Origin of the sequence: Streptomyces sp. NPDC005775, from assembly GCF_042871565.1 — a bacterium.
Taxonomy (GTDB): domain Bacteria; phylum Actinomycetota; class Actinomycetes; order Streptomycetales; family Streptomycetaceae; genus Streptomyces.
In genome coordinates this window covers 62,094-119,764 of sequence record NZ_JBIAIU010000018.1, presented here as the reverse complement: position 1 = coordinate 119,764, position 57,671 = coordinate 62,094, and the positions used below count along the sequence as shown (strand labels likewise).

Below are 57,671 nucleotides of genomic sequence, written 5' to 3'. Positions count from 1 at the left end.
CGTGCAACTGGGCCGCGTCACCTGAGTAGAAGCGCACCACAGCGGCGGCGGCCAGGGCCTCCAACGCCGCCGCGTGATCGGTCTTGACCAGGGCGGCTGCGGGGCGCACCAGTTGTCCGAAGGCGGCGTCGTGCGAGCTGGTGAGCGTCATGAGCCGGCCTACCTGGAGGGTGACGAGGGCCGCGGCTCGTGGGTCGTCGGTGCCGGCGCGGGTGCGTGCGGCCAGCCGTTCGACGGAGTCGAGCCGGCCGGTCATGACCGCCGTACGGGTCGCGGCGGTCAGCAGCCGGGTGCTCTCGCCCCGGTCGGGGTGCAGGTCAGCGGCCCGTTCCAGCATGTGGGCGGCAGCCGCGTAACCGCTGCGGTGACGTGCCCGGTTCGCGCCGGCTTCGAGTCGGGCCGAGACCGCCGCGCTCAACCCGGAGGTAGCGGCGGCAAGGTGCCAGGCGTGCCGGTCGGGATCCTGGTCACCGAACAAGGCGGCCAGCCCGAGATGCGCCGCGCGCCGCTCCTCGGCGGGGGCGGCGTGGTAGATCGCGAGGCGGGAGAGCGGGTGGCCGCAGCGCAGTCGTCCCCCGCTCCGCCGGATGAGTCCGGCCTCCTCGGCGGGCGCCCATACCGGATCGCCGATGCCGGGAAGCCAGGACAGCACGGTGTGCGGCGGGTCCTCCTTGTCGACGGTGGCCAGGCGCACCACCGCTCGGCGCGTCTCGGCGGGCAGTGCGGCCAGACGGTCGGCGTAGACCCGCCCCAGCCGTTCGGTGACCGGAAGCGGGGTGTGGACCGTGCGGGGCGCCCAGTCGTGGGCGCCGGCGGCCCGGGCCAGTTCCACCAAGGCGAGAGGGTTGCCCTCTGCCTGGTCGAGGACGGACGCCCGGGTGAGTCCGGCGGGCACGCGCGGTTGGAGGTCCAGCAGCCGTCCCGCCGCGCCGCGGTCGAGGGGTTCCAGAGTGAGGGCCGGTTCCTGATCGGCGAGCCCGCGCAGCGTGGGATCCCTGGTGGCGACCAGCAACGTCACCGGTTCGTCGGCCAGGCGCCGTGCGGCGAAGGAGAGAGCGTCCAGTGAGGCGCGGTCGGCCCACTGGGCGTCGTCCACGACCACCAGCAGCGGGCGCTCGGCGGCGAGGTCCGACAGCAGGGTGAGAACCGCTGTCCCGATGAGCATCGGGCCCGGCGCCTCGTTTCGCTCCGCCACTCCGAAAGCGACGTGCAGGGCCCCGCACTGCCTGGGGGGCAGGGCGTCGATCCGCCCGCGCACCGAACGCAGCAGCTGGTGCAGTCCGGAGAATGCCAGGTGGGTCTCGGACTGGCTGCTGACGGCCCTGAGTACCCGGCCGCCTTCCGCGGTGAAGCGCGCCACGACCGCCTCCACCAGCGTGGTCTTGCCGGCCCCGGCCCCTCCCACCACGGTGAGCAGAGCGTCCACCGGCTTCGCCACGGACTCCGTCGCACGCGGCGCGGTCACCACCGCGACCAGCCTGTCCAGCTCGGCCCGCCTGACCACGCCGGTGCCCGTGCGGCGGCGGACGGTCGTCGCTGTGTACTCAGCCACCGGTTCTCCAGACGTGACGGGCTCTTCCACGGCTCGACGTCTCCGATCACCGCATCCCCCGCGCATCGACGCTACCAGGGCGTTCTCGGTACACCCCGGACAGCTTCCCCGGTGGGGTCAGGTGGCGGACGACGCCTGCGGCCGGCGCCCCGGACCCGACGAACAGGCCGCCGCACACGGAAATCGTCACCGCCGACGACCTCGGGGACGCGCCACACGGAGAAGTGCAGTCACGTGTCCGATACCCCCGGGGCACCCCCTGCTCGCAGGCTGGAGACATCCGAATCTTCGAAGGAGAACCATGTCCCCCCTTACTCCCCCGTCCTCCGAGACCGGGACTCCGACGGTGAGCACCATCGAACTCGGTGAGGTGCGGATCCACCGCGTCATGGAGTACTCCGACACCACTCCGATGACGACGGACGTCTTCTTCCCCGGCAGCAAGCCCGAGGAGTGGCGGCGGCACAGTGAGATGCTGGCGCCCCACCACTGGGAGCCGGCCACCGATCTCACCCGTGCCGCCACCCAGTCCTGGGTGCTGCGCAGCGAGGGCAGGATCATCCTGATCGACACCGGCGCGGGTAACGACAAGTACCGCCCGCTGCAACCGATCTGGTCCTATCTGAACACCGGCTACCTGGCGAACCTCGCCGCTGTCGGCGTGCGGCCCGAAGACGTCGACATCGTCGTCAACACGCACCTGCACGACGACCACGTCGGCTGGAACACCCGGCTCGAAGGCCGCGACTGGGTCCCCACCTTCCCCAACGCGACCTACCTCATGCCGCAGCGTGACGTCGAGTACTGGAGGCCCGAGAACCTCCACAACACGGTGTTCGGGCGGGGCAACCAGAACGTCTACGAAGACAGCATCGACCCGGTCGTCGAGGCCGGGCTGGTGGAGACCTGGGACGATTCGTACACCATCGACTCCCACCTCCGCCTCGAACTGGCCCCCGGCCACACCCCCGGCACCTCGATCATCCACCTGGAGTCCGGGGGTGACCGCGCGATCTTCGCCGGCGACCTCCTGCACGGCGCGATCCAGGTGCACGAGCCGCACATCAACAGCTGCTTCGAAGAGGACGAGGACGGTGCTCGCGCCAGCCGTGCACGCATGTTCGCGCACGCCGCGGACAACAACGCCCTCGTGCTTCCGGCGCATCTGCCCGGACACGGTGCGTTCGAGATGCGCCGCCGGGGTTCCGGCTTCGAACTGACCAACTGGGGGCCGTTCTCCCTCACCTGATCCGACCGCCCGTCCTTCGGGGAGGAGCCCCCTGCCCGCGCGGAACAACTCCTCTCCTCCCCGGCCGGCCGTACCGGCCCCGCCAACTCACCGCCGCCGACTCACGCCTCATGACGCACAGACCGACAAGGAAGACACGTTGGCCGACCGCGACCTCGTCGTTCGGACCGCGCAGGGCGCGGTCCGCGGCAACCAGAACGACCACCACGCCGTGTTCCTCGGTGTTCCCTACGCCGCGCCTCCCGTCGGCGCAGGCCGCTTCGCGGCCCCGCTGCCGCACGATCCGTGGGAGGGGGTACGGAACGCCACGGAAGGGGGACCGACCGCACCGCAGGCCCCGCGCCGCCTCGGCGCACTGGAGATGACGCCCTACTTCGGGCCCGGATGGGTGCGGGGGCCGGACTACCTCACCGTCAACGTCTGGACACCCCGGACCACGCGGCCCGGTGCGCCGGTCATGGTGTTCGTGCACGGTGGCGGCTTCGTCGCCGGCTCCAACCGGTCACCCCTCTACGACGGCAGCCGCTTCGCCCGTGACGGGGTCGTACTCGTCACGGTGAACTACCGACTCGGCATCCCCGGATTCCTCGACCTTCCCGGGGCCCCCCGCAATCGGGGCCTGCTCGACGTGCTCCAGGCCCTGCGCTGGGTGCGGGAGAACATCGCCGCCTTCGGAGGGGGCCCCCGGAACGTCACACTGTTCGGCCAGTCGGCGGGTGCCACCCTCACCGCCGCCGTCCTGGCCGATCCCGCGGCAGAGGGACTCATCACGCGCGCCATCGTCCAGAGCGGCAACGGGCGGGGGGCATTCACACCCGAGCAGGCAGCGCGGGTGACGGCCGCCGCGGCGGTGAGGCTGGGAGTCGCACCGCATGCCGACGCGTTCGCGCGGATCACCGACGAACGTCTCGTCGAGATCATGCCGGGCCTCACGGGCATCGACCTGCGCACAGCGGCCGCGGGCGATCCGCTTCTCGGGCTCAGCCCGTTCAGCCTGGTGCTCGACCGTCAGCCCGCCGACGCCGTCACCGACGGAAGGGGCGCGAGCGTGGACCTGCTGCTCGGCACGAACGCCGAGGAGGGCCATCTCTACCTGGCCCCGTTCGGCACGCTCGGCACGTCGACGACGGCCGACGTGGAGGCCACAGCCGCCCTGTTCCGATCCGACCCCGCGCGGTATGTCGCGTCCTTCCGCCGCAGCCGTCCGGGAGCAACCGGCGGCGAACTGCGCTCCGCCCTCATCGCCGAGGTCCTGTTCGTCGCCGGCAGCCGCGACCTCGTCGACGCGCATGCCGCACACCCGGGCTCTCGTACCTTCCGCTACGAATTCGTCTGGCGTTCGTCGGCTCTGGGCGGTGAACTGGGCGCTGCGCACACCGTCGAGATGCCCTTCGTCTTCGATGTGACCGACCAGCCCGGTCTGCTCGGTCCCGACGCCTTGCTCGGAACCGGGACGCCGCCGCCCGAACTCGCCGCCCGCACACACGCGGCATGGGTCGCCTTCGCCACGACCGGAGACCCGGGCTGGGCTCCGTACGAGCGCGGGAAAGAACAGATCATGCGCATCGGGGAGGAGAGGGGGGCCGCCCCGGGGCGGCGGCCCGGACCGGGTCCGTCCGCGGGCTGACGGTGCAGGGGGCAACGGAAGTACTGCGGTGGTTGCGGCAGTTGGGGTGATCGCGGCGCTTGGCCCACGTGGCCGCGGCCCCTCAAAGACCGGGTTGCGTCCGGTCCGCGGCGGCCGGTGCGGCAATCAGGACGGTGATGCCGCTGGAGTCGCAGAAGGTGGGAGCGCCGAGGCCGACGACGAGTTGCTGCCCCGGTCCGATGACCAGGGCGGGCAGCCTCGTAGATTCTGCCGGGGTCAGCCCCGGTGCGGCCGACCCTTTCACCCCAGTCGGCTCAGCGCCGCCGACACCAGAGTCCGGACACCGGGCAGAAGCACCGAGAGGTCGGGGGCGAACAGGGGGCTGTGGTTTCCCGGTACGTTGCCGATCTTCTCGGCCAGGTCCGCTCCGGGGGCCGCCTCCCACACCGCGGGCGGAGTCGACGTCACGTACCAGAAGTCATAGGGCACGTTCTTGGGCGCGAGGAGGGAGAAGTCCTCGCTGCCCATCGCGGGGCCGAAGTCGAACACCGTGGGCTGTCCGAACAGTTCGCGGTGAACCGCGGCGATCTCGCCGTCGAGGACGCTGTCGTTGACGGTGTTCGGGTAGCCGGGCCGGACCGTGACCTCCGGCGGGGCCTGGCAGCCGGCGGTCCGGCACTCGCCCTCCACGATGCGCCGGACAGCTCCGAGGACGCGGTCCCGCACACGCGCGTCCTGGGTGCGCAGGTTCAGGGAGAGCCGGGCCTCGGCGGGGATGATGTTGTGTTTCGTACCGGCGTGGAACTGTCCCACCGTCAGAACCACCGAGTGGGCCGCCGCTACCTCCCGGGACACCACGGTCTGCAGGCGCGTGACGATGTAAGCGGCCGTCACCACCGGGTCGGTCGTCGATTCGGGGCGGGAGCCGTGACCGCCGACGCCGTGGACGACGACGTCGAGGTCGTCGGAGGCCGACATGGTGAGGCCCGGGGTGTGCGGGTAGAACCCGGCGAGACCGGGCGTAACGTGCTGGCCGAGCACGACGTCGGGGCGAGGGAAGCGGGTGTGCACCCCGTCGGTGACCATGGCCGACGCCCCACCGCCGGACTCCTCGGCGGGCTGCCCGACGACGACGAGCGTGCCCGACCAGGTGCCGCGGGCCGCGGCCAGCGCACCGGCGGCTCCGACGAGCCATGTGACGTGCAGATCGTGACCGCAGGCATGCATCACGCCGTCGACGGTGGAGGCGTACTCCAGACCGGTGGCCTCCTGGACCGGCAGTGCGTCCATGTCGCCGCGCAACCACACGGTCGGACCGTCGCCGTTGGCGAGAACACCGACCACCCCGGTACGGCCGACGCCCTCCGTCACGTCGTAGCCGGCCGCCCGCAGCCGCGCGGCGAGCTTCGCGGCGGTGCGGTGCTCCTGGAAGGCGAGCTCGGGGTGGCGGTGGAGGTCCTGGTAGAAGCCCTCCAGGGCGGCGGGCTTCAAGCCGGCGGTGATCTCCTGCGTGAGGCGGGCGACGGCGGTCGTTTCGCTCATGCCGCTTCCTCCTTCTCTTCGAATGTCGGCACGCTCGCCAGCAGACGGCGCGTGTAGGGGTGCTGTGGGGCGTGGTAGACGTCCCGCACCGGGCCCTGCTCCACCAGTTCGCCCTGACACAGGACAGCGACTTCGTCGCTGACATGGCGGACGACGGCCAGGTCATGGGAAATGAAGATCATCGTCAGGGACAGGGATCGCCGTAGTGCCTCGAGGAGGTTGAGCACCTCGGCCTGTACGGAGGCATCCAGCGCCGAGGTGATCTCGTCGGCGACCAGGACTTCGGGTTCCACGGCAAGAGCGCGGGCGACTGCGATGCGCTGTCGCTGGCCGCCGGAGAACTCGTGCGGGTACCTGGCGGCCGCGGAGCCGTCCAACGCGACGGTCTCCAGCCACCGTTCGACCGTCGCCGTATGCTTCCTGGCATCGGCGCGCACGGGGTCGATGGCTTCGGCAATGGCCTCACCGACCGTCATGAGCGGGTTGAGCGAGGCGTACGGGTCCTGCGAAACGAGCTGCACACGACGGCGCACCGCGACGAGCTCCCGCCGCTCGAGACCGGTGAGATCCTCCCCATCGAGGAGTATTCGGCCCGCCCGAACCGGGTGGATCCCGACGATCGCCCTGGCGATCGTCGACTTCCCGGAGCCTGACTCGCCGACCAGGCCGAGGGTCTGTCCGGCCCTGACCCCGGTGGACACGCCGTGCAGCACGGTTCTCGCACGCCTGCCGTGGCCGAAGGCGACGGTCAGTTCCTCGACGGCCAGCTTGTACGGGGATGAGGTCATCCGGTTCGTACCTCCTGTCGTACGGCATGGCATGCCACGTCATCCATGAAGCGCGGTCGTTCTGTCGCGCAGACCGTGTCGAGGACCACGGGACACCTGTCGGCAAAGGCGCAGCCGGACGGCCGGGCGGCGGGCGCCGGTGGCCGGCCCGGAATCGTGGCGAGCGGTGCGCGTTCCTCCGTGCCGGCGTCCCGCAGCCGCGGGCTCGCGGCCAGCAGGGCCCGCGTGTACGGATGCCGAACGCGGCCCGCCCGCAGGTCGGCTGCGGACAACTCCTCGACGACACGCCCGGCGTACATCACCACGACCCGGTGGCACACCGTGCCTACGACACCGATGTCGTGGGAGATGAGGAGCACGCTCGTGCCACGCCGGTCGTTGATGTCCTTCAGGACGTCGAGGACTTCGGCCTGGACCGTCACGTCGAGGGCGGTGGTCGGTTCGTCGGCCACGATCAGCCGCGGACCCGGCAGCAGCGCGGCGGCGATCATCGCGCGCTGCCGCATGCCGCCGGACAGCTCGTGCGGATACTGCTTCATGACCCGGGCGGGATCCTTGATCCGTACCTGCTCCAGCGCCTCGACGGCCCGCCGGTCCGCCTCCGCCCTGCTCACGCCTTGGTGCACGCGGAGCGTCTCGGTGAGCTGACCGCGCAGCCGCAGCGCCGGGTTGAAGGAGGACGACGGGTCCTGGAAGACGATTCCGATCTCGGTCGCCAGACGCTCGGCGTCGGCTACGGGGGCGGCCAGGTCGAGGTCGGCCAAGGTCAGTCGCGCCGCACGGGCGGACAGTCCCTCCGGCAGAAGCCGGGCCACGCTCATCGCCGTCAACGACTTGCCGGAGCCTGACTCCCCCACCAGGCCGACGATTTCGCCGGGCATGACGTGGAAGGAGACGTCGTCGACGAGACGCGTGCCGTCCGGCAGGACGACGGCCAGGCCGTCCACCGTCACCAGGGCGTCGGCGGGAGCCCGGTGCGAGGGCGTGGCCACGGCGGTGGGGGGTACCGCCGCGGCCTTCGCCCTCCCGCCGCGGGGATCGAGCGCTGTGGCGAGGCCGTCGCCGACGAAGCCCACGAGGACGCCGGTCACGGTGATGGCCACGGCCGGGCCGATCGCCTCGGCGGGGTTGGTGTAGAGGGACTGCAGGCCGGAGTTGAGCAGCGCGCCCCAGTCGTAGTCCGGTGCCTGCACGCCGACTCCCAGGAAGGAGAGGCCGGACAGGGCGACGAGCACGTTCGCGAAGGCCACCGACAGCAGTACCAGCAGCGGCCCGGAGATGTTCGGCAGGAGGTGCCGGACGAGGACGCGGTACGGCGGTACGCCCATCAGGCGCGCCTGCGTCACGAAGTCGCGCTGCGCCACGGAGGCAGCCATGTTCGCCGTGAGTCGGGCGAAGGCGGGGGCGCCGCCCAGGCCGATCGCGAGGACGGAGGCGACGGGCCCGGTGCCGAGGACCGTGGCGATCACCAGCGCGAGGATGAGCGCCGGGTAGGAGATCAGCACGTCGATCAGGCGCAGGCCCAGCTCGCGGACGCGCCGTCCCGACACCCAGACGCCGGCGCCGAGCAGGATGCCTGCGACCGCGGCGATCGCGGTCGCGGCGAGGGTCATCTCCAGGGTGAGACGGGTGGCAACCAGCGTCCGCGCCAGCACGTCGCGGCCGAGCACGTCGGTGCCGAGCCAGTGTCCGGCGCTCACGTGCGCGCGGGCGGCACCGCTCAGCGCCGTCGCCTCCTCGTCCAGCAGGAGGGGCGCGGCGAGGCCGAGGACGACGATCAGTCCGAGGCCGGCGAGGGACACGGCCAAGGGTGCGTTCCACCGGATGCGGCGCATCAGCGGCCTCCCTTTCCAGCCAGGGTGCGGGGGTCGAGCAGCGCGAGGACGACGTCGACGAGCAGGTTGAGCAGGGCGGCGAGCAACCCCAGGACCAGGACGCACCCCTGGATGACGGGGTAGTCGCGGACGAGGAGCGCTTCCACGACGCGTTGCCCGATGCCGGGCCAGGCGAAGACGGACTCGACGACGACCGTGCCGCCGAGCAGCCCGGCGAGGATCAGCCCGCCGAGGGTGAGCGTGGCGGTCAGCAGGTTGGGCAGGGCGTGCCGGGCGTACAGGCGCAGGGGCGGCAGGCGGCGGCCCCGCGCGGTCCGCATGTAGTCCTGGGCGAGGACGCGGGTGGCCTCGCTGCGCACGATGCGGGCCATGACGCAGGTGGCCGGCAACACCAGGGCGGCGATGGGGAGCACCATCGACCCGAGGGTCTCGGCGCCCGCCGCCGGGAACCAGCCCAGCTCGATGGCGAAGCCGAGGACGAGGAGGGTGCCGATGATGTACTCGGGTGTGGCGCCGACCATCCCGGTGACGAAGGTGAACGAAGCATCGGTGCGGCGGCTGCCGCGTGCTGCGGCGGCCAGTCCGATCGGCACGGCGAGCACCAGCACCACGAGGACGGAGAGGAGCGCGATCTCGGCGGTGAACGGCAGACGGCCGCCGATGATCTCGGCCACGGGCTCCCGCGTCTGGAAGGAGGTGCCCATGTCGCCGCGGAGCAGACCACTTGTGTACGTGCCGAACCGTACGGGCAGCGGCTGGTCCAGGCCGAGGTCGTGGCGGGCCCGCTCCACGTCGGCGGGGCTCGCTTCGGCGCCGGCGACCACGCGTGCCGGGTCGCCGGGGATGAGCTGCACCATCAGGAACGTGCCGACGACGAGCGTGCCCGCGACGGCGGCGAGCCCGACGAGACGCCGGACGAGAAAGGTGCTCCACGGGCCGAGGCGCGCCGAGCGCCCGGCCCCCGCGGCCGTCGCGGCGGCCGATGCCGCCGCCATCAGCCCGTGACCCGGAGCGTGGAGACGGAGAGGGACCCGCCCGGCATCGCGAAGGAGACGCCCTCGCGGGCGACGTAGCGCACGTCGACCGTGGCCAGCGGGATCACGTCGTTGGCCTTCAACAGCGCCTCCTGGGCCTTCTGCCAGGCGGCGCACTTGGTGTTGCGGTCCGTGGTGGAGGTGGCGGCGACGTAGTTCTCGGCGTACGCCGCGTTCTTCACCGCGCCGTAGTTGAGGCCGCCCCTGGCTGGTTCGGGGCCCAGGAAGTAGGTGCCACCGCGCGCGAGGGTGCCGCTGATCAGCGGGAAGACGGTGGCGTCCCAGTCGCCCTGGTTGGCGGTGACGTCGGTGGCCCAGGCGGCGTTGTCGGCGTTGGTGAGCTTCACCTCGGCACCGGCGGCGCGCAGGGCCTCGGCGACGTAGGAGTTGCCTGCGCCGCCGGCGACCGCGTTGGATCCCTCCAGCTTGATGCTGACGCCCTTCAGGACCTGCTTCGCCGCAGCCGTGTCCGTCCTCGTCAGCAGGGCGCCGTCGGTGGAGACGCACGCCGCCTTCTCGTCCACGTACGAGGTGAGGGGCTGTCCGGTGCCGCCGAAGACGTTGTTGAACGCCTTGACGCTGACCGCCTGCGCGATCGCCTTGCGGACCTTCGGGGCGGCGCCCGGGCGCCCGGGACGCTGGTTGAAGGCGATGTAGTTGCGGATGAACGGCGCGGACTTGACCGTGAACGTGTCGTTGCCCGCGAACCGCGCGGCGTCCGGGCCGGTGAGGGGGGCCAGGTCGAGGGCGCCGGTCTGCAGCTGGTTGGCGAGGGTCGACTCGTTCTTCGAGATCTGGACGCGCAGGCGGTCGGCCGGCTCCCCCGCGGGCATCGAGGCAAACTGCGGATAGGCCTTGAATCCCTTGCGCAGCCGCAGTTCGTACGAGGCGCCGCGCCGCGCCGTCACCATGTCGTACGGTCCGGTGGCCGCGCCCTTGACGGCGCCCCGGGCGAGCTCGGCGGCGCCCGCGTCGAGGCCGGCCTTGCAGATGATCCCGGCGGCGGTGCCGGACAGGCCGGCGAGGACCTCGCCCCACGGGGTGGCGGTGGTGATGATGACGGTGCCGGCCGCGTCGTCGCCGGTGATCGTGGTCTTGTCCCCCGTGTTCGCGGCGCCGAAGGTGAGCAGGGCGCCGGCCGAGTGCGCCCGGTAGCGCTTCAGTGAGGCGACTACCTGCGAGGCGGTGAGCGCCGACCCGTCGGAGCAGGTCAGGCCCTTCTTCAGGGTCAGCGAGGTCTTCGTCGGCGTGGACGTCCAGGTGTCGGCGAGACCGGCGACGAACGTACCGCCGTCGTCCTGGCCGATCAGCGGCTGGTACAGCAACGACGTGAGGGCGTAGTCCGTCGCGCCCGCCCCCTTCGCCGGGTCGAACGAGGTGACGTCGGAGGTGAATCCGATCTTGACGGTGGCCCGGCCCTTGTCGCCGCTCGATGAAGGACCGCCGGCCGGGCCGGTGGTGCAGGCGGAGGCCAGGAGGGAAGTGGCGGCGACCGTGATGGCGCCGGAGAGGAACCGCGAACGGGGCATGGAGAACTCTCCAGGACTGAGGACTGGGAAGGGGCCGAGGGCTGGGGGGGCCGATGGACTGGTCCGGGTCGGGGCCTTGGACGGGCCGTGGGCCGGGCCAGGCCGAGGTCGGGGAGCGCGGGCAGTGCTGCGGTCTGTTGCGGTCTGTTGCGGCATACAGAACAGGCCACTTCCCTCCCGGCCCCGCAATTGCAAGAATCCGCATCGGAAAGGTGATCGCATGCATGAATCCGCAGGGCCCGTCGGCCTCAGGGCCGCCACCACCCCGTCCCGGGGAACACTCGATGAACTCGATCTCGCCCTCGTCAACGCCCTGCAGATGGCACCCCGCGCCCCCTGGGCGCAGCTGGCCCGTCCGCTCGGCGTGGACGCGGCAACGCTCTCCCGCCGCTGGTCCCGGCTGCGGGACTCCGGTGAGGCATGGGTCACCTGCTACGCGTCGCCCTCCCAAGTCACCTACGGCGCCCTCGCCCTGATCGAGGTGTCGTGCGTGCCGCAGGCGCGGGAAGCCCTGGCCGGCCGGCTCGCCCGGCACCCGCAGGCGATGAGCGTGGAACTGGTGGCGGGATCCTGCGACCTGCTCCTGACGGTGGCCACGGCGACCATGTCGTTGATGAGCGGGTACGTACTCGCCCTCGGCCGTATCGAGGCGGTGACGGCCACGCGCACCCACTTGGTGCAGCACGTGCACCGGGACGGCAGCGAGTGGCGCATGGACTCCCTCTCCCGCGACCAGAGGCGCGACCTGGCGGAAACCGAGGACGGTGGCGCCCACACCGCCGTCGCGGCCACGCTCACGCCCGAGGACCGCGTCCTGCTGCGCGTCCTCGCCGAGGACGGCCGCCGCTCCGTCACCTCGATCGCCGCCGAACTGGGCCGTCCCGAGTCAACGGTGCGACGGTCACTGAACTCTCTGCTCCAAGGCGGCAGAGCCGTACTGCGCTGCGACGCCGCCCACCTGTACGCGGGCTGGCGCAGCTCGGCGACGCTCTGGATGTCCGTACCGCCCGCCCAGCTCATGGCGGCCGGCGACGAATTGAGCCGCCTGCGGAGCACGCGTATGGCGGCGTCGGTGTCCGCCGAGGCAAACCTGCTGAGCGTGGTGTGGCTGCACGCCTTGGACGACCTCGGTCGCTACGAGGTCCAGGCCGCCTCGCGGATCACCTCCCTGCGCGTACGCAACCGGGCCGTGAACCTGCGCTGGGTCAAGCGCATGGGCCGCCTGCTCGGTGACGACGGCCGCAGCACAGGCTGCGTCCCGGTCGACCCGTGGCACCCGATCGTCTGAACCACCCCCGTACGAACCGCTCCCTCCCTCCGGGCCCCGCCCAAGTCGCCCCTTCCCGAGCCGGCAGCTGCGCTTTTCAGCACACCACCCCGGATCCTGGCGGATTCATGCAATCCGCAGGCCGGGTGGGGCCGGTCCCTGAGGCTGACACCACCGCCGGACGACAACCGACCGACCGGCTCACCGACGGACCGGCCTCAGCCTCCGCACGGGGAAGGACGCCATGCCCATGTCCAGCCGCACCCTCGCCGACGATGACCTCGTCCATCTCAGCGCCACCGACGCCCTCCAGCTCTTCGCCCGCCGTGCTCTGTCGCCCGTCGAACTCATGCGGGCCGTCATCGAACGTGCGGAGAAGGTCGAACCGCGCATCAACGCCTTCACCGAGCGGCTCTTCGACGAGGCCCTGGAACAGGCCCGGCACGCCGAGGCCCGCTACCTCGGCAAAGCCGGCCCGGCCCCCCGTCCGCTGGAGGGCATCCCGGTCGCGGCCAAGGAGAAGCACGCCATCCTGGGCCGCACCCTGACCGAAGGCTCTCTCGCCCACGAGGGCCGCGTCGCCACGGAGAACGCCCCCGTGATCGACCGCATCCTCGGCGCGGGCGGCATCATCCACGCCCGCACGGCGACCCCGGAGTTCTCCCTCAGCACCTTCACGCACTCCCGTATGTGGGGCATCACCCGCAACCCCTGGAACCTCGACTTCACCCCCGGTGGCTCCTCCGGCGGCGCGGGCGCCTCCCTCGCCGCCGGGACGTCCCTGCTCGCCTCGGCCTCCGACATCGGGGGCTCCACCCGCATCCCGGCCGCCTTCACCGGAACCGTCGGCTTCAAGGCCCCCTACGGACGCAACCCCGGCCTCGGCGTGCTCACCGCCGACCACTACCGCGGCGACGGTCCCATGGCCCGCACCGTGGACGACGTCATCGCGTTCCAGAATGTCCTGGCCGGACCCGACCCCCGTGACCACGCCTCGATCCGCCCCAAATTGTCCGTGCCCACTGCGTACGAGGATGTGACCGGCGCACGGATCGCCCTGTGCGTCCGGCTCGGCGAGTACGACGTCCATCCGGAAATGGAGGCGCACACCCGCGCCGCCGCCCAGGCCCTCGCCGACGCCGGCGCACACGTGGAGGAGATCGCCCTCCCCTGGACGCGCCGAGAACTGCTGACCGCGGTCGCCGGCCATTTCTCGGCCCTCTTCGGCGCCCTCGTCATCGAGGCCGCCGAAACCCACCGCGACCTGCTCAGCCCGTACACGGTCTCCTTCGCCGACTCCATGGCCCGCGCCCGTACCAAGGTGAGTTACCTCGACTCCCTTCGCGCCGAACACCGGTTGCAACAAGCGCTCGCCGCCGCCATGGCCGGATTCGACGCACTGATCTGCCCCACCACCGCCGTTCCCGGCTGGCATGCGGGCGACGACCTCGCGGGTGACAAGGTCGTGGTGCACGGCGAGGAAGTGGCCGACACCCTGTGGAGCGCCATGACCACGCCGTTCAACATCAACAACCGCTGCCCCGTGCTCAACGTTCCTTCCGGCATGTCGAGTTGGGGAGTGCCCACCGGCCTCCAGATCGTCGGCCACCCCTACGACGACCCCACCGTCTTCCGCATCGGCAAGGCGCTGGAGACCCTCCGCCCCTGGTCGTACGCCCCGATGGAGGACGGCGTGCTGTAGCCCGGCGAGCAGTGCCGGCTTCCCCGCCCACGCAGGAACGCGCCGCCGTGTTGTGGCCCGACCGGCCGGCTCTCACCATGCTGCCCAGCGCGGAGCAGTGGACGCGCGGCGAGACCGTGTCCTTCGAGCAACTGCGCGACCAAGTACACCGCATCGCCAACCTCTTCCACCGGCACGGGGTCCGCCGTACCACCGCCGTGGGCCTGCTGACCCCCAACGCCGGCCTGCTGCCCGCCACCCTCCTGGCCGCCCAGCTCGCGGGCTGTGCGGCACCGGTCAACCCGGCGCTCGCCGCCGCGCACGCAGAACGGCTGCTGGGTCTGGGCGGGGCAAAGGTCCTGGTCGCGGCCGGACCCGAACTCGACGCCGACGCATGGCGGACGGCCCGCGCCGCGGCGGCGTCACTCCGCTGCTCAGCGCTGTTCGCCCTGCATCCGGTCGGCGCACCCGAGCCCGCGCCCGATTTGGAACGGGTCGAGGGGGTCCACGTCGCCTATCTGCACGTCGAGGCCGCCGCCCAGCCGGCAGAGCTCCATCCTGGCGTCGTACCTCCGAAAGCGGGCGACCTGGCCGCGTACTTCCACACCGGCGGCACCACCGGCGCCCCCAAGCCGGCCGCGCACACCCACGCGAACGAGGTGGCCGACGCCTGGATGATCGCGGCCAACAGCACGTTGGACTCCGATTCCGTACTCTTCGCCGGGCTGCCGCTGTTCCACGTCAACGCCTTGGTCGTCACCCTGCTGGCACCGCTGTTCCGCGGCCAGCGCAGCGTGTGGACCGGGCCCCTCGGCTACCGCGAGCCGGCGCTGTTCGCAGTCTTCTGGAAGATCGTCGCGCATTTCCGGATCGCCACCATGTCCGCGGTCCCGACCGTCTACGCCGGCCTCGCCCGGATTCCGCTCGACGCGGACACCACCTCGCTGCGCTTCGCGATAGTCGGCGCGTCCCCTCTGCCGCCGACGGTACGTGCGGCGTTCGAGCACCACACCGGCGTCCCGCTCTGCCAGGGGTACGGCCTCACCGAAGCCACCTGCGGCAGCGCCCGGAGCTTCCTGCACGAGCACCAGCGCCCGGAGGCCGCGGGCCAGCGCATGCCCTACCAGCAGGTGAAGACGGTACGGATCGACAGCGACGGCACCTGGCACGACCTCCCGCAGGGGGAGCCCGGCATTCTCGTCATCAGCGGCCCCACCGTCTTCCCCGGCTACGTCGTCGGCCACGACGACACCGGACCGCGCCTGGACACCCTCGGCAGTGTGCGCGACGGCTGGCTCAACACCGGCGACCTCGCACGCGTGGATTCCGACGGATTCATCCACCTGCTCGGCCGCGCGAAGGACCTGATCATCCGCGGTGGCCACAACATAGACCCCGCCGTCATCGAGGACGCCCTCCTCACCCACCCGGCCGTCACCGGCGCGAGCGCCGTCGGACGCCCCGACCCTCACTCCGGCGAGGTCCCCATCGCCTACGTCACCCTCAGGACCGGCACCACCGGCACCGGACCCGACGAGTTGATCGCCTTCGCCGCGCAGCATGTACCCGAGCGAGCGGCGGCCCCCAAGGACGTCATCGTTCTGCCGGCGCTGCCGGTGACCGACATCGGCAAGCCTTCCAAGGTCCCTCTGCGCCTCGACGCCACGCGGCGCGCGATCTCCACAGCCCTGGCCGGCCTCGGCATCGCCGCCGGCGACGAACAGATCCGATGCGAACTGGCAGACGGCCGCCCGATGGTGTACCTGCCTCCCGTCGCCGACCCCGGCCGTCGTCGCCGGATCATCGCCCAACTCGCCCCGTACGACGTGAACTGGGCCCGTCCGGAACGTCCGGCGGAGACCCGGCTGCCTCGGCGGCCGGGGGATCTTGCGGCGCGGCGCCCGCTTCCGGATCAGGACGCGGTGGCCGACTCCGGTGACGTCACGCGGGCGGTTGGCGAAGGCCGACAGCCGCTCGGCGGGCCGCCGATCGCTCCCGCCCGCGATCACCCACGCCCGGAAGTCTCCGCCCGGGGCGGAGCCGTCGAGGCGCGTACCACGAGTTCGGTGGCGAGTTCGATGTGGTGAGACCCGACCTTTTCGCCGTTGGCCAGCCGGAGAGCAGTGCGCAGGGCGGCGCCGCCCATCTCCCGTAGTGGCTGGCGCACAGTGGTCAGCGGCGGTGATGCCATCTGGGCGAGGCTTGTGTCGTCGAAGCCGACCACGCTCAGGTCCTCGGGGATACGCAGGCCTCGGGTGCGGGCCGCCTCGATGGCGCCGACGGCGATCTCGTCGTTGGCTGCGAAGACCGCCGTCGGTGGCTCCTGCAGGCCCAGGAGCGCCGTGGCGCCGAGCGACCCGGCCCTGTACGTGAATTCACCCGGGAGGACATAGGCGTCGGGCACCCGTGCTCCTGCCGCCTCCATGCCGGCGCGGTAGCCGTGCATGCGCGCCTGGTTGCATACGGCCATGCTCGGTCCGCCGAGATAGGCGATACGGCGGTGGCCCAGGGAGAGCAGGTGCTGGGTCGCGGCCAGGCCGCCGGCGAAATTGGTCGCCCCGACACTGTTGACCCGGCTGTCCGGCAGGTGCAGTGGGTCCAGCACGACCAACGGCAGCCCGGACCGGGCCAGTTCGTTCAGGTGCGCCGCGGTGTACACGCTGGTGACCGCGATGACGGCGCGGCGCCCGGACGAGACCAGGTTCCGGGCCCAGTGCGGGGCACTGGACGCCTTGCTGATCACCACCGAGGCCCCCAGTTCGGCGGCGGAGTCGACGATGCCCTCCAGGGTCTCGGCCACGTACGCCTTGAGCCCGCCCTTGAACTGCACCTCGATGGTCGGGCTTTCGACGGCCTCGGTGTAACGGAACACGGGCGCGAGGTAGTGGTGCTGATGCAGCAGTTCCTGCACCTTGGTGCGGGTGTGCGGTGCCACGTCACCGCGACCGTTGACCACCTTGGACACGGTCGCGACGGAAACCCCAGCCGCTCGGGCGATGTCCGCCAAAGTGGTGCGCCTGGTGTTCGGTCCCATCGGTTCCCCTCAGCTGTACGTCCACGGGCGTGGTGAGCCGCCGGCCGGGCCGGCTACGCGGGTGGAACCGGTCAACCGTACGGCAATCCGGCCGCACCCCCGTCCAGCTCGACGACTGCCGAGCCGCACGACCTGCCCACCCCCGCCGTGACAGCCGGGCGGGCATCGACCCGCCCGGCACGGTCGGCACCGGGCCCTGTCGACGCGGCAGGACCTGCACCGACGCTTCGGCAGCCGCAGTCATCGCCTTCCCCCTCGCACTCAACCAACCCTTTTCGAAACAGTTTCGAAGCACGCCGAGACTACTCGCGATTCGGCTCCACCCGTACCCAGAACGCCTTCTACGGACCAGGAAACGGGTCTGCACATGTCTTGACAGGGCATCAGTTCGAACCTAATTTGCACAACCAGAGCTCGAAGAAAGTCCTACTTTCGAAAACCTTTCACCATGACTCACGAGAGCCAGTGGCTCTCGAGTGCGGAGAAAAGACATGGCGCTCTCCCGACGTACCCTCCTCGGCCTGGCCGCCGGCGTACCGGTCTCCGCGGCGCTGGCGGGGTGTGGCTCATCCGGTCCCGGCAAGAGCAGCGGTGGGGCCACGTACTGGTACCTGAACGGCCAGCCGCAGGAAGGCGTCAGAGCGGGCGCCGTGGACGCGTTCAACAAGGCCCACCCCAAGGGGCAGATCAAGGACACCACCTTCCAGAACGACGCGTACAAGACGAAGATCAAGACCGCCATCGGTGCGGGGCAGGCGCCCACCATCATTTGGGGCTGGGGCGGCGGGACGCTGCGCACCTACGTGGAGGCGGGCCAGGTCGAAGACCTCACCTCGTGGTTCGGCGAGCACTCCGAGGTCAAGAAGAGCCTGTTCCCGTCCTCGTTCGGCGCGGCAACCGTCGACGGCAAGATCTACGCGATGCCGTCCGAGGTGGTGCAGCCGATCATCCTGTACTACAACAAGAAGGTTTTCGAACGGGTCGGTGCGCAGCCGCCGAAGTCCTGGGACGACGTCATGGCGCTGGTCCCCAAGTTCAACGCCAAGGGCATAGCGCCGTTCTCCCTCGGTGGCCAGTCCCGGTGGACGAACATGATGTGGCTGGAGTTCCTGTTCGACCGCATCGGCGGTCCGGAGCTGTTCCAGGCCATCATGGAGGGCGAGAAGAACGCCTGGTCCCACCCGGATGCCATCACCGCCCTGACCAAGGTGCAGGAGCTGGTCAAGGCCGACGGGTTCGTCAAGGGCTTCTCCTCGATCACGGCGGACTCCAACGCCGACCAGGCGCTGCTGTACCGCGGCAAGGCCGCGATGATGCTGCACGGCGCCTGGTCGTACGGCATCCAGCAGGCCGACGGCGGGGACTTCGTCTCCAGCGGCGCGCTGGGCTACATGAACTTTCCGCCCATCGAGGGCGGCAAGGGGGATCCGGGCAACACCGTCGGCAACCCCGCCCAGTACCTGTCCATCTCCTCGAAGGCCAGTGCCGAGGAGAAGAAGATTGCCAAGGACTTCTTCGCCACGGGCATCCTCCAGGACGAGGAGTCGAAGAAGTGGATCGACAACGGGTCGGTCCCGATCCGGCTGGGCACGGAGAAGCTGCTGGCCGCCTCCAAGAACGCCGATTTCCTGCAGTTCACGTACGACATCGCCAGTAAGGCCAAGGTGTTCGGCCAATCCTGGGACCAGGCGCTGAGCCCGGCGGCGGCCGAGGCCCTGCTGGACAACATCGCCAAGTTGTTCCAACTGTCCGTCTCCCCGACGGAGTTCGCGGGCAACCTCAATGCGGTCATCGGCAAATGACGGCACTCACCAGCCCCCCACCGCGTCGCGAGCCAAGCAGCGTACTCCCGTGGCTGGCGGTGCCGGCGCTGATCCTCTTCGTCGGCTTCGCCGTGATTCCGCTCCTCGGCGTCTTCGCGCTGAGCTTCACCACGTGGGACGGGATCGGCACCATCCACCCGTCGGGGCTGACCAGTTGGCGGGCGGTGCTCACCGATCCCGGGCTGCCGCACGCCCTGTGGGTGACCTTTCTGGTCATGGCCGTGTCCTGGGCAGTACAGACGCCGCTGAGCATTCTGCTCGGCACGTTCATGGCAGGCCGCCAGCGCTACCGTGCGGTCCTGGGCGTGGTGTACTTCGTGCCGCTGATGCTCAGCTCAGCGGCGATCGCGATCGCGTACAAGGCACTGCTGGACCCCAACTTCGGGCTCGGTGCCGGGCTGAAGATCCAGACGCTCAGTCAGGACTGGCTGGGGCGGCCCTGGCTCGCTTTCGGCGTCGTCATCTTCGTCGTCTCCTGGCAGTTCGTCCCGTTCCACTCCCTGATCTACCAGGGTGGTGTCCAGCAGATTCCGAAATCCCTCTACGAAGCTGCCCAGTTGGACGGAGCCGGACGGATCCGGCAGTTCTTCAGCATCACGCTTCCCCAGCTGAAATACACCATCATCACCTCATCCACGCTGATGGTGGTCGGATCGCTGACCTTCTTCGACCTCATCTTCGTCCTGACCGAGGGCGGCCCCGGCGACGCCACCCGGGTCCTGGCCCTGGACATGTACAAGCGGGGATTCCAGGCCAGCCTGATGGGACCGGCCAGCGCCATCGCGGTCATCCTGGTCCTGGTGGGTCTGGCCCTCGCCCTGCTGCTGCGCCGGCTCGGGGGCCGGGACGCCGGCGCGAGTCAACTCGAAGGGGCCTGACGTGACCACCACGCCGACCGATCCGCGACGACCGCGGAAGGCCGACCGCCGCAAGCCGCAGCGCCACTCCCGTCGGCGCAACTGGGCCGGCGGCCTGGCCGGATGGATCTGGCTCGTCATCGTCGCCGTACCCCTGTACTGGACCCTCATCACCAGCCTCAAGGCCCAGAGCCGCTACTACGCGAGCAACCCGCTGGTGCCTTCGGCCGACCCGACACTGGACAACTACCGGCTGGTCATCGAGTCCGACTTCCTCCGCTACTTCGTGAACAGCGTCGTGGTCACCGCCGGCGCCGTGGTGCCGGCGGTCGTGTTCTCGTTCATGGCCGCCTACGCGATCGTCCGCGGCTGGCGCATGCGGGTCCTTCGCGCGACGAACGGGCTGTTCCTCATGGGCCTGGCCATCCCGCTGCAGGCGACGATCATCCCGGTCTACCTGATCATCATCAAGCTGCACCTGTACGACAACCTGCTGGCGCTGATCCTTCCGTCGATCGCCTTCGCCATCCCGCTGTCCGTGCTGGTGCTCGCCAACTTCGTCCGCGACGTCCCCAACGAGCTGTTCGACTCGATGCGGGTCGACGGCGCCACCGAATGGACGACGCTGTGGCGCCTGGCGGCACCGCTCACCCGACCCGCCATCCTCACCGTGACCATCTTCAACGCGCTGACCATCTGGAACGGCTTCCTGCTGCCCCTGGTCCTCACCCAAAGCCCCGAACGCCGGACCCTGCCACTCGCGCTCTGGTCCTTCCAGGGCCAGTACGGGGTCAATGTTCCTGCCGTTCTCGCCGCCGTCGTCCTCACCACCCTGCCCCTCCTGGTGCTGTACGCGTTCGGCCGCCGCCAGCTGCTGAGCGGTCTGACCGCCGGATTCAGCCGGTGACAGAAGCCGGCGCCCCGGCCGGTGGCCGGCCCAGTGGTCCGGCACGTCCGGAGCCCGGACGCGATCCGCTCCGTCCCGAATCCTGCTCGCCCACCTGTTCGCCCGTCGTGCCCCGGTCGGGGGCCCGGCGGGCGTGAGAGGAAAGTGAACATCCACGTGGCTGTAGAGAAGACTCCCCGCATACCCCTCTGGAACGACCCCACCGTTCCCGTCACCACCCGAGTCGACGCCCTGATCGCTGAGATGACCCTTCAGGAGAAGACCGCCCAGCTGTACGGAGTGTGGGTGGGCGCCTCCGACCAGGGCGGTGAAGTGGCCCCCCACCAGCACGACATGCAGGAGGCGGCCGTCGATCTCGACGCGCTCCTGCCGACCGGACTCGGCCAGCTGACCCGGCCCTTCGGCACGGTCCCGGTCGATCCCGCCCTGGGTGCGCTCTCCCTGGCCCGCACCCAGACCCGCATCGCCGCGACGAACCGGTTCGGCATTCCCGCTCTCGCCCATGACGAGTGCCTGGCCGGCTTCGCCGCCTGGGGGGCGACGGCCTACCCCGTTCCCCTCTCCTGGGGCGCCACCTTCGATCCCGACACGGTGCGGCGCATGGCCGCCGCCATCGGCCGCGACATGCGTGCCGTCGGCGTCCACCAGGGGCTCGCGCCCGTGCTGGACGTGATGCGCGACGCCCGCTGGGGACGGGTCGAGGAGACCATCGGCGAGGACCCGTACCTCGTGGGCACCATCGGGACGGCGTACGTGCAGGGCCTCGAATCCGCCGGGATCGTCGCCACCCTCAAGCACTTCGCCGGCTACTCGGCCTCTCGCGCCGGCCGCAACCTCGCGCCCTCCTCCGTGGGCCCGCGAGAGCGTGCCGACGTCCTGCTGCCCCCCTTCGAGATGGCGATCCGCGAAGGCGGTGCCCGGTCGGTGATGAACGCCTACACCGACACCGACGGCATGCCCTCCGCAGCCGACGAGGACCTGCTCACCGGACTGCTGCGCGACACGTGGGGCTTCGACGGAACCGTCGTCGCCGACTACTTCGCGATCGCCTTCCTGAAGACCCTGCACGGCATCGCAGGCGACTGGGGCGGCGCCGCCGGCGCGGCGCTGCGGGCGGGCATCGACGTCGAACTGCCCAACGTCAAGGCATACGGCACGCCCCTGACCGAGGCCGTCACCGACGGCCTCGTACCGGAGGCCCTGGTCGATCGCGCACTGCGCCGGGTCCTCACCCAGAAGGCGATGCTCGGCCTGCTCGACCCGGACTGGAACCCTCTGCCGGCCGCGCTCGACGGGGCGGATCCGAAGGACCCGGCGGCCCTGCGCGGCCGGATCGACCTGGACGGTCCGGACAACCGCGCGCTGGCCCGCACGGTCGCCGAGGAAGCGGTCGTGCTGCTGAGCAACGACGGCACCCTGCCGCTCGACAGGCCCCGCCGCATCGCCCTGCTCGGCCCCAACGCCGACGAGCCCGCCGCCGTACTGGGCTGCTACTCCTTCCCCCAGCACATCGGCGTCCGTCACCCCGGGACCCCCCTCGGCATCGAGCTGCCCACCCTGCGCGACACCCTGGCCGCCGAGTTCCCCGACGCCGAGATCACGGTCGTCCGCGGCACCGGAGTCGACGACGGAGACCGCTCCGGCTTCCGCGAGGCCGCACAGGCGGCACACGAGGCCGACGTCGCCGTGGTGGTGCTCGGCGACCGCGCCGGCCTCTTCGGACAGGGCACCAGTGGCGAGGGATGCGACGTCGAGTCGCTGGCGCTGCCCGGCGCGCAGCAGCACCTGCTCGACACCCTGCTCGACCTGGAGACACCCGTCGTCACCGTGCTGCTCGCCGGACGGCCGTACGCCCTCGGCCGCGCCGTGGAGGAGTCCGCCGCGATCGTGCAGTCCTTCTTCCCGGGTGAGGAGGGCACGCACGCGATCGCCGGGGTGCTCGGCGGCCGTATCAACCCCTCCGGACGTCTTCCGGTCAGTGTGCCGCGCGGGCCGGGGTCCCAGCCGGCCACGTACCTGGGGGCGCGGCTCGCTCACGCCAGCAAGGTGTCCAGCATCGACCCGACGCCCGCGTTCGCCTTCGGCCACGGCCTGTCCTACACACGGTTCGACTGGACGGACCTCGCCGTGGACGTCAAGGAGGCGGCGACGGACGGCGAGTTCACCCTCACCTTCACCGTCCGCAACACGGGCGGGCGGCCTGGAACCGAGGTCGTCCAGCTCTATCTGCACGACCCGGTCGCCTCCGTCGTCCAGCCGGTGCAGCGCCTCATCGGCTACGCCCGGGTCGATCTGGAGCCGGGCGAGGCCCGGCTCCTTCGCGCCACGGTCCCGGCCGACCTCGCCTCGTTCACCGGACGCGACGGTCGTCGCGTCGTCGAGCCGGGCGAGCTGGAAGTGCGGCTGGCCGCCTCCAGCGCGGATCCGCGCCTGTCGGCCCGGGTCACGCTGACGGGAGCCGAGCGCCACCTGGATCACACGCGGCGCCTGCACGCCGCGATCAAACAGGAGCCGGCGCCCCGGGCGTGAGCCGGCGTGCGCGGCGTACGTCGCGGCAGCGGCGGCGCTGCGCACACGGGGCCCCGGGGCCGGGCATGTGGCCGTAGTGGTTCTCGTCGTCCTACAGCACGCCGCGCCCGGCGAGGTTGCGCATCAGCGCGCGTACCCCGAACGTCCACGGCGCGGCCTGCTCGCTGGGAACGACGGTGTTCACCAGAGCGCCGAGTCGCGGGCTGGAGATCCGCACGATGTCGCCGTACTCGTGGGTGAAGCCCGCTCCGGGTGCCTGCCGGTCCTCGGTGGGGGCGAACAGCGTTCCGGTGAACAGCGCGAATCCGTCCGGGTATTGATGGTGTGGACCGTGCGTGGCGGCCACCAGGTCCAGGACGTCGCGGCTGATCTCGCGCATGGAACTGCTGCCGTGCAGTACGTAGCCGTCCGTGCCGTCGATCCGCAGGTCGATGTCGAGGCCGCGTACGGTGTCGAGGTCGAAGTCCTCGTCGAAGAGACGGACGAACGGGCCGATCGCGCAGGACGCGTTGTTGTCCTTGGCACGGGACAGCAGCAGGGCGCTGCGTCCCTCGATGTCGCGGAGGTTGACGTCGTTTCCGGCCGTCGCACCGCGCACCCGGCCGCGCGAGTCCATGACGAGGACGACCTCGGGCTCGGGGTTGTTCCACACCGAGGCGCCGAGCACCCCGATGTCGGCGCCCGTGCCGACCGCGGACAGCACCGGGGCCTTGGTGAACACTTCAGGGTCCGGTCCGATGCCGACCTCCAGGTACTGCGACCACAGCCCTTCGGAGACAAGCAGTTCCTTCGCCCTGTCCGCTTCCGGCGATCCGGGACGGATGCCGTCGAGCGTGCCGCCCACCGCCTGCCCGACGCGGGCCCGTACCCGCGCGGCCTGCGCCGGATCGCCACCCGCGCGCTCCTCGATGACGCGTTCCAGCAGACTCCGGGCGAAGGTGACGCCCGCGGCCTTGATCACCTGCAGGTCGATGGGCGCGAGCAGATGCGGGACGTCGGGGCGGCCGACCGGTGCCTCCAGCAGTTCGTCCAGGCGCCAGACGCGTCCGCCGTCGGCCTCGCGGACGACTGCCACCGCGTCGTCGCGTTCCATGAGGTCACAGACGGTGGGTGCGAGGGCCGTCAGGTCGACGACCTGCTCGCCGCGGACCGCGGCCACACACGGCCCGCCCTCTTCCGGGTCGTGAACGCGTGCGACGAGGGCGGCCCGGTCGGCGTCCACGGGCAGGACGGAGCCGGGTGTGAGGACCGGACGAGGGCGCGCTGCTGCCGTTTCCACGATCGATGCTCTCCTGGTGTCGAGGGGGGTGCGGCCGGCGAGGCCGGGCGGTGGGGACCGGGTCGGACTCAGTGGGAGTCGCGGGGGACCTCGTGTCCGCGGCTTCCGCGCAGGAACCCGAAGTCGGCGCCACGGTCGGCCTGTTCCACGTTCTGGGTGTAGAGCCAGGCGTAGCCGCTGGTGTGCCGCTCAGCCGGTGCCCTCCATGCCTGCCGGCGTCGCGTGAGCTCGGCGTCGTCCACGTCCAGCCGCAGGGAGCGGTTCGGGACGTCGAGGACGACGGGGTCCCCGTCGCGTACCAGGGCGAGAGGTCCGCCGACGGCGGCCTCGGGCGCCACGTGCAGGACCACCGTCCCGTACCCGGTGCCGCTCATCCGGCCGTCGCAGACGCGCACCATGTCCTTGACGCCGGCCTTCAGCAGCTTGGCGGGCAGCGGGACGTTGGAGACCTCGGGCATGCCGGGGTAACCCTTGGGACCGGCGTTGCGGATGACGATGACGGTGTTCTCGTCGATGTCGAGGTCCGGGTCGTCGGCCACCTCGTGATAGGCCTCGGGCGAATCGAAGACGCGCGCGGGGCCGCGGTGGGTGAGCAGGTGGGGTGACGCGGCGGACTGCTTGATCACAGCGCCGTCGGGGCAGAGGTTGCCGCGGAGGACGGCGATACCGGTGCCGGCCGGCTGGAAGGGGGCGTCGAGGGCGGTGATGACGTCGGAGCCGACGCGCTCGGTGCCCTCCGTGTTCTCGGCGACGGTGCGTCCGGTGACCGTGATCTGTCCGCCGTGCAGCAGCTCGCCGCTGAGCAGCTCGGCCAGGACGGCGGGCAGGCCGCCCGCGTAGCAGAAGTCCTCCATGAGGTACGTGCCGCTGGGCATCAGGTTGACCAGGGTCGGCACCGCGCGAACCAGGGAGTCGAAGTCGTGAAGCGGCAACTCGACGCCGACGCGACCGGCGATGGCGGTGAGATGGATGAGGGCGTTCGTGGAGCCGCCGATGGCCGCGTTGACCCGGATGGCGTTCTCGAACGCCTCCCGGGTCAGGATCTGCGAGGGGCGCAGCTCCTCCTCCACCATCCCTACGATGCGCTGCCCCGCCGCCTGCGCGATCTCCATCCGCCGGGAGTCGACCGCGGGCCAGGCCGCCGAGCCCGGCAGCTGCATGCCGAGCGCCTCGGCCATGCAGGCCATGGTCGAGGCGGTCCCCATCGTCATGCAGTGCCCGTGGGAACGGGCCATGCACCCTTCCGCGAAGAAGCACTCCTCCTCGGTCATCCTGCCGGTCTTCAGGTCCTCCTCGAACTTCCAGACGTGGGTGCCCGAACCCACGTCCTGGCCCCGGTACTTGCCGTTGAGCATCGGCCCGCCGGTCACCATGACGGCGGGCAGGTCGACGCTGGCAGCGCCCATGAGCATGGCGGGGGTCGTCTTGTCGCAGCCTGACAGCAGCACGACACCGTCGAGCGGATTGGCCCGGATCAGCTCCTCGACCTCCATGGCCATGAGGTTGCGGTACAGCATGGCGGTGGGGCGCATCAGGGTCTCGCCGGTGGCCATGGTGGGGAACACGAGCGGCAGGCCGCCCGCCTGCCACACGCCACGCTTGACGGCTTCGGCGACCTGTGTCAGGTGGGCGTTGCACGGGGCCAGCTCGGAGGCGCTGGTCGCGACGCCGATGACGGGACGCCCGTCGAACACCTCGTGCCCGAGGCCCTGGTTGCGCATCCAGGAGCGGTACAGCATCCCGCTGCGGCCCTGGGCGCCGAACCATGCCTGGCTGCGGCGGCTCGTCTTCTGCACGTCGGTCATGTATGCACTCCCGTGGCTCCGGCGTCGTCCGCTTCGCGGTGGGGCGTTGTGGGGTGCGGACCCGCAGGCCGTACCCTGGACGACAATCATTAAATGATTCGATGATTGGCGTCCAGGGGGTGGGCAGAGATCGTGGTGAAGTTCCTGACCATGCATCAACACGTGGTCGACGAACTCGGGCGGCGCATCGTGGCCGGCGCATGGCAGCCGGGGGACCCGTTGCCGGTGGAGGACGCACTCGCGGCGGAGACCGGCGTCAGCCGAGGGGTGCTCCGGGAAGCGGTCAAGGCGCTGGTGGCCAAGGGAATGCTGCACGTACGCCCCCGCACGGGCACGCGCGTGCTGCCTCCGGAGCACTGGAACCACCTGGACCGTGACGTGCTGCGCTGGAAGCAGGCCGAGGACTCCACGGCTCTGCTGCGCGACACGGGTGAACTGCGCCGGATCGTCGAACCCGCGGCGGCCCGGCTCGCCGCCGACCGGGCCGGCCCCGACGACGTACGAGCCCTGTACGACTCGCTGGCGGCCATGGAGGCCGCGGCGACGGAACCCGGCCGCCGCGGCTACGTCGAGGCCGACATCGCCTTCCACCGGGCCCTGCTCGACGCCGGCGGCAACCGTCTCCTCGGCTCGCTGGGCCGTGCCGTCGACATCGCGCTGGAACACAGCTTCCTCGTCAGCACCCGGACCCCTGGCGCGGTGGAGGCCTCGCTGCCGGGTCACCGCGCCATCGTGCAAGCGGTCGAGGCCCGCGACGGCGCGGCTGCGGCGGCCGCCGTACTGGCCATCATCGAAGCCGCGGAACAGGAGATCGCCCAGTCACCCGAAGACGCCGGTTGACGCCGTATGCCGTCACGGGCGCGCCCCTGCAAGGCAAGGACACGGGAGCGGCCGACGCCGCCGCGTCTGCACCTTCGCGGCCGCTGCCGCCGTTGAACGCCCCCGGCCGCACCGTGGTGCCGTTGGCCGTAGCGGCGCCCGCGGCCTCCAGGCACAGACCGGATTCCACGCCCACGACCCCCACCGTCGGACTTCCGTGCGTCATTACCCTCGGGTCCGGTGCGGCGGGTTCGCGTGGAAGTGGGGTGAGGTTCGGGGTCCGGTGCGTCTCAACTGGTGGCTGGGCCCGTCCAGTCCGTGGGGACGTGTCCGAGGCGGACCCGCTGCGGGTGGTCGCCGACGGGGATCGAGATGACCTTCCTGCCCGTGGAAAAGTCGATGGCCGTCACCTGGTCGGTGCCGCTCTCCGACACCACGCAGTGCTTGCCATCTCCACTGACGGTGGCCCAGTACGGTTTGGAGGCGGTGACGAGCGGGCCCTCCTGAAGCGTCTCCCGGTTCACGACGGTGACGTAGTCGTCCATGGTTCCGGCGATGCAGAGCTTGTCGCCCCGGGGGCTCATGGACATGCCGTGGTGGCGGGAGTCGTTGACGTAGGTGGTGCGGTCGTCGCTGGTGTCCGGGTTCTCCGGCAGCGTCTTCACCCGGGTGATCTTGTCGTTGTGCACGTCGTACTCGACGAAACCGTTGAAGAAGGAGACCTGGAAGTACATCTTCGACTCGTCAGGCGTGAAGGCCACGGGGCGCAGCGCGTCGGACAGGTCCTTGCGGCCGAAGGCGTCGAGCCGCTCGCGCATGTCGATGATCTTCTTGACCTGGAAGGTCTTCGCGTCGGCGACGGTGATGCGGCGGTCGCCCTTGGTGAAGTCCTGCCAGGGCGCGTCCATGTCGGTGTTGACCTCACCGATGGCCATGTTCCAGAGGTACTTGCCGCCGTCGGTGTACACGTTCTCGTGCGGCTTGTCGCCCGTCTTGAAGTTGCCTGCCTCCTCGCCCGTCGCCATGTCCAGAACGTGCACGGTGTTGGAGATGGAGGAGGAGACGGCGACCTGGGTGCCGTCGGGAGAGACCGCCATGTGGTCGGAGCGGAAACCGGACACCGGGAAGCGCCAGTTGATCTTGCCGCTCACCACGTCGATGGAGACCACATCGGCAAAACTCGGCCGGGAGGCGACGACGGACTTGCCGTCCTTCGTGGTGTACATGTCGTCGACGTACTGGTCATGACCCTCGCCCGGGCCGAACCGGATACCGAGGAAGAAGGCGAGCTTGACGGGGTTGAGGTAGATCTCCCACAGGCGCTCCTCCTTATCGGGGATCATGTCGATCCGACCGATCTTGGCGTAATCGCCACGGGAGTTGATGACGTCGGCGGTGCCTTCCCAGTTGTTCCCGACGAAGAACACCTCCTTGAGCTCCGCCAACTCGGCTTCCCGCGCCTGCTCCGGGAGCTCGCTCGCGCCGGCCGGGCCGGGGATGGTGGGCAAGGCTCCTGCGACCAGCCCTGCGGCGGCAAGGACCACCGCGCCGAAGGTGTGCCGGCGGCGAGGGCGACGGGGAGCAGAACGCGTCATGGTGAACTCCAGAGGCAGGGGGTGGACGGCGCGCCGTCAGACAGGCCCGCATCTGTTACTGGAGGTAACGTAGCCAGGAGACGGAATCTTGAACAGGGCACCATCGAGATTCCCCGGCAGCAAAGGTCCTCGGTGCTGGTGTTCGAGCCGTCCAGGCCGGCGCCGCCGAGCGATTCGGCCAGGGTCCGGGCCCGGCCCGAGGGCGACATCGTGACCACCCGGTAGCCGTTCGCGGCGAACTCCCGCACGCACGCGGCGCCGATCCCGGATCCGCCACCGACGACGATCGCGACCTTCCCGGATGCGGACGAGGGGGCCTCAGTCATGCGTGTACTCCTTCAGGCGGGTGGCGACCAGGGACTCGAGCGCGTCGGCGGCCAGCTCGGCGTACCGCGCGAAGTCGGTGTCGTCACCGGCGGCCGCGGCCACGCGGAAGCCGTCGGTGAACGCCCGCCCCATGACGGCCATGTCGTGCGCCGGCTCTGCCGCGACATCCTCGGGCACCCCGGGGTACGAGGCTCGTCGCCGGGAGGTGACGAACTCGAACATCTCCTCACGGATGGCGAGGTACCGCTGACGTGCGAGGTTGTCCTCCAAGCGTCGCTCGAACGCGAAGACCGCCTGCTTGGACCCCTCGGAAGCCCTGCTGGGCCTTGCGTTTGGCGGCCACCCATCCCCCTGTCAGCGTGATGGAGACGATCGGCAGTATGTCCCGTTCCTCCTCGGCCAGGTGCTCGATCAGGTGGAGGAAGGTCAGCATCTCCCGGGCGTGCGCACCGATGACTTCGGATCGCGCACGGTCACCGTCCACGGCGCGGAGCAACCGCGGAAGCCGGCCGAACTCGCGCCGGAGGACGCGATGGACGAGCACCATCTTTTGAGTGTCGACGCCGGGCCCGGGAACACTCACCGTGACGCCTCGACCGCGGCGGCGTTCCGGACGGCCTCAAGCGGTGTGATCGCCGGCCGGCCGATGAGGTTTATCAGGTCGTCACTGTCGGTGAACAGTTCCCCGCGGGGCTCGCGCCGCCGCCGGGAGGAGCTCCTTGCCCTCTATGCCGAGGGCCCGGCCCGCACGGCCTCAGTCTGAGAGGTCCGTGAGGCTGAGACTACGAGCGTCAAGAATCTCCGAACGAGACCTTGAAGACGTCGCGGACGCAAGCGACCCCGTGATGAATTCGCAGTTCAGAAGGCTTCGGAAGTCAGGCCCGGCACTCGACCCGCTCCACGGAGGGAAACAGGTCGAGCATCTCACCCGAATCACAAAACCGCAGGTCAGGCATCCTTCTTCACCGGCTCCAGGATCGCCACGCACTCCACGTGATGCGTCATCGGGAACAGGTCGAACGCCCGCAGCGTCCGCACCTTGTACCCGCCCTCCGCGAAGTACGCCAGGTCCCGGGCCAGTGCCGCCGGGTCGCACGCCACGTACGCGATCTTGCGTGCGCCGAGGGCCGAGAGGCGCTTGACGACCTGCTTGCCGGCGCCCGCGCGCGGCGGGTCCAGGACGATCAGGTCGCACTCCGTGATGCCCGTGCGGGGCAGGATCTGGTCGACCTTGCCGTGCTCGATGCGGACCCGCTCCAGGTCCTTGAGGTTGTGGCGGGCGTCCTCGACCGCGCGCTTGCCGGACTCGATGCCGAGCACCGCGCCCTTCTCGCCGATGCGCTGGCCGATCGCGCCGGCGAACAGGCCGACACCGCAGTAGAGGTCGAGGGCCGTGTCGTTCTTGCGGGGCAGCAGGCCCTGCATGACCGCGCGGACGAGGGTGTCCGCGGCCTGCGGGTGGACCTGCCAGAAGCCGCCGGAGCCGACGCGGTAGGTGCGGTCGTCGGCGCGCTCGCGGACGAAGCCGCGGCCGTGGACGCGGTGCACTCCGCCGTCGCTCTCGTCGACGCGCAGGACCGAGACGGGCTTGTCGAGCTCGACCAGCGGGAGGCGGCCGCCCTCGCGCGGGGTGAGGATGACCTGGCGGTCGTGGGAGCCGGTGGCTGCGATGGCCTCCACCGTGGCCATCTGGGGCCAGTCCTGCTTCTCGATACCGAGCTCGGTGACGCCGGGCGCGGCGATCAGGCACTGGTCGATGATCTCGACGTCGTGCGAACGGTGCTTGCGCAGGCCGACGCGGCCGTCCGCGTCGATGGCGTACTGGACGCGGGTGCGCCAGGCGGGCACCTCGCCCGGCGGGAGCTTGTCGCCCTCGGCCGGCATGACGGTGCCGTCCCAGCCCGCCTCCTCGGGGGTGAGGCCCGCGAGGCGCTGGAGCTGCTCGGCGATCACTTCGCCCTTGAGCCGCCGCTGGGCGCCGGGCTTCGCGTGCTGCCAGTCGCAGCCGCCGCACTTGCCGGGTCCGGCGAACGGGCACGGGGCCTTCACCCGGTCCTTGGACTCCTCGATGATCCGCACCGCGTCGGCGCGCAGGAAGCGGGAGTCGGTGGCACCGTCGGTGACCCTGGCGATGATCTTCTCGCCGGGCAGCGTGTGGCGTACGAAGAGGACCTGGCCCTCGGCGGTACGGGCGATGCAGTGGCCGCCGTGGGCGACCGGGCCGACCTCCACCTCGTACTCCTGGCCGACCAGGGACTCCCCCGCCTGCGTCTCCTCGGCCTGCGATTCCCCGGTCTGCGGCGAAGTGGATTCGTTCTGCATGAGGGGGTGGCTCCAGAGAGAGAAGGTGATCGGGGAACGGCGCACAAGGAAAAGCGGCCGGACAACAACCTACGAGTCTACGTGGGTGTCGTCCTGCCGCTTACCAGGAGCAGCGGAGCGGAGGAGCGCAGAGGACGCCGCGGGTCAGCCCTTCTGCGTCGGCTCCTTGTGTCTGCGCTCCACGGGGCCGCGTCGCACCGAACCCGGGGCGCTCCAGTCCGCGCGCTTGCGGGCCCGCTTCTTGGCCGCCTCGGAGGATTCCAGCTGGTACGGGACGGAGGTGACCATCACACCGGGGGTGAAGAGCAGCCGGCCCTTGAGCCTGAGGGCGCTCTGGTTGTGCAGCAGGTGCTCGTACCAGTGGCCGACGACGTACTCCGGGATGTAGACGCTCACGACGTCCCGCGGGCTCTCCCGGCGCAGACCCTTGACGTACTCGATGACCGGGCGGGTCACCTCGCGGTAGGGCGAGTCGAGGATCTTCAGCGGGACGTTGATGCCGCGCCGCTCCCAGTCCTCCTTGAGCGCCTTCGTCTCCGCCGGGTCGACGCTGATGGAGAGCGCCTCCAGGTGGTCCGTACGGATCAGCTTGGCGTACGCGAGGGCGCGCAGGGTGGGCCGGTGGAGCTTGGAGACCAGGACGATCGAGTGCACCCGGGAGGGGCGGACGGTCTCGTCGGAGGGCGTCTCGTCGGCGGCGATCTCGGCGGCGACCCGGTCGTAGTGCTTACGGATCGCGGTCATCGTGCCGTAGAAGATCACCATGCCGAGCAGCGCGACCCAGGCGCCGTGGGTGAACTTGGTGGCGAGGACGACGACGAGCACCAGGCCGGTGAAGAAGGCGCCGAAGGTGTTGATCGCGCGGGAGCGGATCATGTGGCGGCGCTTGAGCGGGTCCTTCTCGGTGCGCAGGTGCCGGTTCCAGTGCCGGACCATGCCGGTCTGGCTGAGCGTGAAGGAGACGAACACGCCGACGATGTAGAGCTGGATGAGCCGGGTCGAGTCGGCGCCGTAGATGACGACCAGCAGGATCGCGGCGCCGGCCAGCAGGACGATGCCGTTGGAGAAGGCGAGCCGGTCGCCGCGGGTGTGCAGTTGGCGGGGCAGGTAGCGGTCCTGGGCCAGGATCGAACCGAGCAGCGGGAAGCCGTTGTACGCGGTGTTGGCGGCCAGGAAGAGGACGAGCGCGGTGGCCGCGGCGAGGATCACGAAGAAGAACGTGCCGTCGCCGAAGACCGCGGCGGCGACCTGGGAGATCACCGGGTCCTGGACGAAGCTCGAACCGACCGGGGAGCCGTTGTGGATCAGGTCGTTCGCCGGGTTCTCGGCCATCTTGACGTCGGTGGCCATGGCCAGGCCGATGATGCCGCAGAACATGGTGACGGCCAGCAGGCCCATCGCCGCGAGGGTGGTGGCGGCGTTCTTGCTCTTGGGCTTGCGGAAGGCCGGCACGCCGTTGCTGATGGCCTCGACACCGGTGAGGGCCGCACAGCCGGAGGAGAACGCGCGCAGCAGCAGGAAGACCAGGGCGAAGCCCGCCAGGCCGCCGTGCTCGGCCTTGATCGTGTAGTCGGAGGTCGGGGCGTGCATGGTGTCGCCGAGGACCAGTCCGCGGAACGCGCCCCAGAGGATCATGATGAAGACGCCGGCCACGAAGAGGTACGTGGGGATGGCGAAGAGTTTGCCGGACTCCTTGACGCCGCGCAGGTTCATCAGGGTCAGCAGCACGATCGCGGCGACGGCGCATGCCGTCTTGTGCTCGACGACGAACGGGATCGCGGAGCCGAGGTTCTCCACCCCGGAGGCGATGGAGACCGCGACGGTCAGGACGTAGTCGACCAGCAGGGCGCTGGCGACGGTCAGTCCGGCCTTCGGGCCGAGGTTGGTGGTGGCGACCTCGTAGTCACCGCCGCCGCTCGGGTAGGCGTGCACGTTCTGCCGGTACGAGGCGACGACCGTGAACATCAGGACCACGACGGCGACCGCGATCCACGGGCTGAAGTGGTACGCCGACACGCCCGCGATGGACAGCACCAGGAGGACTTCGCCGGGTGCGTACGCCACCGAGGACAGCGGGTCGGATGCGAAGACGGGGAGGGCGATGCGCTTGGGGAGGAGCGTCTCCCCCAGTTTGTCGCTGCGCAGGGCCCGGCCGATCAGGATCCGTTTGGGCACGTCGGTCAGTTTGGACACGCTGAGGATCGTAAGGGTTCCGTATGGGAGCAGCCCACGCACCACCCCCGTGGCCCCGCAATCTCCTGCACTCGGCCGGAAAGGCCACGAAATCCTTAACGCAATCCTTGCACCGCGGCCCGTCGAAAGCCCGCGGAAGTGAACCGGAACACCTCGGGGGGCGTCGCCTTTGCCACAGTGCCCCCGGGATACGCACACTCGAATGAGGCAACGCGCCCGGCGCCGCTTAAGCTCATCGTGGGCAACGGGACGAACCGTTGCCCCATTGTTTGCCCGGCCAGCCGAGGAATGAGTGTGAGCAGGGTGTTTTCGCAGGTCAGCCGGACGACCAGGACTGCGAGGTAGGCGCAAGGTGCACATCGTCATCATGGGCTGCGGGCGAGTGGGGGCCGCTCTCGCGCAGACCCTGGAGCAGCAGGGGCACACGGTCGCCGTCATCGACCAGGACCCCACGGCGTTCCGGCGCCTCGGATCCGGCTTCGGCGGCCGTCGCGTCACGGGGGTCGGTTTCGACCAGGACACCCTTCGCGAGGCGGGGATCGAGGAGGCCGGTGCGTTCGCCGCGGTGAGCAGCGGCGACAACTCGAACATCATCGCGGCCCGCGTGGCGCGCGAGATGTTCGGCATCGAGAACGTCGCGGCCAGGATCTACGACCCCCGGCGTGCCGAGGTGTACCAGCGTCTCGGTATCCCCACGGTCGCCACCGTGCGCTGGACCGCGGACCAGATGCTGCGCCGGCTGCTGCCTTCGGGCGCCGAGCCCCTGTGGCGGGATCCGAGCGGTGGGGTGCAGCTCGCCGAGGTGCACACCACGCCGTCCTGGATCGGCCACAAGATCAGCACCCTCCAGGAGGAGACGGGCGTGCGCGTCGCCTTCCTCACCCGGTTGGGCGAAGCCATACTGCCGTCGTCGCAGACGGTGCTGCAGGAGGGCGACCTCGTCCACGTGATGATGCGTACGGACGAGATCGCGAAGGTCGAGGCGGCCTTCGCCGAGGGCCCCGAGGAGGGCGGTCACTGATGCGTGTCGCGATTGCCGGGGCCGGCGCGGTGGGACGTTCCATCGCGGGCGAGCTGCTGGAGAACGGGCACGAGGTGCTGCTCGTCGACAAGGCGCCGACCGCCATCTCGGTGGAGCGGGTGCCGATGGCCGAGTGGCTGCTGGCGGACGCCTGCGAGATCACCTCGCTGGACGAGGCGGCGCTGCAGCGGTGCAACGTCGTGATCGCCGCGACCGGCGACGACAAGGTGAACCTGGTCGTCTCGCTGCTCGCGAAGACGGAGTACGGCGTGCCGCGTGTCGTCGCCCGGGTGAACAACCCGAAGAACGAGTGGCTGTTCAACGAGTCCTGGGGCGTCGATGTGGCGGTCTCCACGCCGCGTCTGATGTCTGCCCTGGTCGAGGAGGCGGTGAGTGTCGGCGATCTGGTCCGGCTGCTGCGCTTCAGCCACGGCGACGCGAACCTGGTCGAGCTGACGCTGCCGCCGGAGTCGGCGCTGGCGGGTACGCAGGTCGGGGAGGTCGCCTGGCCGGAGGACACCTCGTTGGTCACGATCATCCGGGGGCAGCGCGTGCTGACGCCGAGCACGGAGGAGACCCTGGAGGCCGGGGACGAGCTGCTGTTCGTGGCCGCCCAGGCGCGCGAGGAGCAGTTGGAGGACCTGCTGTCGGTGCGCAGGGGCGACCCGGAGAGCTGAGACGCGAGAAAGACGGGAGGGGCCTGTCACCGCCGTGGCGGTGACAGGCCCCTCCCGTATGACCTGCGTGTCGTGCGTGGCGTGCGCGGTTTCAGAACTCCTGGCCGCGGGGCGCTTCGGCGGCGGCCGCCGCCTTACGGGCCTTCTCGGCCTGCTCCTCGGCCTCCATCTCGGCGAAGACGTCGATGGGCGGCGGCGCCTTGGCGAGGAAGACCCAGGTGAGGTAGACCGCCAGCAGGAACGGCGGGATCTTCAGTGCGATCAGGACCCAGCCGAACTGGGTGGTGTCGCCCCACCAGTACAGCGGGAAGAGGATCGCGCACTTGGCGAGCAGGATCAGTCCCCAGGCGTAGCTGGCCTTGGCGTAGGCCTTCTTCCGGCCGGGGTTACGGGTGCGCCAGGAGAGGTTCTCCTTGAACACCGGGCCCAGGATCAGTCCGATCAGCGGGAGGCCCGCGATCGTGGTGACGAGGTAGGCCAGGGCCAGACCGAGCGTGTAGATCATGCCCGGGAGGTAGAAGTCCTTGGCGTTGCCGGTCATCTTCGCGAAGACGACACCGAAGGCGACACCGAAGACACCGCTGAAGGCGTGCTTGACGGTGTCCCTGCGGATCAGCCGGACGACCACGAGCACCAGCGACACCGCGACGGCCGCGATGGCCGAGTTCGTGAGGTTCTTGTCGATGGTGAAGATCGTGACGAAGAGCAGTCCCGGCAGGACCGTCTCCACCATGCCCCGGACGCCGCCGAAGGCCTCGAAGAGCGCGGCCTCGGTGACCGCCTTGGCGTCGGCCTCCTGCTGGTCTGTGGTGCGGTCCGTATCGGACGTCGGCTTGTCGAGAGACGTCACCGGCTACTCCTTGCCGAGCGGTCGGAGTTCGTATTTGGGGTTGAACAGCACCCGGCGCCCGTGGCTCATGGCGATGCGGCCGGAGGCGATGAGCTTGCGGCCCGGTTCGATGCCCACGATGGAGCGGCGGCCGAGCCAGACCACGTCCAGCGGCGCGGTGCCGTCGAAGAGCTCCGCCTCGAGGGCGGGCACTCCGGCACGCGGTCGCAGGGTGACCGTCCGCAAGGTACCAGTGACCTTCACGATCTGGCGGTCGGTGCACTCGGAGATCCGGGTGCATCCCGATGCCTGCGAGTCCTCCTCCAGCTCCTCGCACTCCAGGTCCTCCTGGGAGCTGGAGAGCCGGTCGAGCATGCGCCGGAAGCGCCCGGACGGCCGCTCGGCCTTCTGGGTCTTCTCGAATCGGGGTACGGCACTCATACCCGAAGGGTACCGGTCTCCGGAGGTGCCGCAGGGTTGCCGCCGTCTCACCCGAACGGGTTACGCGGACACCCCTCATCGGGCTTTCAGGAGCGCTCGAAGCGGTAGCCCATGCCGGGTTCGGTGACGAAGTGCCGCGGGTGCGAGGGGTCGGCCTCCAGCTTGCGCCGCAGCTGGGCCATGTAGACGCGCAGATAGTTGGTCTCGGTGCCGTACGAGGGCCCCCAGACCTCCTGGAGCAGCTGCCTCTGGCTGACCAGCCGGCCGCTGTTGCGGACCAGGACCTCCAGCAGGTGCCACTCGGTGGGGGTGAGCCGTACGTCGCGTCCCTCGCGGTGGACCTTCTTGGCGGCGAGGTCGACGGTGAAGCCGTCGGTCTCCACGAGCACGGCCGCGTCGCCGCCGTCCTGGCCGACGGGCTCGGCACGGCGCACCGAGGCGCGCAGCCGGGCCAGCAGCTCGTCCATCCCGAAGGGCTTGGTGACGTAGTCGTCGGCCCCGGCGTCCAGCGCCTCGACCTTCTCGTCGGAGGTGTGCCGGGCCGAGAGCACCAGGATCGGCACACGGGTCCAGCCGCGCAGGCCCCTGATCACCTCGACGCCGTCCATGTCGGGCAGCCCCAGGTCCAGGACGACGACGTCGGGGTGGCGCGCGGCCGCCAGCTGGAGCGCGGTGGCCCCGTCGGGCGCCGCGTCCACCTCGTACTTGCGCGCCTTCAGGTTGATCACGAGGGCGCGTACGATCTGCGGCTCGTCGTCGACCACAAGCACCCGGGTCATCGCGGTCCTGCCTTTCTGCTGTACGTGGATGTGCGGAGTTCTCCGCGGATCATGAGGCCGTTCATGAGGCGGTTCATGGGCGGTTCATTGATTGGTAAATGAAGTCGATCGTGCGGCGGTTCACGAGGTGACCCGTGCGGGCAGGTCCGGGCTGACCGGAACGTGGCCCGAGGCCGCCTTGAGGGTCAGGACCATGGTGAGGCCCCCGCCGGGAGTGTCCTCGGCGTCCAGCGTGCCGCCCATGGACTCGACGAAACCGCGGGCCACCGCGAGGCCCAGGCCCACTCCGGCACCGCGCGGGGCGTCTCCGTAGCGCTGGAAGGGCTCGAAGATGCGCTCCTTGGCCTCGTCGGGGACGCCCCGGCCGCCGTCGGCCACCCGGAGCTCGACCCGGGCGCCCAGCGCGCTGGCGGCCACGGTGACGCGCGCGCCGTCCGGGCTGTACTTGACGGCGTTCTCGACGATGTTGGCGACGGCCCGTTCCAGCAGTCCGGGGTCGACGGCGACCATGGGCAGCGTTTCGGGGATGTCCAGCTCGACGCTGTCCTCGGGGACGCCGCCCAGGGCCATGGGGACGACCTCGTCGAGGTCGATCTCGCGGATCAGCGGCGTGACGGTGCCGGTCTGCAGGCGGGACATGTCGAGGAGGTTGCCGACGAGGTGGTCGAGGCGGTCGGCGCCGGCCTCGATGCCTTCGAGGAGTTCGGCCTCGTCGTCGTCGGACCAGGCGACGTCGTCGGAGCGCAGGGAGCTGACGGCGGCCTTGATGGCGGCGAGGGGGGTCCGCAGGTCATGGCTGACGGCGGCCAGCAGCGCGGTCCTGATCCGGTTGCCCTCGGCGAGCCGGCGGGCGTCCTCCGCCTCGCCGACCAGGCGCTGGCGGTCCAGGACGACGGCGGCCTGGGCGGCGAAGGCGCCGAGTACGCGGCGGTCCTCGGCGGGCAGCACCCGGCCGGAGAGCGCCAGGGCCATGTGGTCGCCGACGGGCATGTCCACATCGGCGTCCTCGGGCCGGGCGACGGGCGCCGGGCCGACGCTGCCGGCGCACGTCCACGGGTCGACGTCGCTCTGCCGCTCCAGCAGGGCGACGGACTCCATGCCGAACGTCTCACGGACCCGGTCCAGGAGGGCGGCCAGGGTCGTCTCGCCGCGCAGCACGCTGCCGGCCAGGAAGGAGAGGATCTCGGACTCGGCGCGCAGCCTGGCGGCCTGATGGGTGCGGCGGGCCGCGAGGTCGACGACGGAGGCCACCGCGACGGCCACCGCGAAGAAGATCACGATGGCGACGAAGTTCTCGGGGTCCTGCACGGTGAGGGTGTGAGTGGGCGGGGTGAACCAGTAGTTCAGCAGCAGCGAGCCGGCGGCGGCCGACGCGAGGGCCGGCCGCAGCCCGCCGAGCAGGGCCGCGCCGACGGTCAGGAAGAGGAAGAGGAGGACGTCGTTGGCGAGGCCGGGGCCGTTCTCCATGCCTTTGAGGAGCAGGGCGAGGAGAGCCGGTCCGCCCACGCCGACGAGCCAGCCCCAGATGATGCGGGCCCGGCCGAGCCTGGCACCGCGGGCCATGGGGAGGCCGCGGCCCTTGGCGACCTCGTCGTGGGTGACGATGTGGACGTCGAGGTCGGTGCCGGACTCCCGGGCGACCGTGGCGCCGACACCGGGGCCGTAGATGTACTGCCAAGCCTTGCGGCGGCTGGAGCCGAGGACGATCTGGGTGGCGTTGACGCCCCGGGCGAATTCGAGGAGGGCCGAGGGTATGTCGTCGCCGATGACGTGGTGGAAGGTACCGCCGAGGTCCTCGACGAGCGTGCGCTGGACGGTCAGCTCCTTGGGCGAGGCCGAGGTGAGTCCGTCGCTGCGGGCGATGTAGACGGCGAGGATCTCGCTGCCGGAGCCCTTGGCCGCCATCCGGGAGGCGCGGCGGATGAGGGTGCGGCCTTCGGGGCCGCCGGTGAGTCCGACGACGATGCGTTCGCGGGCCTGCCAGGTGGTGCGGATGTTGTGCTCGCCGCGGTACTGCTGGAGGTATTCGTCGACCCGGTCGGCGACCCAGAGCAGGGCCAGCTCGCGCAACGCGGTGAGGTTGCCGGGGCGGAAGTAGTTGGAGAGCGAGGCGTCGATCCGGTCCGGCTTGTAGATGTTGCCGTGCGCCATCCGCCGGCGCAGGGCCTGGGGCGACATGTCGACGAGTTCGAGCTGGTCGGCGCGCCGGACCACTTCGTCGGGCACGGTCTCGCGCTGGCGCACGCCGGTTATGGACTCGACGACGTCCCCGAGGGACTCCAGGTGCTGGATGTTGACCGTGGACACCACGTCGATGCCGGCCTGGAGGAGTTCCTCGACGTCCTGCCAGCGTTTGGCGTTGCGGGAGCCCGGCACGTTGGTGTGCGCGAGTTCGTCCACCAGGGCGACGGCCGGGGCCCGCTCCAGGACGGCGTCGACATCCATCTCCGTGAAGACGGCGGAGCGGTACTCGATCACGCGGCGCCGGATCTGTTCCAGGCCGTGCAGCATGACCTCGGTGCGCGGACGGTCGTGGTGCTCGACGAAGCCGACGACGCAGTCGGTGCCCCGCTCGACCCGGCGGTGCGCCTCGGAGAGCATCGCGTACGTCTTGCCGACGCCCGGTGCCGCACCGAGGTAGATCCGAAGTTTGCCGCGCGCCATGGCCCCATTGTCTTCCAGAAACCGGGCTCCGTTTCACCGGGACCGGCGGCGGCCCATGCGGCAGCCACTGTCGAAACTACTCCGTGATTTTCCGACATATCGGGTGCGGAGTGCGGCTGCGGTCCGTATTGACACAATTCTGATGCCCCGGCCGGAGGGCGTCGGGGACGCTCGTCAGTGCTCGACGATGTGCCCGTCGCGCAGTTCGAGCACCCGGTCGGCGAGGCCGAGCAGTTGGGCGTCGTGCGTGGCGACGAGTGCGGTGACGCCCTCGCCGCGGACGACGGCGCGCAGCAGTTGCATCACGGCGAGGCCGGTCTCCGCGTCGAGCTGTCCGGTGGGTTCGTCGGCGATCAGCAGGGCGGGCCGGTTGGCGAGCGCGCGGGCGATCGCCACGCGCTGCTGCTGGCCTCCGGAGAGTTCGCCGGGACGCTGGGCGGCGTGGTCGGCGAGACCGACCAGGGACAGGAGCAGCGAGACCCGCTCCTCCCGTTCGCGCGGATCGGCCTTGCGCAGCCGCATGGGCACGCCGACGTTCTCCGCCGCGGTCAGGATCGGGATCAGGCCGAACGACTGGAAGATGAAGCCGATGCGGTCGCGGCGCAGCTCCAGCAGTCCGTTCTCGCCGAGCGAGGAGAGGTCCGTGCCGTCCACGGTGATCCGGCCGCTGTCGGGGGTGTCGAGGCCTCCGACGAGGTTGAGCAGCGTCGTCTTGCCGGAGCCGGAACGCCCCTTCAGCGCGACGAGCTCACCGCGGGGCACCTCGAAGGACACCCCGCGCAGGGCGTGCACGGCACCGGCGCCGGAGCCGTGGGAGCGGTGCAGGTCCTCGATCCGGACCATCGGCCGTTCGGCGACGGTGGTGCCGCTCTCCTTGCCGCTGCCCGTGGCTGCGGTGCTCTCGGTCATGTCGCTCCCCGTACGTCATTCGGCCTGTCGGCCGCCAGTATGTGCATACGCCCGGGGGCCGGGCAATGCCCGGGTCCGGCCGTGGCGGCGGACCCGGGCATGGGCGCGTTCAGCGCGTTCCCGTGCCGTTCATGAGCGCCCGCAGCGCGATGTTGAGCTGGAGGACGTTGACCCGCGGTTCACCGGCGAAGCCGAGGACGCGGCCGTCGGTGTGCCGGTCGACGAGCTCGGCGACCTGGGCGGCGTCGAGGTGGTTGCGCGCCGCGACGCGGTTCACCTGGAGCCGGGCGTAGGCCGGGGATATGTCCGGGTCGAGGCCCGAGCCGGAGGAGGTGACGGCGTCGGCGGGGACCTGGGAGGGGCTGACGGGGTGGCCGGGGACGGAGTTGTCCTCGACGACGGCGGCCTTGGCGGCGGTGACCCAGTCGATGAGTTCCTCGTTGTCGCCGGAGCGGTTGGTCGCGCCGGAGAGGATGAGCGAGTACCGGGTGTTCACGCTGTTGGTGCCCAGGCCGTTGGAGGGGCGGGGCTGGAACCACGTGAGGTCGGGGGCCGCGGTCTCCTGGCCCTTCCGCAAGGGCAGGTCGTAGCGCTGGCCGATGAGTGCGGAGCCGACGACCTTGCCGTTCGCCGTGATCTCCGAGCCGTTGGCGCGGCCGGGCATGAGTCCCTGGGCGACGCCGGTGACGGCGAGCGGGTAGATGACACCGCAGACCAGGGTCAGGACGAGCAGGGCGCGCAGTCCCGCCCAGAGGAGTCGGGCGGAGTTTCCTACGGAGTTGTTCATGGCAGGTCAGCCGATTCCGGGGATGAGGGAGATGATCAGGTCGATGATCTTGATGCCGACGAACGGGGCGATCAGGCCGCCGAGCCCGTAGACGCCGAGGTTGCGCCGGAGCATCGAGTCGGCGCCGCTGGGCCGGTAGCGGACACCCTTCAGGGCGAGCGGCACCAGCGCGACGATGATCAGGGCGTTGAAGATCACGGCGGACAGGATCGCGGAGCGCGGCGAGGACAGGTCCATGATGTTGAGCTTGTCCAGGCCCGGGTGGACCACGGCGAACATCGCGGGAATGATCGCGAAGTACTTCGCGACGTCGTTGGCGATGGAGAACGTCGTCAGTGCGCCGCGGGTGATCAGCAGCTGTTTGCCGATCTCCACGATCTCGATCAGCTTGGTGGGGTCGGAGTCCAGGTCCACCATGTTCCCGGCCTCCTTGGCGGCCGAGGTTCCGGTGTTCATCGCCACGCCGACGTCGGCCTGGGCGAGCGCCGGGGCGTCGTTCGTGCCGTCACCCGTCATCGCGACGAGCTTGCCGCCCGCCTGCTCCCGCTTGATGAGGGCCATCTTGTCCTCGGGGGTGGCCTCGGCGAGGAAGTCGTCGACGCCCGCCTCCTCGGCGATGGCCTTCGCGGTCAGCGGGTTGTCGCCGGTGATCATCACCGTACGGATGCCCATCCGGCGCAGTTCGTCGAACCGTTCCCGCATGCCCTCCTTGACGACGTCCTTGAGGTGGATGACGCCGAGGACCCGGGCGCCTGCCGCGTCCTGGCGGGCTACCAGCAGCGGGGTGCCGCCGGCCGCGGAGATGCGGTCGGTGAGGGCATGCACGTCCGGGGGGACGCTCCCGCCCCGTTCCTTCACCCAGGCGACGACCGATCCGCTCGCGCCCTTGCGGACCCTGTGCCCGTCGACGTCCACGCCCGACATACGGGTCTGGGCGGTGAAGGCCACCCATGCGGCGTGTCCGAGCTCGCCCCGGTGCCGCTCGCGCAGGCCGTACCTCTCCTTGGCGAGGATCACCACGGACCGGCCCTCGGGCGTCTCGTCGGCCAGCGAGGAGAGCTGGGCGGCGTCCGCCAGTTCGGCCTCCGTCGCGCCGGCTACGGGGAGGAACGCGGCAGCCCGGCGGTTGCCGAGGGTGATCGTGCCGGTCTTGTCGAGCAGCAGCGTCGAGACGTCACCCGCGGCCTCGACGGCCCGGCCGGACATGGCGAGCACGTTGCGCTGGACGAGACGGTCCATGCCGGCGATGCCGATCGCGGAGAGCAGCGCGCCGATGGTGGTCGGGATCAGACAGACGAGCAGCGCGGCCAGCACGATCATGGACTGCTCGCTGCCCGCGTAGATCGCGAACGGCTGAAGGGTCACGACGGCGAGCAGGAAGATGACGGTGAGGGAGGCCAGGAGGATGTTCAGGGCGATCTCGTTGGGCGTCTTCTGCCGGGCCGCACCCTCGACCAGGGCGATCATCCGGTCGATGAAGGTCTCCCCCGGCTTGGTGGTGATCTTGATGACCACGCGGTCGGAGAGCACCTTCGTACCACCGGTGACGGCACTGCGGTCGCCGCCGGACTCCCGGATGACCGGGGCCGATTCGCCGGTGATCGCGGACTCGTCGACGCTGGCGACGCCCTCGACGACGTCTCCGTCGCCCGGGATGATGTCGCCGGCCTCGCAGACGACCAGATCGCCGATGCGCAGGTCGGTCCCGGGGATCCGTTCCTCGGCCCGCCCGGTCAGCCTGCGGGCGACCGTGTCCGTCTTCGCCCTGCGCAGGGTGTCGGCCTGGGCCTTGCCGCGGCCCTCGGCGACCGCCTCCGCCAGGTTGGCGAAGATCGTCGTCAGCCAGAGCCACACGGCGATCGCCCAGCCGAACCAGTCGGTCCGGTCCAGTACGGCGAGCACGGTGGTCAGGACGGAGCCGACCAGCACCACGAACATCACCGGCGACTTGGCCATCACCCGTGGGTCGAGCTTGCGTAGCGCGTCGGGGAAGGAGGCGATCAGCATCCGGGGATCGAACAGCCCGGCGCCGACGCGCCCTTCGGAAGTGGGCCCGGCCGGTGTGTCCTGGTGCGGTGCGCGGGCCGGATCGACTGTGGACATCGCGTCCTCTTGCTTCGTGCGGACGGTTCGCTTCGTACGGAGGATTCGCTCCGCAGGGACGGTTTGCTTCGTACGGAGGGTCATGACGACGCCAGCCCCTCGGCCAGCGGTCCCAGGGCGAGGGCCGGGAAGTAGGTCAGACCGGCGATGATCATGATGGTGGCGACCAGCAGTCCGCTGAAGAGCGGCTTGTGGGTACCGAGGGTGCCGACGGTCGCCGGTACGGGCCGCTGCCCGGCGAGCGATCCGGCCAGGGCCAGGACGAACACCATGGGCAGGAACCGGCCCAGCAGCATCGCGAGTCCGATCGTGGTGTTGAACCACTGGGTGTCCGCGTCGAGCCCGGCGAACGCCGAACCGTTGTTGTTCGCGCCGGAGGTGTAGGCGTAGAGGATCTCCGAGAAGCCGTGCGCCCCGGTGTTGGTCATCGAGTCGCCCGGCGTGGGCAGGGCCATCGCTACGGCGGTGAAGCAGAGCGCCAGGGCCGGGGTGATCAGGAGGTAGCAGGCGGCGAGCTTGATCTCGCGGGTGCCGATCTTCTTGCCCAGGTACTCCGGCGTGCGGCCGACCATGAGACCGGCGATGAACACCGCGATGACCGCCATGACGAGCATTCCGTAGAGCCCGGAGCCGGTACCGCCGGGCGCGATCTCACCGAGTTGCATCCCGAGCATCGTGATGCCCCCGCCGAGACCGGTGAACGAGGAGTGGAACGAGTTCACCGCGCCGGTCGAGGTGAGGGTGGTGGCCACCGCGAAGATGGACGATCCGCCGACGCCGAACCGGTTCTCCTTGCCCTCCATTGCCCCGCCCGCGATGTCGAACGCGGGCCCGTGGTGGGCGAATTCGGTCCACATCATCAGCGCGGTGAAGCCGAGCCAGATGACGCCCATGGTGGCGAGGATCGCGTACCCCTGCCTGAGCGAGCCGACCATGCGGCCGAAGGTGCGCGTCAGGGCGAAGGGGATGACGAGGATCAGGAAGATCTCGAAGAGGTTGGAGAGCCCGTTGGGATTCTCGAAGGGGTGGGCCGCGTTGGCGTTGAAGTAGCCCCCGCCGTTCGTACCCAGTTCCTTGATGACCTCCTGGGAGGCGACGGCACCACCGTTCCACTGCTGCGGGGCGCCCGTGAACTGACCGACCTCGTGGATGCCGGAGAAGTTCTGGATCGCTCCGCAGGCGACCAGCACGAGCGCGCCGATCACCGAGATCGGCAGCAGGATGCGCACGGTTCCACGGACCAGGTCGGCCCAGAAGTTGCCGAGTTCACCGCTGCGGGTGGCGGCGAAGCCACGTACGAGTGCCACCGCCACGGCGATGCCGACGGCGGCCGAGACGAAGTTCTGCACCGCGAGGCCGCCGGTCTGCACGACGTGCCCCATGGCCTGCTCGCCGTAGTACGACTGCCAGTTGGTGTTCGCGACGAACGAGGCAGCCGTGTTGAACGCCTGGTCGGGGTCGATCGAGGCGAAGCCGAGCGACCCGGGCAGGGAGCCCTGGAGCCGCTGCAGCAGATACAGGAAGAGGACGCTCACGGCGGAGAAGGCGAGAACACCGCGCAGATAGGCGGGCCAGCGCATCTGCGTGTCGGGGTCGGCGCCGATGGCCTTGTAGATCCACTTCTCGGCCCGCAGATGGCGGGGCGAGGTGTAGACGCGGGCCATGTGGTCACCGAGCGGGCGGTACGCCAGACCCAGCGCCACGACGAGCGCGAGTACCTGGAGCACGCCGGCGAGGACGGGGCTCATATCGGGCTCAGAACCTCTCCGGGTACAGGAGGGCGAGGACGAGGTAGCCCAGCAGGGCTGCGGCCACGACGAGGCCGGTCACGTTTTCGGCAGTCACAGCCTCGCCACCCCCTTGGCGATGAGTGCCACCAGCGCGAAGACCGCGATCGTGGTGACGACGAAGGCCAGGTCGGCCATCGGGTGCTCCCGGGTGAGGTACGGATTGCTCGGACCTCATGAGCAAACCTCCCGTCGGCGCCCCTGTGACCTGCGTTGATGCCTTCCTTACGGAGACGGGCCCGGCCTTGACGGCGCCTGTACGTGCCCGATACGCCCCCCATACGGACGCCGGGCGCACCCGGACGCACAGAAGCCGGTGGCCCGTACCCCAGGGAAGGGATACGGGCCACCGGCCGGTGCTTGCGGGTGCGGGTCAGCGCACCTCGGTGATCTCGGGGCCGCGCTGGAGGCCCGCCATGCCACCGGAGAACTTCGAGCCCTCCTGCTCCTCCTGCTGCACGCCCTCGGGAACCATCTGGGCGTCGTTGGGCAGCTTGAGGACGATCGGGTCGCGCGGGGCCATCGGGCCGTCGCCGCGGACGACCACGGTGTCCCGGAAGACCGTCTCCAGGAGGCCTGCGGCCTCCGGCTGCACGGCGCCCTGGCCGGAGATCACCCCGCGCAGGAACCAGCGCGGACCGTCGATGCCGACGAAACGCACCATCTGCACGCCGTTCGCCCCGTCGGGCAGCTGTACGGGGACCTGCGCGCGCAGCTCCCAGCCCAGCGGGCCCTCGACCTCGTCGATGATGCCGCCCTGCTGGGTGATGCCGGAGGCGATCTCCTCGCGGACCTCGCCCCAGATGCCCTCCTTCTTGGGGGCGGCGAAGGCCTGCAGCTGGATCGCGCTGTCGCGCAGCACGACCGTGGCGGCGACGATCGCGTCACCGGCGACCTCTACGCGCAGCTCCATGCCCTCGACACCGGGCACGAAGATGCCTCCCAGGTCGACCCGGCCCTCGCCGGGCTGGGAGACCTCGTCGATGTCCCAGGGACCGTCGGGCCGCGGCGCCGGCGGAAGGTTCGTCCGGCGCGATCCGCCCTCGGCGTCATCGAGCCCGTCGACGACCTGCTCGGCCTCGCGCGCTTCGTCCGCCGTGTCATCGGCGGAACCACTGTTCTTGCGACGTCCGAACACGTCACTTTCCTTCCCGGTCGGATTCGACCGAAGCGTAGCTGTTCCCGCCCTGGGGAACCCCGCCCCGGACGCCATCAACATCAGCGGCGGCATGACCGCCGGTGGACCCGAAGCCCCCTTCGGCCCGCGCCGAACCGGGCAGCTCCGACACTTCGTGGAAGCGCACCTTCTCGACCTGCTGCACGACCAGTTGGGCAACCCGGTCGAACCGCTCGAACCGCACGGACTCGCGCGGGTCGAGATTGATGACGATCACCTTGATCTCTCCACGGTACCCGGCATCCACCGTCCCCGGAGCATTCACGAGAGCGACTCCGCAGCGTGCGGCGAGGCCGGACCGGGGGTGGACGAACGCGGCGTACCCGTCCGGCAGGGCGATCGAAACCCCGGTCGGCAGTACGGCCCGCTCGCCGGGCGCCAGCTCGACGGCCTCGGTGGTGACCAGATCGGCTCCGGCGTCGCCGGGATGCCCGTACGACGGAATCGGCACATCCGGGTCGACCCGGCGGATCAGGACGTCGACGGGGTGGCGCATCAGGGGTTCACCTCGAAGGCGCGGGCGCGCTTGACCTGGTCCGGGTCCGCCATCGCCGCCCGGATCTCGGCGGGGCGGCCGTTGTCGATGAAGTGATCGACCTTGACCTCGATGAACAGGGCCTCGGCACGGACCGCCACGGGCCCGTCCGGGCCGCCGATCCGGCCGGTGGCCCGGGAGTAGATCTTCCGGCCGTGCACGGCGGTGATCTCGGCGTCCAGGAACAGCACGGTGTCCACCGGTACGGGGCGGACGAAGTCGGTCTCCAGCCGTCCGGTCACCGCGATCACGCGCAGCAGCCAGTTCAGCGAGCCGAGCGTCTCGTCCAGCGCGGTGGCCAGCACTCCGCCGTGGGCGAGGCCCGGGGCGCCCTGGTGGGCGGCCTGCACGGTGAACTCGGCGGTGACGCCGACGCCCTCGCCGGCCCGTGCCTGGAGGTGCAGTCCGTGGGGCTGTCCGTCTCCGCAGCCGAAACAGTGTTCGTAGTGCGCGCCGAGCAGCTCGCCGGGTGCCGGGGCGTCGGGATGCCGGACCGGTTTCACCGCGTCGGCGGGGGGCTTCAGAGCCGCAGATGTTCCACTCACAGCCGCAGACCTTACCCGCGCGGCTACCCGCTGGTCGCGCCGTGCCAAGCTTGGGTTCATGCAGCCTTCCACCCCGCCGTTCGACGAACGTCTCACCGCACCCCGTTCGTGGTGGTTCATCGCCCTGCTGGTCGGCATCGCGTGCGCGCTGATGCTGCTGCCGCTGGGCACCCTGCCCCTGCTCGCCGGACTGGCCGGCGGCACCGTGCTGTCGGCGGTGGCGGTCAGCTCGTACGGCTCCGCGCGGATCCGGGTGGTGGCCGGTGCCCTCGTCGCGGGCGACGCGCGAATCCCCGTGTCGGCGCTCGGCGAGGCCGAGGTGCTGGACGCCGAGGAGGCGCGCGCCTGGCGCTCGTACAAGGCGGACACCCGGGCCTTCATGCTGCTGCGCAGCTACATCCCGACGGCGGTGCGCGTGGAGGTCACGGATCCCGAGGATCCGACTCCGTACGTCTATCTGTCGACCCGCGAGCCGCAGGCACTGGCGGCGGCCCTGAAGACGGCGAGCCTGGCCTAAGGGCTGTCCCGTAATCCCTGGTGGATCAGCGCGCGGCGTCAGATGCGGTGCATCGCAAGGCGGAGGGGCGTCCGCATACTGGATGTATTCGGGCGTTCCGACAACGCGGCGAGGTGCCGTAGCTGTCGTCGTGCGCCCGCCAGGGATTACGGGACAGCCCTTAGGGCCTCTCGTCCGAATCATGCTGGGCTGGCGGGGGTCGGGGCCTGATCCAGCCTGCTCCAAGCGGAAGACGCTAACCCCGCGGGCCCTCGGGGTCCTGCGCGGTCTCGGGCAGGCCCCTGTACGGGCGCTCGGGCCGTTCCAGCGGCGGCAGCTCCGTCAGGCGGTCCCAGGGGACCTGTCGCTCGCGCAGGTCCTTCCTGACCCGTTCGGCGAGCTTCTTGGTGTCGCGCCGGTTCATCATCGCGCCGACGGCGGCGCCGATCATGAACGGGATGAGGTTGGGCAGGTCGCGCACGGTGCGCTTCATGATCTGCTGGCGCAGCTCGCGCTTCATCTGACCACCGAGCGCCGTGTTGACGGTGGTGGGGTGGGCGACGTCGATGCCGCGCTCCTCCGTCCAGGACGTGAGGTAGGCGGTGGAGCGCTGGGCGAGGTTGCCCGGCGGGCGCAGCCCGTAGACCTCGTGCAGCTCGGCGACGAGCTTCATCTCGATCGCGGCCACACCGGTGATCTCCGCGGCCAGCTCGGCGAGCATGGCGGGCGGGACGGGCATCATGGCCGCCGCGCCGATTCCGGCGCCGACGGTCGCGGTGGCCCTGCTGGCGCCGGCGATGAGCCGGTCGGCGATCTCGTCGGGCCCCTTGCCCGGGAAGTGCTTGCGCAGGGTGGCGAGGTCGCGCACAGGGACGCGGGGAGCGGTGTCGATGATCAGGTCGGCGATATGACCGATCGCCGCCTTGGCGCTCTCCCCGCCCTTGCGTACGCCCCGTTTCACTGACTTCAGACGGCCTGCCCCGGTCACGGGCTCCGTCCTGTCGACCTGTCCGGCCCTGTCGGCCGTGTCGACTTCCGCAGCCGCCTCGATGGCCGCGAAAGCTGCTTCGACTGCTTCGAGCGAGGCCTGCCGGCCTCGCTCGTCGTCCTGTTCGCCCGGCGTGGGTGGCAGGGCGGACCGCTCGGCAGGCGCTGCTACGCCTTCTGCCGGGCGTGTACCGCCCTGTTGCGCCTCCGGCCCTTCCTTGCGCCGGCGGCGCCGCTTCCGGAACGGTGTGTCCCCTGCCACGGCCGACCGGACCTCAGTCGCAGTCGCGGCAGATCGGCTGGCCGTTCTTCTCGCGGGCCAGCTGACTGCGGTGGTGCACGAGGAAGCAGCTCATGCAGGTGAACTCGTCGGCCTGCTTGGGCAGGACCCGTACGGCCAGTTCTTCGTTGGACAGGTCTGCGCCGGGCAGTTCCAGTCCTTCGGCCGCGTCGAATTCGTCGACGTCGACGGCGGACGCCGTCTTGTCGCTCCGGCGAGCCTTGAGCTCTTCAAGGCTGTCCTGATCGACGTCGTCGTCGGTCTTTCGTGGGGTGTCGTAATCCGTTGCCATTGTCGCTCTCCCCCTCTGGGTGTCTGCGGTGTCTCAGCGCACGTAACGCGTGAGAGGCCGGACTTGTGCCCGACCCGAGGCGGAGATTTTGCCTCACATCAAGGTCTGTTACTCAATCGACACCCAAAAGGACCGCTCGAGAGTGATCGGCTTGGGTGGCGATGGGGACCGTACACGGTCCCGGCGGTGTTGTTTGCCAGCACCACCCCGTGTACTTCCCGTGATATTGGCCCCCGAAAACCCGACTTTTGCGGGATTTCCGGAGGGATTCCTGATCACGGAGCGTGGATGGACGGAAAATCGCTCCTGTGATCGATCACACACGGCCCCTCCGGGACCGAGTCCCGAAAATTCCGCTCAAAGCGAACAAAAATAATCCGTCCGGATTGCGCCCCGCCCGGCCTCTCAGACCGGCAGTGAGACGCGCATCACAAGACCACCGCCCTCGCGGGGCTCCGCGATGATACGGCCTCCGTGAGCACGCGCCACGGAGCGCGCGATCGACAGGCCGAGGCCGACTCCCTTGTCGCTTCCCGTCCGCTCCGTACGCAGCCGCCTGAAGGGCTCGAAGAGGTTGTCGACCTCGTAGGCCGGCACCACCGGTCCGGTGTTCGTGACGACCATCAGGGCGTGCCCCGGCAGCAGCTCGGTGCTGACCTCCACCCAGCCGTCCGCCGGAACGTTGTAGCGCACAGCGTTCTGTACGAGGTTGAGCGCGATCCGCTCCAGCAGGACACCGTTGCCCTGCACGACGGCCGGGGCCAGCTCGCCGCGCATCTCCACGCCCTTGGCCTCCGCCTCGCCCCGCGCCTGGTCCAGCGCGCGGGAGGCCACCTCGGCCAGGTCGACGGGCTTGCGCTCGACGATCTGGTTGTCGCTGCGGGCGAGCAGCAGCAGGCCCTCCACGAGTTGCTCGCTGCGTTCGTTGGTGGCCAGCAGGGTCTTCCCCAGCTGTTGGAGCTCGGGAGGTGCCTGGGGGTCGGAGAGGTGGACCTCCAGCAGCGTGCGGTTGATGGCCAGCGGGGTGCGCAGCTCGTGGGACGCGTTCCCCACGAAGCGCTGCTGCGCGGTGAAGGCCCGCTCCAGCCGGTCCAGCATGTCGTCGAAGGTGTCGGCGAGCTCCTTGAGCTCATCGTCCGGGCCGTCCAGCTCGATGCGGCGGGACAGGTCCGTTCCGGCCACCCGGCGGGCGATGCGGGTGATCCGGCCCAGGGGCGAGAGGACCCGCCCCGCCATGGCGTAGCCGAAGGCGAAGGCGATGACGCTCAGGCCCACGAGGGCCAGCAGCGAGCGGTTGAGGAGCGTGTCGAGTGCCTGCTGGCGCTGGTGGTTGACGCAGGCGTTCATCGCGGCGTTGAACGAGTCCGGGGACGCGTTCTCGGGCAGGTTGCAGACCTCGCTGGTGACCTGCCCCTTGACGATCTTGAACGGCAGCTCGCTGCCCACGTGCAGGGCCTGGGCCGCCAGCATGTAGATGATCGACAGCAGCAGGATGCCCGCGATCAGGAACATGCCGCCGTACAGCAGGGTGAGCCTTATCCGGATGGTCGGACGCAGCCAGGGGTACGGGGGCTCCTGCTGCTTGGGCTCCCAGGTGGGCTTGGGGGGCGCCGACGCGGGCGGCGGGACGGTGGGCACCCGCGTCAGATCCGGTAGCCGGAGCCGGGCACCGTGACGATCACCGGCGGCTCACCGAGCTTGCGCCGCAGCGTCATGACGGTCACCCGGACGACGTTGGTGAACGGGTCGGTGTTCTCGTCCCAGGCCTTCTCCAGGAGCTGCTCGGCCGAGACGACGGCGCCCTCGCTGCGCATCAGGACCTCCAGCACGGCGAACTCCTTGGGGGCGAGCTGCACCTCCTGGTCGCCGCGGAAGACCTCACGGCGGTTCGGGTCGAGCTTGATCCCGGCCCGCTCCAGGACGGGCGGCAGGGCCACCGTCGTACGCCGGCCGAGGGCCCGGACCCGCGCGGTCAGCTCACTGAAGGCGAAGGGCTTGGGCAGGTAGTCGTCCGCGCCGAGCTCAAGGCCCTCCACACGGTCGCTGACGTCCCCCGAAGCGGTGAGCATCAGCACCCGGGTCGGCATGCCCAGCTCGACGATCCGGCGGCAGACGTCGTCCCCGTGCACCAGGGGGAGGTCCCGGTCCAGGACCACGACGTCGTAGTCGTTGACCTCGATGCGTTCCAGGGCCGCCGCTCCGTCGTACACGACGTCGACGGCCATGGCCTCCCGGCGCAATCCGGTGGCCACCGCATCGGCGAGCAGCTGCTCGTCCTCCACGACGAGTACGCGCACGGCGCTTCCTTCCCTAGAACTTCACGGCAGAACTTCACGGCGGAACTGCTTGACGGCGGAACTTCACAACGCTCTCAGCAGACCGGCGGGGCGTCCGGAAGGACCTGTCGTCCATGATCCGGACCGCGTCCCGGCACGGTCTGTGCGGCTCCATCCTGCCCGTTACGCGTATAAACCGGCGGTAAGACGGCGTGGCCCGACCTGCGGCTTCCGGGAATTCGGAGGATTCCCGGGCCAGTTGAGGTTTCTCTGAGGGTGGGGGCGGGGAGGACGAATTCACACCCGCGATCACGTCCCGTATGTGGCGCGCCACAGGCCCCTCCGTCCCCCGGAGAGTGCGTGATCACCCGCCCTACCGCCTCGGCGGAGGGAAACCCGGGCACACCCCCGTGCCACCGACCCACGATGAGGGGGCGCTTCATGGACGCTTTCACCGCAGGTCTGCTGCAACGCATCCAGACCACCGAGTCCGACCTCACGAAGGCCCGCGAGACGGGCGACGACTTCCTTGCGGATGTCGAGCAGGGCGAGCTGGACGACCTGCACCGCCTCGCTGCCGAGCACGGCGTTCAGATCGGCGCCACGAGCGTCTGAGCCGTCAGGAGAAGGCCCCGCGGTGCCGCACCGGCATGCTCCGCGGGGCCTTCTCGTGTCCGGCGCCGCCCGCGGCCCGCTCAGCGGTTCTCGCAGGTCCGGTCGGCGCGGGAGTCAGTCGTGCCAGGCACCGAGCTCCTCCAGCAGGGCCTGGAGCGGCTCGAAGACGCCGGGGGACGCGGCCACCGTCAGCCCGCCGTCGGCCGGCTGTCCCGGGCGTCCGCCGGTCAGCGCGCCCGCCTCCCGGGCGATGAGGTCACCGGCCGCGAGGTCCCACGGGTGGAGGCCGCGCTCGTAGTAGCCGTCGAGGCGGCCGGCGGCGACGTCGCAGAGATCGATCGCCGCGGAACCGCCGCGCCGGATGTCCCGCAGCCGCGGGATCAGGACGCGCGCCACGTCCGCCTGGTGGGCGCGGACGTCGGCGACGTAGTTGAAACCGGTCGACACGAGCGCCTGGTCGAGCGGCGGGGCCGGCCGGCAGCGCAGCCGGGCGCCTTCCCCGTACGCCCCGCCCTTTGCGTACGCACCGCCGTCGAGCACCGCGTGGTAGGTCTCCCCGCGCATCGGGACCTCCACGACGCCCACGATCCGCTCGCCGTCGCGCTCCGCGGCGACGGAGACGGCCCACGTGGGCAGGCCGTAGAGATAGTTCACGGTGCCGTCGAGCGGGTCGATCACCCAGCGGATACCGCTGCTCCCCTCGGAGCTGGCGCCCTCCTCCCCGAGGAAGCCGTCGTCCGGGCGGCGCTCGGACAGGAAGCCGGTGATCAGCTTCTCGGCAGCGATGTCCATCTCGGTGACGACGTCCACCGGGCTGGACTTGGTCGCGGCCACCCCCAGGTCGGCGGGGCGGCCGTCACGCAGCAGCGCGCCGGCGCGGCGGGCGACGTCCAGGGCGAGGTCGAGCAGTTCGGACAGCAGGGGGTCGGTCACGGCGCTCCCAGGAGGGTGAGGGGTACGGGTCTGATCGCTCTACGCGTACGGGCTGTCGGCTCGCTCTACGCGAACGGGCTGTCGGCGCCCGCGGCGGCCGGCTTGGGGGCCCGGGCCGGGCAGCAGCCGACCGGGCAGAGGTCGTGGCTCGCCCCGAGCGTCCCGAGCGCGCACCGCTGCCGGCCCAGGCCCTGCTCGGTGGCGGCGCGCTCCAGCACCAGGTCGCGCACCGCTGCCGCGAACCGCGGATCGGCGCCGACCGTCGCGGACCGGCGCACCGTGAGGCCGAGCTCGGCCGCCTTGTCCGTGGCCTCGGTGTCGAGGTCGTACAGGACCTCCATGTGGTCCGAGACGAAACCGATGGGGGCCATCACCACGGCGGGGACGCCGTCACCGTGCAGCGACTCCAGGTGGTCGCAGATGTCGGGCTCCAGCCACGGGATGTGCGGGGCGCCGCTGCGCGACTGGTAGACGAGCTCCCAGGGGTACTCGACGCCGGTCCTCTCGGCCACGGCCGCCACGATCAGCCGTGCCACGTCCAGGTGCTCGGCGACGTACGCGCCACCGTCCCCGTGTGCCTCCACCGGGCCCGAGGTGTCCGCGGCCGACGTGGGGATGGAGTGCGTGGTGAAGGCGAGATGCGCGCCCGCTCGCACCTGCGGGGGCAGCTCGGCGAGCGAGGCGAGGACACCGTCCACCATCGGTTCGACGAAGCCGGGGTGGTTGAAGTAGTGCCGCAGTTTGTCGACGCGTGGCACCGGGAGTCCCTCGGCCTCCAGGACGGCCAGTGACTCGGCGAGGTTCTCGCGGTACTGCCGGCAGCCGGAGTACGAGGCGTAGGCGCTGGTCGCCAGGACGGCGATGCGGCGGTGCCCGGCGCGGGCGATCTCGCGGAGGGTGTCGGTCAGGTAGGGCGCCCAGTTGCGGTTGCCCCAGTACACGGGCAGGTCGAGTCCGTGGTCCGCGAAGTCCTTGCGCAGGGCTTCGAGCAGCGCCCGGTTCTGGGCGTTGATCGGGCTGACACCGCCGAAGAGGAAGTAGTGCTTGCCCACTTCCTTCAGCCGCTCCTCGGGGATTCCCCGGCCGCGGGTCACGTTCGCCAGGAACGGAACCACTTCGTCCGGGCCTTCGGGGCCTCCGAAGGAGAGCAGCAGCAGGGCGTCGTAGGGGGCGGGATCGCGCAGATCGGACATGACATCGATCCTGCCACCCGTCCGCGGTCCGGCTCCCACCGACATCCGCCGCGCGGGACGCCCGGCATCCCGGTGTCCGGCGCGGCGGCCCGCGCGTAAGCTGTATCGGCCACGTTCACCCCTGACACCGCGTGTGACCACGCCGTAGCGGAGCCCCCTTGCCCAGTCCCTACCGCGCGATCTTCGCCGCCCCCGGCGCCAAGGGATTCTCCTCGGCCGGCTTCTTCGGCCGGATGCCGTTGTCCATGATGGGCATCGGCGTCGTGACCATGGTTTCCCAGCTGACCGGTCGGTACGGGCTGGCGGGCGCGCTCTCCGCGACCCTCGCGATGTCGGCCGCGGTGGTCGGGCCGCAGGTGTCCAGGCTGGTCGACCGGCACGGACAGCGCCGGGTGCTGCGCCCGGTGACACTCGTCGCGCTGGCGGCCGTGGCCGGGCTGCTCGTCTGCGCGCAGCAGCGACTGCCGGACTGGACCCTGTTCGTGTTCGCGGCGGGTGCGGGGTGCGTGCCCAGCGTCGGGTCGATGGTCCGGGCCCGCTGGGCGGAGATCTACCGCGGCTCGGCACGGCAGCTGCACACCGCGTACGCGTGGGAATCGATCGTCGACGAGGTCTGCTTCATCTTCGGCCCGATCATCTCCATCGGGCTCTCCACCGCCTGGTTCCCCGAGGCCGGTCCGCTGCTCGCCGCCGGGTTCCTGCTGGTCGGAGTGTTCTGGCTGACCGCCCAGCGGGCCACCGAACCGGTGCCGCACCCGCTTGCCCGGCACACCACCGGTTCCGCACTGGGCTCGCGCGGGCTGCAGGTGCTCGTGGTCACCTTCGTGGCGACCGGGGCGATCTTCGGCGCGGTCGACGTGGTGACCGTCGCCTTCGCCGAGGAGCAGGGCCACAAGGCCGCGGCGAGCCTGGTGCTGGCGGTCTACGCGATGGGGTCCTGTCTGGCCGGGGCCCTCTTCGGCCTGCTGCACCTCAAGGGCCGGCCGTCCACCCGGTGGCTGGTGGGAGTGTGTGCGATGGCCGTGAGTATGATCCCCCTCCAACTGGCCGGGAACCTGCCGTTCCTGGCCGTGGCGCTCTTTGTCGCGGGTCTCTCCGTCGCACCGACGATGGTCACGACCATGGCCCTCGTCGAACAGCACGTACCGCGCACCAGACTGACCGAGGGCATGACCTGGACCAGCACCGGGCTCGCCGTAGGCGTGGCGCTCGGCTCCTCGGCCGCCGGCTGGGTGGTCGACGCGTCCGGGGCGGAGGCGGGGTACGCGGTGCCCGCCGTGGCGGGAGCGCTCGCGGCCGCGGTGGCGATCCTGGGGTACCGCCGGCTCACAGGGCCGGTTCCTACGGAAGGGCGCGGGGAAGATGACCGACACCTACGCACGGACGACGACGAGCGCGTGGCGTAACTGGGCGGGGAACGTCACCGCCCGCCCGGTACGGGCCGTGTCCCCCGCCTCCGTGGACGAACTCACCGCTGCTCTCCGCAGGGCGTCCGAGGACGGCCTGAAGGTGAAGCCGGTCGGCACCGGCCATTCGTTCACCGCGACCGCAGCCACCGACGGGCTGCTGATCCGCCCCGACCTGCTCACCGGAATCCGCGACATCGACCGTGCGGCGATGACGGTGACCGTCGAGGCGGGCACCCCGCTGAAGCGGCTCAACACCGCGCTGGCCCGCGAGGGGCTCTCGCTCACCAACATGGGCGACATCATGGAGCAGACGGTCGCCGGGGCCACATCGACCGGCACCCACGGCACCGGCCGCGACTCGGCGTCCATATCCGCGCAGATCCGCGCCCTGGAACTGGTCACCGCCGACGGGACCGTGCTGACCTGTTCGGAGACCGAGAACCCCGAGATCTTCGCCGTCGCCCGGATCGGGCTCGGCGCGCTGGGCGTCATCACGGCGATCACCTTCGCCGTGGAGCCGGTCTTCCTGCTGACGGCCCGTGAGGAGCCGATGACGTTCGACAAGGTCACGACGGACTTCGATCAGCTGGTGGCCGAGAACGAACACTTCGAGTTCTACTGGTTCCCGCACACGGGAAACTGCAACACCAAGCGCAACAACCGGAGTGCGGGCCCCGCTGCCCCGCCCGGGAAGGTCAGCGGCTGGATCGAGGACGAGCTCCTCTCCAACGGCGTCTTCCAGGTGGCCTGCTCGCTCGGCCGGGCGGTTCCCGCCACGATCCCCTCGATCGCCAAGCTCTCCAGCCGGGCCCTGTCGGCCCGCACGTACACCGACATCCCCTTCAAGGTCTTCACCAGCCCGCGCCGGGTCCGGTTCGTGGAGATGGAGTACGCCCTGCCGCGCGAGGCCGCCGTCCAGGCGCTGCGCGAGGTCAAGGCGATGGTGGACCGTTCCCCGTTGCGGATCAGCTTCCCGGTCGAGGTGCGCACCGCCCCCGCGGACGACATCGCGCTCTCCACGGCCTCGGGCCGGGAGACCGCGTACATCGCCGTCCATCTGTACCGGGGCACGCCCTACCAGGCGTACTTCACGGCGGTCGAGCGGATCATGACGGCGCATGGCGGGCGCCCGCACTGGGGCAAGGTCAACACGCGTGACGCCGAGTACCTCGCCGGGGTGTACCCGCGCTTCGGCGAGTTCACCGCCGTACGGGACCGGCTGGACCCCGACCGGCTGTTCGCCAACGACTACCTGCGCCGGATCCTGGGCGACTGAAGCCCGCCCCCTCCGGAACGGCGGGGGGGGGGCCCCCCGGCCCGGGGGGGGGGGCCCGGGGGGGGCGGGGGGGGGGGGGGCCGGGGGGGGCCCCCCCCCCGCGGG

General features: G+C 70.6%; 49 protein-coding genes (1 of these 49 only partly in view). 17 read left to right on the top strand and 32 right to left on the bottom strand.

All coding sequences use genetic code 11. The annotated features are described in order from the left end of the window. Positions 1-1,552 carry the 5' portion of an AAA family ATPase gene (locus tag ACFYPA_RS32925; RefSeq protein WP_359085365.1) on the bottom strand. The gene continues 1,289 nt to the left of window position 1, outside the view, so only the first 1,552 of its 2,841 coding nucleotides appear in the window; the start codon lies at positions 1,550-1,552; the stop codon falls past the left edge of the window. Between the two features lie 301 nt (positions 1,553-1,853). Between ACFYPA_RS32925 and ACFYPA_RS32920 the strand changes: the two genes are divergently transcribed. Together ACFYPA_RS32920 and ACFYPA_RS32915 are read left to right on the top strand one after the other, a co-directional pair. Further along, positions 1,854-2,801 (top strand): MBL fold metallo-hydrolase, encoded by a 948-nt coding sequence (locus tag ACFYPA_RS32920; protein WP_359085366.1) that lies wholly within the window; start codon positions 1,854-1,856, stop codon positions 2,799-2,801. 139 nt (positions 2,802-2,940) lie between these two features. Then, a complete protein-coding gene (locus ACFYPA_RS32915) occupies positions 2,941-4,428 on the top strand; it encodes a carboxylesterase family protein (protein ID WP_359085367.1) in 1,488 nt (495 codons plus the stop codon). A 261-nt stretch (positions 4,429-4,689) separates the two neighbouring features. Here the strand turns inward: ACFYPA_RS32915 and ACFYPA_RS32910 are convergent, their stop codons facing one another. The 5 genes from ACFYPA_RS32910 to ACFYPA_RS32890 are packed head-to-tail and all read right to left on the bottom strand — an operon-like array spanning position 4,690 to position 11,117. Further along, positions 4,690-5,931 carry an amidohydrolase gene (locus ACFYPA_RS32910; protein ID WP_359085368.1) on the bottom strand — a complete coding sequence of 414 codons (1,242 nt, stop codon included), beginning with the start codon at positions 5,929-5,931 and terminating at the stop codon, positions 4,690-4,692. Further along, positions 5,928-6,719, bottom strand: a complete 792-nt coding sequence (locus ACFYPA_RS32905; RefSeq protein WP_359085369.1) for an ATP-binding cassette domain-containing protein — start codon at positions 6,717-6,719, stop codon at positions 5,928-5,930. The genes ACFYPA_RS32910 and ACFYPA_RS32905 overlap by 4 nt, the downstream gene beginning before the upstream one ends. After that, a complete protein-coding gene (locus ACFYPA_RS32900) occupies positions 6,716-8,554 on the bottom strand; it encodes a dipeptide/oligopeptide/nickel ABC transporter permease/ATP-binding protein (RefSeq protein WP_359317309.1) in 1,839 nt (612 codons plus the stop codon). Before ACFYPA_RS32900 ends, ACFYPA_RS32905 begins: the two co-directional genes overlap by 4 nt. Further along, on the bottom strand, positions 8,554-9,549 hold the full coding sequence (locus tag ACFYPA_RS32895; RefSeq protein ID WP_359085371.1) for an ABC transporter permease: 996 nt from the start codon (positions 9,547-9,549) through the stop codon (positions 8,554-8,556). Before ACFYPA_RS32895 ends, ACFYPA_RS32900 begins: the two co-directional genes overlap by 1 nt. Next, positions 9,549-11,117, bottom strand: coding sequence for an ABC transporter substrate-binding protein (locus ACFYPA_RS32890; protein ID WP_359085372.1), 1,569 nt, complete (start codon positions 11,115-11,117; stop codon positions 9,549-9,551). Before ACFYPA_RS32890 ends, ACFYPA_RS32895 begins: the two co-directional genes overlap by 1 nt. Positions 11,118-11,337: 220 nt before the next feature. Here ACFYPA_RS32890 and ACFYPA_RS32885 point away from each other — a divergent pair, with 220 nt between their 5' ends. The 3 genes from ACFYPA_RS32885 to ACFYPA_RS32875 all read left to right on the top strand — a co-directional run bounded on the left by ACFYPA_RS32885 (position 11,338) and on the right by ACFYPA_RS32875 (position 16,152). Continuing rightward, a complete protein-coding gene (locus ACFYPA_RS32885) occupies positions 11,338-12,405 on the top strand; it encodes an Lrp/AsnC family transcriptional regulator (RefSeq protein WP_389136026.1) in 1,068 nt (355 codons plus the stop codon). 229 nt (positions 12,406-12,634) lie between these two features. Next, positions 12,635-14,086, top strand: a complete 1,452-nt coding sequence (locus ACFYPA_RS32880; protein ID WP_359085374.1) for an amidase — start codon at positions 12,635-12,637, stop codon at positions 14,084-14,086. An 11-nt stretch (positions 14,087-14,097) separates the two neighbouring features. After that, positions 14,098-16,152, top strand: coding sequence for an acyl-CoA synthetase (locus ACFYPA_RS32875; RefSeq protein ID WP_359085375.1), 2,055 nt, complete (start codon positions 14,098-14,100; stop codon positions 16,150-16,152). Here ACFYPA_RS32875 and ACFYPA_RS32870 read toward each other — a convergent pair. Continuing rightward, positions 16,071-17,099 (bottom strand): substrate-binding domain-containing protein, encoded by a 1,029-nt coding sequence (locus ACFYPA_RS32870; protein ID WP_359085376.1) that lies wholly within the window; start codon positions 17,097-17,099, stop codon positions 16,071-16,073. The two genes, ACFYPA_RS32875 and ACFYPA_RS32870, sit on opposite strands and share 82 nt — an antisense overlap. A 491-nt stretch (positions 17,100-17,590) precedes the next feature. Between ACFYPA_RS32870 and ACFYPA_RS32865 the strand changes: the two genes are divergently transcribed. From ACFYPA_RS32865 to ACFYPA_RS32850, 4 genes are all read left to right on the top strand, one after another. Beyond that, positions 17,591-18,901: an extracellular solute-binding protein gene (locus ACFYPA_RS32865; protein ID WP_359085377.1), complete on the top strand. Its 1,311-nt coding sequence runs from the start codon at positions 17,591-17,593 to the stop codon at positions 18,899-18,901. Further along, positions 18,898-19,800: a sugar ABC transporter permease gene (locus tag ACFYPA_RS32860; RefSeq protein ID WP_359085378.1), complete on the top strand. Its 903-nt coding sequence runs from the start codon at positions 18,898-18,900 to the stop codon at positions 19,798-19,800. The genes ACFYPA_RS32865 and ACFYPA_RS32860 overlap by 4 nt, the downstream gene beginning before the upstream one ends. A 1-nt stretch (position 19,801) precedes the next feature. Continuing rightward, positions 19,802-20,686: a carbohydrate ABC transporter permease gene (locus ACFYPA_RS32855; protein WP_359085379.1), complete on the top strand. Its 885-nt coding sequence runs from the start codon at positions 19,802-19,804 to the stop codon at positions 20,684-20,686. Between the two features lie 144 nt (positions 20,687-20,830). Next, the gene (locus ACFYPA_RS32850; RefSeq protein WP_389136020.1) at positions 20,831-23,215 is read left to right on the top strand and encodes a glycoside hydrolase family 3 N-terminal domain-containing protein; all 2,385 of its coding nucleotides are present in this window, start codon (positions 20,831-20,833) and stop codon (positions 23,213-23,215) included. Positions 23,216-23,306: 91 nt separating this feature from the next. On the opposite strand, the gene ACFYPA_RS32845 is transcribed toward ACFYPA_RS32850, so the two are convergent. Beyond that, entirely contained in the window at positions 23,307-24,494 is a 1,188-nt protein-coding gene (locus tag ACFYPA_RS32845; protein WP_359085381.1) for a fumarylacetoacetate hydrolase family protein, read from the bottom strand. A gap of 68 nt (positions 24,495-24,562) precedes the next feature. Further along, on the bottom strand, positions 24,563-26,299 hold the full coding sequence (locus ACFYPA_RS32840; protein ID WP_359085382.1) for an IlvD/Edd family dehydratase: 1,737 nt from the start codon (positions 26,297-26,299) through the stop codon (positions 24,563-24,565). Between the two features lie 105 nt (positions 26,300-26,404). Between ACFYPA_RS32840 and ACFYPA_RS32835 the strand changes: the two genes are divergently transcribed. After that, on the top strand, positions 26,405-27,139 hold the full coding sequence (locus ACFYPA_RS32835; RefSeq protein ID WP_359085383.1) for a FadR/GntR family transcriptional regulator: 735 nt from the start codon (positions 26,405-26,407) through the stop codon (positions 27,137-27,139). A gap of 269 nt (positions 27,140-27,408) precedes the next feature. On the opposite strand, the gene ACFYPA_RS32830 is transcribed toward ACFYPA_RS32835, so the two are convergent. Genes ACFYPA_RS32830 through ACFYPA_RS32820 form a run of 3 tightly spaced genes read right to left on the bottom strand, consistent with a single transcriptional unit; the run spans position 27,409 to position 29,310 of the window. Next, complete coding sequence (locus tag ACFYPA_RS32830; RefSeq protein ID WP_359085384.1) at positions 27,409-28,713, bottom strand: YncE family protein; 1,305 nt, start codon at positions 28,711-28,713, stop codon at positions 27,409-27,411. Beyond that, complete coding sequence (locus ACFYPA_RS32825) at positions 28,710-29,039, bottom strand: SDR family NAD(P)-dependent oxidoreductase (RefSeq protein ID WP_359085385.1); 330 nt, start codon at positions 29,037-29,039, stop codon at positions 28,710-28,712. The genes ACFYPA_RS32830 and ACFYPA_RS32825 overlap by 4 nt, the downstream gene beginning before the upstream one ends. Beyond that, positions 29,032-29,310, bottom strand: a complete 279-nt coding sequence (locus ACFYPA_RS32820; RefSeq protein ID WP_389136016.1) for a hypothetical protein — start codon at positions 29,308-29,310, stop codon at positions 29,032-29,034. The genes ACFYPA_RS32825 and ACFYPA_RS32820 overlap by 8 nt, the downstream gene beginning before the upstream one ends. A 28-nt stretch (positions 29,311-29,338) precedes the next feature. On the opposite strand from ACFYPA_RS32820, the gene ACFYPA_RS32815 reads away from it, so the two are divergent. After that, on the top strand, positions 29,339-29,803 hold the full coding sequence (locus tag ACFYPA_RS32815) for a hypothetical protein (protein ID WP_389136014.1): 465 nt from the start codon (positions 29,339-29,341) through the stop codon (positions 29,801-29,803). A gap of 185 nt (positions 29,804-29,988) precedes the next feature. Here the strand turns inward: ACFYPA_RS32815 and ACFYPA_RS32810 are convergent, their stop codons facing one another. Both ACFYPA_RS32810 and ACFYPA_RS32805 read right to left on the bottom strand, forming a co-directional pair. After that, positions 29,989-31,362 (bottom strand): class I SAM-dependent RNA methyltransferase, encoded by a 1,374-nt coding sequence (locus ACFYPA_RS32810; RefSeq protein WP_389136012.1) that lies wholly within the window; start codon positions 31,360-31,362, stop codon positions 29,989-29,991. Between the two features lie 144 nt (positions 31,363-31,506). Further along, complete coding sequence (locus ACFYPA_RS32805) at positions 31,507-33,555, bottom strand: APC family permease (protein WP_359085388.1); 2,049 nt, start codon at positions 33,553-33,555, stop codon at positions 31,507-31,509. Positions 33,556-33,907: 352 nt separating this feature from the next. Between ACFYPA_RS32805 and ACFYPA_RS32800 the strand changes: the two genes are divergently transcribed. Together ACFYPA_RS32800 and ACFYPA_RS32795 are read left to right on the top strand one after the other, a co-directional pair. After that, the gene (locus ACFYPA_RS32800; RefSeq protein ID WP_026242838.1) at positions 33,908-34,576 is read left to right on the top strand and encodes a TrkA family potassium uptake protein; all 669 of its coding nucleotides are present in this window, start codon (positions 33,908-33,910) and stop codon (positions 34,574-34,576) included. Next, on the top strand, positions 34,576-35,253 hold the full coding sequence (locus ACFYPA_RS32795; protein ID WP_359085389.1) for a TrkA family potassium uptake protein: 678 nt from the start codon (positions 34,576-34,578) through the stop codon (positions 35,251-35,253). Before ACFYPA_RS32800 ends, ACFYPA_RS32795 begins: the two co-directional genes overlap by 1 nt. Before the next feature lie 91 nt (positions 35,254-35,344). On the opposite strand, the gene ACFYPA_RS32790 is transcribed toward ACFYPA_RS32795, so the two are convergent. From ACFYPA_RS32790 to ACFYPA_RS32735, 12 genes are all read right to left on the bottom strand, one after another. Further along, a complete protein-coding gene (locus ACFYPA_RS32790; protein ID WP_359085390.1) occupies positions 35,345-36,103 on the bottom strand; it encodes a DUF3159 domain-containing protein in 759 nt (252 codons plus the stop codon). 3 nt (positions 36,104-36,106) lie between these two features. Beyond that, positions 36,107-36,523, bottom strand: a complete 417-nt coding sequence (locus tag ACFYPA_RS32785) for an OB-fold nucleic acid binding domain-containing protein (protein ID WP_359085391.1) — start codon at positions 36,521-36,523, stop codon at positions 36,107-36,109. An 86-nt stretch (positions 36,524-36,609) separates the two neighbouring features. After that, positions 36,610-37,302 (bottom strand): response regulator, encoded by a 693-nt coding sequence (locus ACFYPA_RS32780; protein ID WP_359085392.1) that lies wholly within the window; start codon positions 37,300-37,302, stop codon positions 36,610-36,612. Positions 37,303-37,422: 120 nt separating this feature from the next. Next, positions 37,423-39,966 (bottom strand): sensor histidine kinase KdpD, encoded by a 2,544-nt coding sequence (locus ACFYPA_RS32775; RefSeq protein ID WP_359085393.1) that lies wholly within the window; start codon positions 39,964-39,966, stop codon positions 37,423-37,425. 174 nt (positions 39,967-40,140) lie between these two features. Continuing rightward, positions 40,141-40,875 (bottom strand): ABC transporter ATP-binding protein, encoded by a 735-nt coding sequence (locus tag ACFYPA_RS32770; protein WP_359085394.1) that lies wholly within the window; start codon positions 40,873-40,875, stop codon positions 40,141-40,143. Between the two features lie 109 nt (positions 40,876-40,984). Next, a complete protein-coding gene (locus ACFYPA_RS32765; RefSeq protein ID WP_389136008.1) occupies positions 40,985-41,662 on the bottom strand; it encodes a potassium-transporting ATPase subunit C in 678 nt (225 codons plus the stop codon). Between the two features lie 6 nt (positions 41,663-41,668). After that, positions 41,669-43,765, bottom strand: coding sequence for a potassium-transporting ATPase subunit KdpB (kdpB, locus tag ACFYPA_RS32760; protein WP_389136005.1), 2,097 nt, complete (start codon positions 43,763-43,765; stop codon positions 41,669-41,671). Positions 43,766-43,845: 80 nt separating this feature from the next. Then, entirely contained in the window at positions 43,846-45,513 is a 1,668-nt protein-coding gene (gene kdpA / locus ACFYPA_RS32755; protein WP_389136003.1) for a potassium-transporting ATPase subunit KdpA, read from the bottom strand. Positions 45,514-45,520: 7 nt separating this feature from the next. After that, a complete protein-coding gene (gene kdpF, locus ACFYPA_RS32750) occupies positions 45,521-45,610 on the bottom strand; it encodes a K(+)-transporting ATPase subunit F (protein ID WP_326657383.1) in 90 nt (29 codons plus the stop codon). 315 nt (positions 45,611-45,925) lie between these two features. Continuing rightward, positions 45,926-46,690 carry a DUF3710 domain-containing protein gene (locus ACFYPA_RS32745; RefSeq protein ID WP_359085398.1) on the bottom strand — a complete coding sequence of 255 codons (765 nt, stop codon included), beginning with the start codon at positions 46,688-46,690 and terminating at the stop codon, positions 45,926-45,928. Between the two features lies 1 nt (position 46,691). Further along, positions 46,692-47,225 carry a dUTP diphosphatase gene (gene dut, locus ACFYPA_RS32740; protein ID WP_359085399.1) on the bottom strand — a complete coding sequence of 178 codons (534 nt, stop codon included), beginning with the start codon at positions 47,223-47,225 and terminating at the stop codon, positions 46,692-46,694. Next, entirely contained in the window at positions 47,225-47,809 is a 585-nt protein-coding gene (locus ACFYPA_RS32735; RefSeq protein WP_326657385.1) for a PaaI family thioesterase, read from the bottom strand. Before ACFYPA_RS32735 ends, dut begins: the two co-directional genes overlap by 1 nt. A gap of 58 nt (positions 47,810-47,867) precedes the next feature. On the opposite strand from ACFYPA_RS32735, the gene ACFYPA_RS32730 reads away from it, so the two are divergent. Next, positions 47,868-48,326, top strand: a complete 459-nt coding sequence (locus tag ACFYPA_RS32730) for a DUF3093 domain-containing protein (RefSeq protein WP_359085400.1) — start codon at positions 47,868-47,870, stop codon at positions 48,324-48,326. 235 nt (positions 48,327-48,561) lie between these two features. On the opposite strand, the gene ACFYPA_RS32725 is transcribed toward ACFYPA_RS32730, so the two are convergent. From ACFYPA_RS32725 to ACFYPA_RS32710, 4 genes are all read right to left on the bottom strand, one after another. Next, complete coding sequence (locus ACFYPA_RS32725; protein WP_389135998.1) at positions 48,562-49,554, bottom strand: hypothetical protein; 993 nt, start codon at positions 49,552-49,554, stop codon at positions 48,562-48,564. 13 nt (positions 49,555-49,567) lie between these two features. Continuing rightward, positions 49,568-49,864, bottom strand: a complete 297-nt coding sequence (locus ACFYPA_RS32720; protein ID WP_003965732.1) for a DUF4193 domain-containing protein — start codon at positions 49,862-49,864, stop codon at positions 49,568-49,570. A 405-nt stretch (positions 49,865-50,269) separates the two neighbouring features. Next, positions 50,270-51,502, bottom strand: coding sequence for an ATP-binding protein (locus tag ACFYPA_RS32715; protein WP_359085402.1), 1,233 nt, complete (start codon positions 51,500-51,502; stop codon positions 50,270-50,272). 5 nt (positions 51,503-51,507) lie between these two features. Further along, complete coding sequence (locus tag ACFYPA_RS32710) at positions 51,508-52,161, bottom strand: response regulator transcription factor (RefSeq protein WP_018551468.1); 654 nt, start codon at positions 52,159-52,161, stop codon at positions 51,508-51,510. 420 nt (positions 52,162-52,581) lie between these two features. Between ACFYPA_RS32710 and ACFYPA_RS32705 the strand changes: the two genes are divergently transcribed. Beyond that, the gene (locus tag ACFYPA_RS32705) at positions 52,582-52,755 is read left to right on the top strand and encodes a hypothetical protein (RefSeq protein WP_359085403.1); all 174 of its coding nucleotides are present in this window, start codon (positions 52,582-52,584) and stop codon (positions 52,753-52,755) included. Positions 52,756-52,869: 114 nt separating this feature from the next. Here ACFYPA_RS32705 and ACFYPA_RS32700 read toward each other — a convergent pair whose 3' ends face one another. Further along, positions 52,870-53,688: an inositol monophosphatase family protein gene (locus ACFYPA_RS32700; RefSeq protein WP_359085404.1), complete on the bottom strand. Its 819-nt coding sequence runs from the start codon at positions 53,686-53,688 to the stop codon at positions 52,870-52,872. A 65-nt stretch (positions 53,689-53,753) separates the two neighbouring features. Next, entirely contained in the window at positions 53,754-54,881 is a 1,128-nt protein-coding gene (locus ACFYPA_RS32695) for a ferrochelatase (protein WP_389135995.1), read from the bottom strand. A gap of 158 nt (positions 54,882-55,039) precedes the next feature. On the opposite strand from ACFYPA_RS32695, the gene ACFYPA_RS32690 reads away from it, so the two are divergent. Together ACFYPA_RS32690 and ACFYPA_RS32685 are read left to right on the top strand one after the other, a co-directional pair. Continuing rightward, positions 55,040-56,287, top strand: a complete 1,248-nt coding sequence (locus ACFYPA_RS32690) for an MFS transporter (RefSeq protein WP_359317391.1) — start codon at positions 55,040-55,042, stop codon at positions 56,285-56,287. After that, positions 56,244-57,566: a D-arabinono-1,4-lactone oxidase gene (locus tag ACFYPA_RS32685; RefSeq protein ID WP_359085407.1), complete on the top strand. Its 1,323-nt coding sequence runs from the start codon at positions 56,244-56,246 to the stop codon at positions 57,564-57,566. The genes ACFYPA_RS32690 and ACFYPA_RS32685 overlap by 44 nt, the downstream gene beginning before the upstream one ends. Positions 57,567-57,671: the final 105 nt, after the last annotated feature.

Coding starts and splice junctions, on each gene's coding strand:
- ACFYPA_RS32770 (WP_359085394.1), bottom strand. CDS start 40,875: ATGACCGAGAGCACCGCAGCCACGGGCAGCGGCAAGGAGAGCGGCACC.
- ACFYPA_RS32920 (WP_359085366.1), top strand. CDS start 1,854: ATGTCCCCCCTTACTCCCCCGTCCTCCGAGACCGGGACTCCGACGGTG.
- ACFYPA_RS32810 (WP_389136012.1), bottom strand. CDS start 31,362: ATGCAGAACGAATCCACTTCGCCGCAGACCGGGGAATCGCAGGCCGAG.
- ACFYPA_RS32795 (WP_359085389.1), top strand. CDS start 34,576: ATGCGTGTCGCGATTGCCGGGGCCGGCGCGGTGGGACGTTCCATCGCG.
- ACFYPA_RS32730 (WP_359085400.1), top strand. CDS start 47,868: ATGCAGCCTTCCACCCCGCCGTTCGACGAACGTCTCACCGCACCCCGT.
- ACFYPA_RS32695 (WP_389135995.1), bottom strand. CDS start 54,881: ATGTCCGATCTGCGCGATCCCGCCCCCTACGACGCCCTGCTGCTGCTC.
- ACFYPA_RS32905 (WP_359085369.1), bottom strand. CDS start 6,719: ATGACCTCATCCCCGTACAAGCTGGCCGTCGAGGAACTGACCGTCGCC.
- ACFYPA_RS32860 (WP_359085378.1), top strand. CDS start 18,898: ATGACGGCACTCACCAGCCCCCCACCGCGTCGCGAGCCAAGCAGCGTA.
- dut (WP_359085399.1), bottom strand. CDS start 47,225: ATGCGCCACCCCGTCGACGTCCTGATCCGCCGGGTCGACCCGGATGTG.
- ACFYPA_RS32870 (WP_359085376.1), bottom strand. CDS start 17,099: ATGGGACCGAACACCAGGCGCACCACTTTGGCGGACATCGCCCGAGCG.
- ACFYPA_RS32895 (WP_359085371.1), bottom strand. CDS start 9,549: ATGGCGGCGGCATCGGCCGCCGCGACGGCCGCGGGGGCCGGGCGCTCG.
- ACFYPA_RS32865 (WP_359085377.1), top strand. CDS start 17,591: ATGGCGCTCTCCCGACGTACCCTCCTCGGCCTGGCCGCCGGCGTACCG.
- ACFYPA_RS32910 (WP_359085368.1), bottom strand. CDS start 5,931: ATGAGCGAAACGACCGCCGTCGCCCGCCTCACGCAGGAGATCACCGCC.
- ACFYPA_RS32685 (WP_359085407.1), top strand. CDS start 56,244: ATGACCGACACCTACGCACGGACGACGACGAGCGCGTGGCGTAACTGG.
- ACFYPA_RS32775 (WP_359085393.1), bottom strand. CDS start 39,966: ATGGCGCGCGGCAAACTTCGGATCTACCTCGGTGCGGCACCGGGCGTC.
- ACFYPA_RS32705 (WP_359085403.1), top strand. CDS start 52,582: ATGGACGCTTTCACCGCAGGTCTGCTGCAACGCATCCAGACCACCGAG.
- ACFYPA_RS32900 (WP_359317309.1), bottom strand. CDS start 8,554: ATGCGCCGCATCCGGTGGAACGCACCCTTGGCCGTGTCCCTCGCCGGC.
- ACFYPA_RS32890 (WP_359085372.1), bottom strand. CDS start 11,117: ATGCCCCGTTCGCGGTTCCTCTCCGGCGCCATCACGGTCGCCGCCACT.
- ACFYPA_RS32825 (WP_359085385.1), bottom strand. CDS start 29,039: ATGACTGAGGCCCCCTCGTCCGCATCCGGGAAGGTCGCGATCGTCGTC.
- ACFYPA_RS32785 (WP_359085391.1), bottom strand. CDS start 36,523: ATGAGTGCCGTACCCCGATTCGAGAAGACCCAGAAGGCCGAGCGGCCG.
- kdpB (WP_389136005.1), bottom strand. CDS start 43,765: ATGTCCACAGTCGATCCGGCCCGCGCACCGCACCAGGACACACCGGCC.
- ACFYPA_RS32780 (WP_359085392.1), bottom strand. CDS start 37,302: ATGACCCGGGTGCTTGTGGTCGACGACGAGCCGCAGATCGTACGCGCC.
- ACFYPA_RS32830 (WP_359085384.1), bottom strand. CDS start 28,713: ATGACGCGTTCTGCTCCCCGTCGCCCTCGCCGCCGGCACACCTTCGGC.
- ACFYPA_RS32840 (WP_359085382.1), bottom strand. CDS start 26,299: ATGACCGACGTGCAGAAGACGAGCCGCCGCAGCCAGGCATGGTTCGGC.
- kdpA (WP_389136003.1), bottom strand. CDS start 45,513: ATGAGCCCCGTCCTCGCCGGCGTGCTCCAGGTACTCGCGCTCGTCGTG.
- ACFYPA_RS32885 (WP_389136026.1), top strand. CDS start 11,338: ATGCATGAATCCGCAGGGCCCGTCGGCCTCAGGGCCGCCACCACCCCG.
- ACFYPA_RS32720 (WP_003965732.1), bottom strand. CDS start 49,864: ATGGCAACGGATTACGACACCCCACGAAAGACCGACGACGACGTCGAT.
- ACFYPA_RS32765 (WP_389136008.1), bottom strand. CDS start 41,662: ATGAACAACTCCGTAGGAAACTCCGCCCGACTCCTCTGGGCGGGACTG.
- ACFYPA_RS32880 (WP_359085374.1), top strand. CDS start 12,635: ATGTCCAGCCGCACCCTCGCCGACGATGACCTCGTCCATCTCAGCGCC.